The following is a 55,813-nucleotide window of genomic DNA, read 5'->3' as shown; positions in this document are numbered from 1 at the left end:
CCAGGGCCGCCAAGGGCACGAAGACCGCCAAGAGCACGAAGGCCACCACGACCGCCAAGCCCGCGAAGGCGACCAAGGCCGCCAAGCCCGCCGCCGTCGCCCAGGAGCCCCAGGAGCCGGAGCCCGCCGCCGCGCCCCAGGAAGGCGTCCTCAAGGCCGCCGCCGAGGCCACCGAGCCGGCCGCCCACGCGGACGAGCCCAAGGTCGTCCCGGACGACCTGGCCGAGCCGCTGCCCGGCTACTCCGAGCTCACCGTGGCCTCCCTGCGGGCCAGGATGCGCGGAAAGTCCGCCGAGCAGATCGGCGACTACCTCGCCTACGAGCGCGCCACCCACGCCCGCGACGAGGTCGTGCGCATGTTCGAGAACCGGCTGGCCAAGCTGCGGGCCGGGGAATAGTCGCAGCGAACCCGTAGTCTTCCGCCATGACCTCGAAGACCACACCCGAGTCTCCGCTGCCGATCCGCACGGTCCTGCAGATGGTGGGCGGCTGGATCGGCAGGCTCGGCACGGTGTGGGTCGAGGGCCAGATCACCGATCTGAGCGCCCGCGGCGGCACGGTGTTCCTGACCCTGCGTGACCCGGTGGCCAACGTCTCGGCCCGGGTCACGGCTCCGCGCGGCGTCTACGAGGCCGCCGAGCCGCGCCCGTCCGACGGGGCGAGGGTCGTGGTGCACGTCAAGCCGGACTTCTGGGTCAACAAGGGCTCGTTCGCCTTCACGGCGATGGAGATCCGGCCCGTCGGCGTGGGCGAGCTGCTGGCCAGGCTGGAGCGGCTGCGCCGGCTGCTGGCCACCGAGGGGCTGTTCAACGCCGACAGGAAGCGGCGGCTGCCGTTCCTGCCGGGCACGATCGGGCTCGTCTGCGGGCGCGACTCGGCCGCCGAGCGCGACGTGCTGGAGAACTCCCGCCGCCGCTGGCCGGCCGTGCGGTTCAAGGTGGAGGAGGTGGCCGTCCAGGGGCCGTACGCGGTCGGGGAGGTCACCGAGGCGCTGCGCAAGCTGGACGCCGACCCCGAGGTCGAGGTGATCGTCGTGGCCCGCGGCGGCGGCTCGCTGGAGGACCTGCTGCCGTTCTCCGACGAAACCCTCGTACGCGCGGTGGCCGCCTGCCGCACCCCCGTGGTCAGCGCGATCGGCCATGAGCAGGACAGCCCGCTGCTCGACCTGGTGGCCGACGTACGCGCCTCCACGCCCACCGACGCCGCCAAGAAGGTCGTCCCCGACGTGGGCGAGCAGCTCGCTCTGATCCGCCAGCTGCGCGACCGCGGGCGCCGGGTGCTCAACGGCTGGCTCGACCGCGAGATGTCGTGGCTGACGTCGGTGCGCTCGCGGCCCTCGCTGGCCGATCCGGTGCGCGAGCTCGAACGCCGGGCCGAGCAGGTCGACGCGCTGCGGGAGCGGGCCAGGCGGTCGCTGACCGGCTCGCTCGACCGGGCCGCCGACGACCTCACGCACCTGCGGGCCCGCCTGGTCGCGCTGTCCCCGGCGGCCACGCTGGAACGCGGCTACGCGATCGTGCAACATCCGTCGGGCGAGGTCGTACGCCTGGCCAAGGACGTGCCGCCGGGCACTCCGCTGACGATCCGGCTCAGCGACGACCGGCTCTCGGTCCGTACGGAGGACTAGGGCCCGCGCACGACGGCGGCGGCCAGGTCGGCGAGGCCGGCCTTGACGCCCTCCACCGTCATGCCCCGCTCCTCCCGCTGGAACTTGATCAGCCAGGCGGTGACCGGCGCGAGCAGCGCGTCGGCCAGGTAGGCGACGTGGGCCCCCGGACGGACCTCGGCGAGCAGGCCCGCCAGGTGCACCTGATGCACCCGGTACGGCCCGCTGTAGCGCGCCTTGCCCGGCCCGTTCTCCAGCAGCAGGAACAGGTCCTGCTGCTCGACGATGCGGTCGACCAGCGCGTGCAGGAAGGCCGTGACCCGCTCGGCCGGCGGCGCGCCGGGCCCGAGCGGCGGCGGGCCGCTCAGGAACGCCGCCTGGAACCGCCGCTCCCGCTCGTCGATCAGCGCGAGGACGAGCCCCGCCCGGTCGCCGAAGCGCCGGTAGACGGTGCCCACCCCCACGCAGGCGGCCTTGGCCACCTCGTCGAGCGAGAGCTCGTCCGCGCCGCGTTCGGCGATCATCGTGGCGGCCACCTCGATGATCTTCCGGCGGTTGCGCGCGGCGTCGGCCCGCTCGGGCTGGGGTTGCCCGACGATGGGCAGCAGGTCACGTGCGCACACGCCTGGAGCATAACCCCGCTTGTCAGCGGAGAGCTCTCCGGTATTCTCCGAATCGGAGAACTCTCCGATTATGAGGAGCTGAGATGACCAACTCGTTCAACCAGCAGATCATCGACGAATTCCGGGCCAACGAGGGCCGGGTGGGCGGCCCGTTCGAGGGCGCGTCGCTGGTGCTGCTCACGACGACGGGCGCCAAGAGCGGCAACCGCACGACCACGCCGGTGATGTACCTGCCCGACGGCGACCGCTACGTGATCATCGCCTCCAACGCGGGCGCCGACAACCACCCGGCCTGGTACCACAACCTGCGCGCCAACCCCGCGGCGACCGCCGAGATCGGCACCGAGACGTTCGAGGTGAAGGCCGACTTCATCGAGGGCGACGAGCGTGACCGGCTCTACGCCCGCATGGTCGAGATCGCCCCCGGCTTCGCGGAGTACGAGGCCAAGACCAGCCGCCGCATCCCGGTGGTGGCGCTGGGCCGCACCGGCTCCTGACGTTCGGGACGGCGGATCAGAAGGGGGCGTCGTCGGCGCCTGGCTCCGAGCGCCTGGCCATGGCGGCGGCGAGCTTGACCCGGGCGCCCTGGAGCCACTCCTCGCAGACGGCCGCGAGCTTCTCGCCGCGCTCCCAGAGCTCGATCGACTGCTCCAGGGTCAGCCCGCCCGTCTCCAGGCGGCGCACCACCTCGGTCAGCTCCTCGCGGGCCTGCTCGTACGAAGGTGTCTTCTCGTCTGCCACAGCAACCACCCTAGACGCCGCGCCCGGCCCGGGTCATCCCTTGGCGCGCTGCTGGAGGAGCCCGGCCAGCTCGGTCAGCTCGGGCCAGTCGGCCGTGCCGGTGATCACGAGGGTGACGTCGGGGAGCACGCGTACGAGCGAGCGCTGGTTCTTGTCCTCGCGGAAGCGCTTCTCCCACGTGACCCCGCCGACCTGCTGGCTGCCGGACGGCTTGGCGATGCCGGTCATGCGGTTGGCGAACTCGGCGGCCGGCTTCTCGTCGCTCTGGGCGAACATGGCGTGCTGGCGCGCGGCGGTGGCGTAGCCGAGGTAGAGCACCTGGGCGCCGTTCTGGCCCTTGGCGATCCGGTTGCTGTTGGGCACCCAGCCCGCCGGGTCCTTCTGCGGGGACCACACCTGGTAGGGCACGCCGTGCCCGAAGTTGGCGACGGTGATGGAGTAGTCGAGCCGCGGGATGTGCTCCTCACGGCTCTGCGGAGCCACGAGCATGAAGAGCCCCACGCCCGCCATGCACACGAAGAGGGCTACCGCGTAGCCGTAGAAACCTTGGGTGAACCGTCGCACACTTGGCGAGGTTACCCGCTGGCGGGCGCGGTCGCCGAAGTGGCGGGCCTGATCTGGCCGATGATCGCGAGCACCTGGTCGACCATCGCGCGGTCGCCGGAGAATACGATCTCGCTGACGGCCGCGGCCAGGGCGCCGGTGACCACGACGACGAGCGCGGGCTCGTCCTCGAACAGGGCGGCGTTGCGCTGGGCCCACGTGCGCAGCCGGTCGCGCATGACCACCTCGAAGCCGGGCGGGCCGTCGCCGCGCAGGAACAGGACGGCCAGCTCGCGTTCCTCCAGGCAGCCTTCGAGATAGGCGCGGGCGGCGTCGAGGAACACCCGCATGGGGTCGCCCTCGCCGGCGGCGCGGGCCGTACGGGCGGCCTGCTTGGTGCGCTGGGCCTGCCGGGCCTGCCATTCCTCCCACAACGTGAGGTAGAGGTCGGCCTTGCCGGAGAAGTGATGGTAGAGGCTGCCCACGCTGGCGTCGGCCCTGGCGACGACGTCCGTCACGCCGGACTCGGCGAAGCCCTTGGAGACGAAGACCTCCCTCGCGGCGGCCAGCAGCGAGCTCCGCGTCGCAGCTCCCCGCTCGGACGTGCGCGGCTGGGTCACCGCGTGTTCCACTTCGCTCATTCGATCTCCTCCACGGCGGGGGCGCATGTCCATGGTGGAGGCGAGATCTTCGACGCGCACGCGATATGGCGCAAAATCCGTTCTCCGTCATGCGGGCACCCATATAGATATCCCTTTTCGCCGGTCCCTGACCATCACGCGGCGGCCCTCGTGCGGAGGAGCATGCAGGAGTGGGCAGATTATCCCCCTCTGGCCGGGAATAGACCGGCAACTACGATCGAGAGTGTTCTCAACGAGGAGGCTCAGCATGTCCGATCAGACGTCGGTACCGGCAGCGCTCGCGACGGGCGAGCACGCCCCCGACCGCAACCTGGCGATGGAGCTGGTACGCGTGACGGAGGCGGCCGCCATGGCCGCGGCCCGCTGGGTGGGCCGCGGCGACAAGAACGGCGCCGACGGCGCGGCGGTCAACGCCATGCGCCAACTGATCAACACCGTGTCGATGAACGGCGTGGTGGTCATCGGGGAGGGCGAGAAGGACCACGCCCCGATGTTGTACAACGGCGAGCGCGTAGGCGACGGCAGCGGCCCCGACTGCGACGTGGCGGTGGACCCGATCGACGGGACCAGGCTGACGGCGCTCGGCATGCCGGATGCGGTGTCGGTGATCGCGGTGAGCGAGCGCGGCTCGATGTACGACCCGTCCGCGGTGTTCTACATGGAGAAGCTGGTCACCGGGCCGGAGGCGGCCGACGTGGTGAACATCGAGGCGTCGGTGGCCGACAACATCAACGCGGTGGCCAGGGCCAAGCACTGCTCGCCGTCCGACGTCACGGTGGTCGTGCTGGACCGGCCGCGGCACGAGAGGCTGGTCAAGGAGATCAGGGAGACGGGCGCGCGGATCAAGTTCATCGTGGACGGCGACGTGGCCGGCGCGATCATGGCGGCCCGCGCGGGCACCGGCATCGACCTGATGCTGGGCATCGGCGGCACGCCCGAGGGCATCGTGGCCGCGTGCGCGCTCAAGTGCCTGGGCGGCGTGATCCAGGGCCGGCTGTGGCCGCGGGACGACGCCGAGCGCGGCAAGGCCGTCGACGCCGGGCACGACCTCAGCCAGGTGCTCACCACGAACGACCTGGTCAGGTCGGACGACGTGTTCTTCGCCGCGACCGGCATCACCCAGGGCGAGCTGATGCAGGGCGTGCGGTTCAGGTCGGGCGCGGCGGTGACCAGCTCGCTGGTGATGCGCGGCCGGTCGGGGACCATCAGGAAGATCGAGAGCGAGCACCAGCTGTGGAAGCTGCGCGCCTACAGCGCGATCAACTTCGACACGGCCGGCTGACCCTTCTCAGCGGCGGCGTTTGCGCTTGGGCGGTTCCTTGACCTTGACCTCGCCGGCGAAGTTCGTGGTGCGCACCTCGACCACGGGCCCGCCGGGCTCGGCCGGCTCCCTGGTCAGGCGGACGGTCTTGTCCTTGGTGACCCTGATCACCTCAAGGTCCTCCGGCACGTGGATCTCCAGGCCGCCGAAGACCAGGGTGGCGTTGATGACGATCCGGCTGTTCTGCAGGATCGCGTCGCGGAAGTCCAGCTTGGTCGTGCCGAACATGGCCGTGACGTCGAGCTCGGCGGGCACCACCCAGCGCCCGCCGCGCTGCTCCTTCTTGAAGATGGCCGACACCGGCCGGCCGTCGAGGTTGAGCGGCTGCTCCTCGGCCGGGAGCAGGTCGGCGGTGAGCCCGGCCAGGTCGCCGAGCGTGCGCGCGGAGTAGACGACGCCGAGCCGCTCCTCCAGCTCGACGAGGTCGAGCCGGCCGTCGGCGTGGGCGTCCTGGAGAACCTGCGCGATGCGTTCGCGGTCGGCGTCGGAGGCACGCAGTTCGTGCGGCTGCGGCAGGCCGGGCGCGGACGACGCGCGCCGGGACGTCACGAACTCTTCGGCAAGCCGCTCTCCGACTTCCTGCAGCTTCGGCAACCACGATCCCGCGCGTTCGTTCACACTTCTGACGATATCCGGCGGCCCGGGTATTCGCTCGCCCAAGAGCGGACCAACAGGGCGCACATCCGCGAATCCGCCCGAGCAACGCGCCGCTCTCCCGGGCCTGCTCTCCGTTCGCGTCGGCGCGCCGGTCGAGCGGGAGGGAGAGCGCGACGGTGGAGCGAACTGTGCACGTCAGCGCGCCGGTGGGCGCTACGCCGGAATCGTCCGGCGCGTTCCGCCGTTGATCCACGCGAAGGCTTCTGGCGGCCGATCCCGGGAGGCGGGCGTGCATCAACCGGCACGATGGGGGCTCGGCGCGGCGGGGGTGGGCATCTCCGTGATCGTGGGCCTGGAGCTGACCAGCCTCGCCGAGACGAACCCGTTCAGGCGCACGATCAGCGAGCACGGGCTCGGCCCCGGCGGGTGGATCTTCGGGCTCGCGGTGGGGCTGCTGGCGGCCGGGTCGGCGGCCATCGGCGTCTCGCTGGCGCGCAGACGCCTGGCCGGGGCGGTCGGCACGATCGCGCTCATGGGCTGGAGCGTCGGGCTGCTCCTGACGGCCGCGTTCCACAAGAACGACTGGGCGGTCGGCCCGAGCATGAGCGGCAGCATCCACCGGGTCGGCAGCTTCGTGGCCTTCCTGAGCCTGCCGCTGGCCGCCGTGATCATCGCCCGGCCCTGGCGGCACCGGGAGCGCCGCAGGTCGGCGGTGGTGGCGTTCGGGCTGGGGGTGTGCTCGGCGTTGTGGGTCGTGGGCATCGGCACGGCGATGGTCATCGGCGCCCGCCACGGCCTGCCGTGGTACCGGGTCATGCCCCTCGGCCTGGTCGAACGTGTGCTGGCCGGCACCGAGGTGGCCGCGTTGCTGGCCCTCGGGGTGTGGGCGGCCGGGCGGCTGGCGGAGACCGAGCCCGCCCAGGCGGTCAGGCGGGCCGTAGAGCGGCGATGAGGTCGTCCACGTAACCGCGGAAGACGGCCGCCATGTCCACCTGGTCGGGGTCGATCAGCCACTGGGTCTGGAGGCCGTCCATCATCGCGATCAGGCGGTCGGCGTGGGCCTCGGCGTCGAGGCCGGCCCGGAACTCACCGCGTTCGACGCCCGCGCGCAGCGCGGCGGCCACGTCGGCGCGCAGCCGCCGGTAGCGCCGCCTGGCCCACTCGTGGCCGGGGTGGCCGGGGGTCACCGCCTCGCCGCTGATCACCGAGAAGAGCTGGACGAGGCCCGGCACCCGCGCGTTGTGGTCGACGACGTCGGCCAGAGCGCGTAGGGCGTCGGCGCCGCCGTCGCGGCCGGTGCCGAACCTGCGCTGGTCGAGCTCGTCGCGGTAGTCGAGCACCGCGACGAGGAGACGGTCCTTGCTCCTGAAGTGGTGCAGCAGCCCGGCCTGGGAGAGCTCGACCCGCTCGGCGATGCGGGCCAGCGAGGCGCCGCGGTAGCCGTGCTCGGCGAACTCCAGGAGCGCGACCGCGAGAATGCGCTCCTTGCGCGCCTCGCCGGTCGCGTAGCCCCGCTTCACCTCGGCACCCTATCTGCTGCTGGCGTACGGCCCTGACCAGCCGCTAACCTGACTCCGCCTCACGTTTGATTCCCCCCCGATCAGGAGGCCGTCGTGCCGTCCCCGCGTGATCGCCAGGCCCGTACCGCCACGTTCGTCGTGTACGGCGTGCAGGGCCTCTCCTTCGCCACCCTGCTCGTCCAGGTGGCCAGCCTCCAGACCAAGCTGGAGCTCACCGTCGGGGCGCTCACGCTCCTGTTGCTGATCGTGCCCGTCTTCGCCGGCGTGGGCAGCGTCGGCGCGGGGACGTTCGCCGCCCGGTACGGCAGCAAGCTGCTCCTGCGGGTCGCGCAGCCCGTGGTGGCGCTCGCCGTGGTGCTCACCGGCCTCGCGCCCTCGGTGCCGCTGGCCGTGCCCGCCCTGCTGCTGTTCGGCCTGGCGGTCGGCGCGGTGGACGCGGGCATGAACATGCAGGGCGTGGCCGTCGAACGCCGGTACGGCACCGCCGTGCTGAACGGCTTCCACAGCCTGTGGAGCGTCCTCAGCCTGGCGGGGGCCCTGTGGGCGGTGTTCGCGGCCGACCACCGGATCTCGCTGGCGGTCACGATGGCGATCCCCATGGTCCTGGCGGTGGCCGGCTCGCTCTACGCCGGGCCGAAGCTGTGCACGATCAGCGAGGAGAAGGTCGAGAACGTCGTCGAGGCCCCGACCGGCAAGTTCCCCTGGCGGCCGATCATCCCGCTCTGCCTGGCCATGGGCTTCCTCTACATCGGCGACGCCGCGGTGTCGAACTTCGCGACCGTCTTCATGGGCAAGGCGCTGCTCGCCCAGGACAGCGTGGCGAAACTGGCCTACAGCGTCTACCAGGGCGCGACCCTGGCCGTACGGCTCGGCGGCGACGTCGCGGTGCGCCGCTACGGCCCCGCGGCCATCGTCCGGCTCGGCGGCGCGCTGGCCACGCTGGGCTTCCTCGGCGTCGTGGTGGCCCCGAGCCAGCCGCTGGCGATCATCGCGTTCGGGCTGACCGGGCTGGGGTTGTCGGTGGTGGCGCCGCAGTCGTTCTCGGCGGCGGGCAAGCTGGACCCGGCGGGCACCGGGGTGGCCATCGCCCGGGTGAACCTCTTCAACTACGTGGGCTTCATCGTGGGGGCCGCGCTGATCGGCGGCATCGCCGACGCCGTGGACTGGCGGGTGGCGTTCGTCGCGCCGCTGCTGCTGGCGGGCGTGATCATCGTGCTCGCGCCGGGCTTCGCGCCCAAGCGGGCCGTCGCGAAGGCGTGACGCCCCCGGGTCAGCCCCGCACCTCGGCCACCTGGACGGGACGGGACTCGCGCAGCGACAGGTCGGCGGCCTCGGCGACGTACAGGGCGGCCAGGGCGTCCTCGATCGGGCACAGGCCCTCGCCGCCGCGCAGGAAGGCGTCGATCTCGGCCGCGTACGCCGGGCCGAACCTGGCCACGAAGTCGGGCCAGGGCGGTCCGGGCGGTTGCAGGCCCTCGGAGCTGCGCAGCGGGGCACGCGGGCCGAGCCCGACCGCCTGGGTGCCCTTCGTGCCCGCCAGCTCCATGCGCACGTCGTAACCCGCGCCGTTGTAGCGGGAGCCCTGGAGGGTGACCAGCGTGCCGTCGTCGAGGGTGAGCAGGGCGGCGCTGTTGTCCACGTCGCCGGCCGCCCCGAAGAACGCCGCGCCCCGGTTCGCGCCGACGGCGTGGACGGAGACGACCTCGCGCCCGGTCACCCAGCGCAGGACGTCGAAGTCGTGAATGTGGCAGTCGCGGAAGAGCCCGCCGGACAGCGGGACGTACTCGGCGGGCGGCGGCACCGGGTCGGCCGTGACCAGGTGGACGCGGTGCAGCTCCCCCAGCTCGCCGGCCCGCAGCGCCGCGCGGGCGGCCCGGTAGCCCGGGTCGAACCTGCGCTGGAACCCGATGCCCACCCGTCTGCCCGCGCTCGCCTCCAGCACCTTGAGCGTCTCGGCGACCGTGCTCGCCGCCGGTTTCTCGCAGAGGGCGGGGACGCCCAGCTCGCAGGCCCGGATCAGCAGCTCGGCGTGCGTGCCGGTCGGCGTGGCGATGACCACGGCGTCGGCGTCGAACGGGTCGCCGGGCCTGCCGTACGGCGACGTCCTGACCGGGTCGGCCACGATCAGCTCGTCGACCAGGGGATGCGCGGCCAGGTTCGCGGCGTGGAAGGCGCCGATCCGGCCCAGGCCCAGCAGTCCGACCCGCATGCCGCCTCCAGTCACACGTTTCTTCCTCACTCCATACTATGTCCGGACATACGGACTTTTAAGCCTCGGACGGCCTCCCCCGCCTGATGCACCGGCACCCGGGCGAACCCGAGCACGACCGCCGGAGGGCCGGGCGAGAACCGCATCGGCCCGACCGGCTCGGCGGACAGGCCGAGACTCTGGGCCGCGTGGACGACCCGGAGCTCGTCCCAGCCGTCCGGCAGGTCGAGGTAGACGTGCAGCCCGGCCTGGATGCCCCGGACGCGGATCTCCGGCAACTCCTCGGCCAGCGCCCTGACCAGCGCGTCCCGGCGGCGGCGGTACTCCCTGCGCATGCGCCGCAGATGCTTGTCGTAGCCGCCCGTACGCAGGAAGCGGGCCAGCGCGTACTGCTCGATGACCGGCGAGCCCAGGTCCAGCTCGCTGCGGGCGCGGCGGATCGCGCCGGCCAGGTGGGCCGGGGCGGCGACCCAGCCGAGCCGCAGGCCGGGCGCGAGCGACTTGCTGACGCTGCCGGTGAGGATCACCCTGTCGGGGGCCAGCCCCTGCAGGCAGCCGACCGGGTCGCGGTCGTAGCGGAACTCGGCGTCGTAGTCGTCCTCCAGGATCATCCGGTCGCCCGCGCCGGCCCACTCCATGAGCGCGGCCCGCCTGGCCGGGGAGAGCACGACGCCCGTCGGGTACTGGTGCGCGGGCGTGACGAGCGCCGCCTCGCCCTTCATGTCACCCGCGACCAGGCCGTCACAACCCACGGGCACCGGCACCAGGCGGGCCCCGGCCCGTTCCAGCAGCGGGACCTGGCGCCGGCTCGTGGGGTCCTCGACGATCAGGCGCAGGCCCCCGCGCGGGGCCAGGACGTGCAGCGCCAGGCTCAGCCCCTGGGCCACGCCGCCCACGACGACCAGGTTGTCAGGGTGCACGTCGGCCGCCCTGACCCGCCGCAGGTAACCGGCCAGCTCCTCGCGCAGCTCGGGGACGCCCCCGGGGTCGCCGTAGTCGAGCGCGTCGGACGGCACGGTGGCCAGGACGTGCCGTACCGCCGCCAGCCAGCGCTCCCTGGGGAAGTGCCCGAGGTCGGGGGACGTGGCCCGGTGCCCGTGGTACGGCCCGTAGACCCCGCCGTCGGCCACCGGCCCCGGCAGGGCGGACCGGACTGCGCCCAGCGCGGCCACCTCGGTCCCGGCCCCCACCCGCGAGACCAGGAACCCCTCGGCCACGAGCTGCTCGTACGCCTCCACCACCACGCCCCTGGAGACCTGGAGGTCGGCGGCGAGGTCACGGGTGGCGGGCAGGCGGGTGCCGGGCACGAGCCGCCCGAGGCGCACGCCTTCGCGCAGCTCAGCCGCGATCTGCCCGGCGATCCCTCCCTCATCCCGATTGATCTGGATGTGCAGGTCGGCCATATTGGTCCTGTCATATAGCGGGACATTGGACTGTTTGGACGAACCATTGTCTCCCTAACATCCTGCCCATGAGAAACGGAATCGCCGGAGCCGCCACAGCCATGTTCCTGGTGGGCACCCTGGCCGGGGTGTCCGGCCTGATCGGCTCCTACCCGGTGTACGGCGGCCAGGCCGTGCGCTACCTCGCGGCCGCCGTCATCCTGCTGGTCATCACCAGGGTGCTCGGCCTGCGGTTCGTCCGGCTGACCCGGCGCGAGACCCTGTACCTGGGCGGGCTGACCCTGCTCGGTCTGGTGATCTTCAATGTGTGCGTCGTCGAGTCCACCAAGGCCTCGGGACCGGCGCTGGTGGGCACCGTGCTCGGCACCGTGCCTCTGGCGCTCGCGCTGGCCGGGGGGCGTCCGGCGCCGCGGCTGCTGGCGGGCGCCGCGGTGGTGGTGGCCGGGGCGACGCTGGCGACCGGGCTCGGCAGCGGGAACCCGACCGGGCTGCTGTGGGCGCTCGGGGCGCTGGTGGGCGAGGTCAGCTTCTCCATGCTGGCCATCCCCCTGCTGCCGAAGCTGGGGGCGATCCGGGTCTCGGCGTACTCGACGGCGCTGGCCGTGCCCATGCTGGCGGTGATCGGCCTGGTCAAGGAGGGCACCGCCATGTTGCGGACGCCGACCGCGCCCGAGACGCTGGGCTTCTCGTACCTGGCGGTGGTGGTCACGGTCGGGGCCTTCTTCCTCTGGTACACCTCGCTGCCCAAGCTCGGCCCGGGGGCGGCCGGGTTGTTCGCCGGGCTCATCCCGGTCGGCGCGATCGTCACGGGGCTCGTGCTCGGCATCGCGACGCCCAGCGCCTACGACCTCGCGGGGGCCGGTCTGGTGATCGCGGGCATCCTGGTGGGGCTCACCGCGCGGCGCTCGCCGGAGCCCGTACCGGCCCCGGGATGACCAGTGAACGGGGGGCGTACCCTCTATGGACATGGACTTCGACTACACCGATCTGCTTCCCCTTGGCGCCGATGAGACCGAGTACCGGCTGATCACGTCGGAGGGGGTGCGGAAGGTCGAAGCGGCCGGGCGTACGTTCCTCGAAGTCGACCCGGAGGCCCTGCGGCTGCTCACCGAGACCGCGGTCCACGACATCTCGCACTTCCTGCGCACGTCGCACCTGGCCCAGCTCCGCAAGATCGTCGACGACCCCGAGTCCAGCGGCAACGACCGGTTCGTCGCCCTCGACCTGCTGAAGAACGCCTCGATCTCGGCGGGCGGCGTGCTGCCGATGTGCCAGGACACCGGCACCGCCATCGTCATGGGCAAGCGCGGCCGCCACGTGCTGACCGACGGCCGCGACGCCGAGCACCTCTCGCGCGGCGTCTACGACGCCTACACCAAGCTCAACCTGCGCTACTCCCAGATGGCCCCGCTGACCATGTGGGAGGAGAAGAACACCGGCAACAACCTGCCCGCGCAGATCGAGCTCTACGCCGAGGACCCCCACGGCCACGCCGACGAGTACAAGCTGCTGTTCATGGCCAAGGGCGGCGGCTCGGCCAACAAGTCGTTCCTCTACCAGGAGACCAAGGCGGTGCTCAACGAGAAGCGCATGCTGGCCTTCCTGGAGGAGAAGATCCGCTCGCTGGGCACCGCGGCCTGCCCGCCGTACCACCTGGCCGTGGTGGTGGGCGGCACCTCCGCCGAGTTCGCGCTCAAGACCGCCAAGTACGCCAGCGCCCGCTACCTCGACTCCATCCCCACCGAGGGCTCGCCCTCCGGGCACGGGTTCCGCGACCTGGAGCTGGAGGCCAAGGTCTTCGAGCTGACGCAGAAGCTCGGCATCGGCGCGCAGTTCGGCGGCAAGTACTTCTGCCACGACGTCCGCGTGATCCGCCTGCCCCGGCACGGCGCGTCCTGCCCGGTGGCCATCGCGGTGTCGTGCTCGGCCGACCGCCAGGCGCTGGCGAAGATCACTGCCGAGGGCGTGTTCCTGGAGAAGCTGGAGACCGACCCGGCCCGCTTCCTGCCGGAGACCACCGACGAGCACCTGTCGGACGACGTCGTCCGGGTCGACCTCAACAGGCCGATGCCGGAGATCCTCGCCGAGCTGACCAAGTACCCGGTCAAGACGCGGCTCTCGCTCACCGGCCCGCTCGTCGTCGCCCGCGACATCGCGCACGCCAAGATCGCCGAGCTGCTCGACGAGGGCGGCGAGATGCCGCAGTACCTCAAGGACCACGCGGTCTACTACGCCGGCCCGGCCAAGACCCCCGAGGGCTACGCCTCCGGCTCGTTCGGCCCCACCACGGCCGGCCGCATGGACTCCTACGTCGAGCGCTTCCAGGCGGCGGGCGGCTCGATGGTCATGCTGGCCAAGGGCAACAGGTCCAAGCAGGTGACCGAGGCGTGCCAGAAGTACGGCGGCTTCTACCTGGGCTCCATCGGCGGCCCGGCCGCCCGGCTCGCCCAGGACTGCATCAGGAAGGTCGACGTGCTCGAATACCCCGAGCTGGGGATGGAGGCGGTGTGGAAGATCGAGGTCGAGGACTTCCCCGCCTTCATCGTCGTCGACGACAAGGGTGACGACTTCTTCACCGACCGCACCGGGCCGGTGCTGAGCATCGGGCGCAGGTAGGGCCCGAGCGCGTCGAAGGGTGCCGGGCGGGCGGTCACGCCCCTCGGCACCGGACGGCGGGGGGTTGCCCCCGGGCCTCGGGGCCCGCGGGCTCTCAGGCGGCGACGGGCGCTCTGTGGGGGGCGACGACGCTGCCGTCAGGCAGCAGCAGACCCGTGTCCTCGAACAGCACCACGCCGTTGCAGAGGAGGCTCCAGCCCTGGTCGGGGTGGGCCGAGATCACGTGCGAACGCTCACGGTCGGGCGAGTCCGCACTGGGGCATACGGGAAAGTGACTGCACATCATCGCGCACCTCTCAGATGGCGCTCCTGCTTCCTGATGATCAAAAGGGCAACTGTCGCCCCGACGGCGTGCGAAGGTCCAGTGCGGCTTTGACCGGCTTCCTCGGCCGGCGGCGAACCTGTGTCTGGCGCATCTCCATCACATCCTTCAAGTTCAGTCGTCAGTGGTGGAACTCCGGCGTGTTCACCCAGTCTCGTGACCGGCACCGACAGTTTCAGCCGCTTCTGGGTTGTCGCCTGCTCTCATGTCCCTAACCATGCCCCCGTCCCCTTTCGGCACCCTTACATCTTGCTGACGGCGTGCCGTGGTTCCTGTCAAACAGCCTGCCGTACGGAGGAAAGTGCCCTACTAGGCATCATGCACATTTATCGAGAAGTCGGGTGTGCCGAGCGTCACAGCCGCCGTGACGTGCGGTAATACAACAAAGCGCGCATCCCGGGCAGGAATGCGCGCCGTGTCGAGGTGTCAGGCGGCGTAGGACGGGTACCCGTAGCCGACGACCTGGGACGTCGGGCGGACGCGCTCCTCCACCTTGCCGTTGCCGGTGTTGCCCTCGATCGTGGAGATCGTGCCGTCGCCGTTGTCCTTGACGACGAAGCCGACGTGCTGGATGTCGCTCAGGCTCTTGCTGCCGCTCCAGGAGAAGAAGACGACGGCGCCGGGCTTGGCCTCGGTGCCCCAGCGGCCGTTGGAGGCGAACCACTTGGCGTGCGAGACGGTGTAGGCGTCCCAGCCGACCTGCGGGCGGGCGCCGGTCTGCTCGCCGACCCAGGAGACGAACATCGAGCACCAGGCGGCGTTCACGTAGTCCTGGCGGCTGCCGCCGTCACGGGCGACGGTCTCGGCGGCGCGGGGCGAGCCGGCGTACCACTTCTGGAACTTGGTGCCGCCGCCGTTGGCGTCCTCGGAGACGCCGACCTGGGCGCGGGCGGTGGCCAGGACCTGGGCGGCGGTGACGTTCACCCTGCCCTGCGCGGAACCCTGCGCGGCCGACTCCTGCGCGGCGGTCTTGGCGGCCCGGTGGGCGGTCTCGGCGCTGACGGCGGCAGTGGCGCCCAGCGCGGTCACGGCGATGGTCGCGCCGAGAGCGAGCTTGGCGATGTTGGACGTGGTCATCATGGCGTGCTTGGCCATCGGGGGGTGCTCCTTTGCTCACCGTCCGCGCATGAGGCACGGCGGGTCACAGGTGTGAATCCTGCGATGGGTGATGACGACAGATCTGCGGGGGCGCCTCGACACGGCTGCCCTGCCGTCGCGTACAAACAGGCACAACAGCGCCCTGACCTGGGTAATTCCCACCCCAAGAAATCCCCACAGGACGCCTGTGCGCGGGCGGCTCAGGCCGCCCGCGCACAAACTGGACCCAACTGACTCTCGCCACGATGCCCAAGGCGAGACCTAGGTCGCAAGTCTGATGCACTTGCGAACTACTTGCAATAGTGTCCTCCAGAGATCTACTTCGAGAGGACGGATCCATGGGCGACTACACCCTTCCCGACATGCCCTACGACTACGGCGCGCTGGAGCCCGCCATCACCGGCGAGATCCTGGAGCTGCACCACGCCAGGCACCACGCCGCCTACGTCAAGGGCGCCAACGACACCCTCGACCGCCTGGCCGAGGCCCGCGCGGACGGCGACTTCGGCAACCTGGTGGGCCTGGAGAAGACGTTCGCGTTCAACCTGTCAGGCCACGTCCTGCACTCGATCTTCTGGGAGAACCTCTCGCCCGACGGCGGCGACCGCCCCGACGGCGCGCTCAGGGCCGCCATCGACGAGCATTTCGGCACGTTCGAGGCGTTCCAGAAGCAGCTCACCACGGCCACGGCGTCCGTCCAGGGGTCGGGGTGGGGCGTGCTGGCCTGGGAGCCGCTGAGCCGCAGGCTGGTGGTTGAGCAGATCTACGACCACCACGGGAACGTCGGAATGAACACCACGCCGCTTCTCGTGTTCGACGCGTGGGAGCACGCTTACTATCTGCAGTACCGCAACGTGCGTCCGGACTACGTCGAGAAACTGTGGGGCCTCGTCAACTGGGCGGATGTGGCCCGGAGGTTCGCTGACGTAACGAGTCAGGCGGGTTGACTTAAGTTCGCAACAATTTATCGGCCCCGCCTCTACTGGTCGGTTTACACAAATAGGTAAGCTGCCTGGCATGCGTGCGCCCTCCGGTTACCTTCTCGCCGCGCGCTATCGGCTCGTGGAGCCGGTTGGTCGCGGCGGCATGGGCACCGTTTGGCGGGCGCATGACGAGTTGCTCGACCGCGACGTGGCGGTGAAGGAAGTACGGCTGCCCACCGTCCTCGACGAGGAGCTGCGCGCCGAGTTGTGCGCCCGCACCGAGCGCGAGGGCAGGGCGACCGCGATGGTCGCCCATCCGTCGGTCATCACCGTCTTCGACGTCGTGACCGAGGACGACCGTCCCTGGATCGTGATGGAGCTGCTCCGGGCCAGGTCCCTGGAGCAGCTCATCCAGGAGCACGGACCGCTCCCCCCGCGCCGGGCCGCCGAGATCGGCCGGCAGATCCTCGGCGCGCTGCGGGCCGTCCACGCCAAGGGCATCCTCCACCGCGACGTGAAGCCGAGCAACGTGCTGGTGACCGAGGACCGCGCGGTGCTCACCGACTTCGGACTGGCCGCGCTCGAAGGCGACGTCTCCATCACCCAGGCGGGCATCGTCCTCGGGTCGGCCGGTTACATCGCGCCCGAGCGGGTTCTCGGCTCCAAGGCGAGCCCCGCGGGCGATCTGTGGTCGCTCGGCGCGACCCTCTACACCGCCGTCGAGGGCCGGGGGCTGCACGGTCGCCGTACGGCCGCCGCCGCGCTGGCCGCGCTGACCAGTGGCGAGCCGATCCCGATGAGCAAGGCGGGCCCGCTGGCGCCCGTTCTCGACGCGTTGCTCCGGATCGATCCACAAACCCGGCTCGACTCCGTACGGGCCTCGCTCATGCTGGCCCGGGTGGCCGCGGGCGGCTCGGCGGAGGAGCCGCTGGCCCCGCGCCGTCCCGTACGCCCGGTGCCCGTGAGCGCCTCACCCCCTTTCACGCGCAGGCCCGCGCATCGCGGGCTGCACAGGGCGGAGACCACCGCGGCCGCGCTGTCGGTCCCGCCGCCGCGCCAGGAGCGCAGGTCAGGTGAGGGGGTCCACCGGAGGCGGGTCGAACCGCGTCCGGCTCCGTCCACTTATGCCCGTTTCAAGTCGGCGGTGATAAAGTTGTTCCTTCCTCGGCGGTTCTGGCCAAGAGAACTTCGCAAGCGAGGGTAAAGCACTTCCCAAGCGAGAATCGATATCTTCTTCTCATGCCGGAACAGCAGACACGCCTGCTCGCGGAGCGCTACGAGCTCATCGCTCCGCTCGGCCGGGGCACGATGGGAACGGTGTGGCGCGCCCGCGACCGCGCGCTCGGGCGCGAGGTGGCGGTCAAAGAGATCCGCCAGGACCCGGGACTCACCGAGGACCAGCGGGCCGAGCTACGCGAGCGCATGGTGCGCGAAGGCCGCATCGCCTCGCGGATCAACCACCCGTCCGTCGCGGCCATCCATGACGTGCTCATCCAGGACGACAGCCCCTGGATCATCATGGAGCTCATCGAGGCCCGCTCGCTGGAGCAGGTGATCGAGGAGGAGGGGCCGCTGCCGCCGCGGCTCGTCGCCGAGATCGGCGTCGACCTGCTGGGCGCGCTGCGCGCCGCGCACTCCCAGGGCATCACGCACCGCGACGTCAAGCCGGGCAACGTGCTCATCACCGAGAGCGGCCGGGTGGTGCTGACGGACTTCGGCATCGCCAAGGCCGAGGGCGACTCGCGGCTCACCAAGACGGGCATGGTGATCGGCTCGCCCGGCTACACGGCCCCGGAACGCGCCAGAGGCGAGTACACCGGGCCGGAGTCGGACATCTGGTCACTGGGGGCGACGCTGTACTTCGCGGTCGAGGGGCGGCCGGCGTACGAGCGGTCCACGATCGCCGAGACGCTGGCCGCGCTGCTCAGCGAGAGCGCCGACCCGCCCACGCAGGCGGGGCAGCTCCGGCCGGTGCTGAACGGGCTGCTGAACAAGGACTACCGGCAGCGGCTCGGCGCCGCCAAGGCGGAGACCCTCATGCGGATGGTCGCCGACACGCCCACGAGCGAGATGCCCGCGCTCACGGCCGAAGACCTGATCGCGCAGGAGGCCGCGTTGCCCGACCCCTTCACCGGTTCCGGCCCTCGACGTCCCTCCGGGCCCCCACCAGGGGCCTCGGGCCCTCAGGGGCGCCCTTCCGGGGCGCCGGGGGCGTACGGGCCGGGCGCCACGCCCGGAGCGCCCACCTCGGGCCCGCAGCAGGCGCATCCCGTGGGGGCACGGCCTTCGCAGGGCGCTCGCCCGGCACAGCCGCCTCAGACCGGCGACGAGGAGGACTTCGACCCCGAGCGGACCGTCAGCGTCATGCGTCCCAAGGCGCCGTTCTCGCCGGGGCCCGAGCAGGGCGGTGGCCGTCCGCCGCAGCGCCCCGACGACGAGGGGACCGTCACCACCAGGCGCATCTCCGCCCCTCCCGGCGCTCCCGGCCAGCAGGTCTACCCGCCGACGCAGCAACCGCCGCGCCCGATGCCGCAGCAGGGCCCGGGACAGGGCGGACCGCAGCAGAGCGGGCCACAGCAGGGCCGACCTGGACAGAGCGGACCTGGACAGAGTGGACCTGGACAGGGCCGCCCGGGGCAGCCCGTACCGCACCAGAGCGGCCCGCATCAGGGGCAGGGCCTCGGCACCGACCTGTTCGCCATCGCCGGGCAGCCCGAGAAGCCGCCCGCGGGCAACCGCAACGGCATGCTGGTGCTCATGGCCGTGGCCGCCGCCGCGGCGGTCGTGATCGCCGTCCTCATCGTGGCGCTCATCTCCAGCTGAACGCGCTCACCCCGGTACGCCGGCCCGCCCCCGCGCGGGACGGGCCGGCGCCCGGACTGCTCGGACTGATCGCACAGCCGTGGGACAGACTGGAGTCATGAGCGAGTTCAGAATCGAACATGACTCGATGGGCGAGGTCCGCGTGCCGGCGGGAGCGCGGTGGCGGGCCCAGACCCAGCGGGCGGTGGAGAACTTCCCGATCTCGGGGCGGCCGCTCGAACCGTCCCACATCGCCGCGCTGGGCCTGATCAAGGCGGTCGCCGCCGAGGTCAACGGCGAGCTGGGCGTGATCGACAAGGATCTGGCCGAGGCCGTCGCGCAGGCCGCCGCCGACGTGGCCGACAACGAGCACGACGCCCACTTCCCCATCGACGTCTTCCAGACCGGCTCCGGCACCTCGTCCAACATGAACGCCAACGAGGTGATCGCGACGCTGGCCGAGGAGCGGCTGGGTCGTCCCGTGCACCCCAACGACCACGTGAACGCCTCCCAGTCGTCCAACGACGTCTTCCCGACCTCGATCCACGTGGCGGCCGCGGTCGAGGTGACCTTCCACCTGCTGCCCTCGCTCACGCACCTGGCCGAGACGCTGCACGCCAAGGCGGCCGAGTTCGCGCAGGTGGTCAAGTCGGGCAGGACCCATCTGATGGACGCCACGCCGGTGACCCTGGGCCAGGAGTTCGGCGGGTACGCCGCCCAGGTCGACCACGGCGGCACCCGCGTCCGCACGGCGCTGAACCACGTCCTGGAACTGCCCCTGGGCGGGACGGCGGTCGGCACGGGCATCAACACCCCGCCTGGCTTCGCGGAACGGGCGATCGCGAAGCTGGGCGAGGCGACCGGCATCCCCTTCCGCGAGGCCGCGGACCACTTCGAGGCCCAGGGCGCGCAGGACTCCATCGTGGAGCTGTCCGGGCAGCTCAAGGTGGTGGCCGTGTCGCTCAACAAGATCGCGAACGACCTGCGCTGGATGGGCTCCGGCCCGCGCGCCGGGCTCGGCGAGATCAACCTGCCGGACCTCCAGCCGGGCTCGTCCATCATGCCGGGCAAGGTCAATCCGGTGATCCCCGAGGCCGCGGCCATGGTCGCGGCCCAGGTCATCGGCAACGACGCGGCGATCACCTTCGCCGGGGCCTCGGGCAGCTTCGAGCTGAACGTGCAGCTCCCGGTCATCGCCCGCAACATCCTGGAGTCGATCAGGCTGCTGGCGAACGTGTCCCGGCTGCTGGCCGACCGCTGCGTCGCCGGCATCACGGCCAACGTCGACCGGCTGCGCGAGTACGCCGAGTCCTCCCCCTCGATCGTCACCCCGCTCAACCGGCACGTCGGCTACGAGGAGGCGGCCAAGATAGCCAAGCAGGCGCTGGCCGAACGCAAGACCATCCGGGAGGTCGTCGTCGAACGCGGCCACGTGGCCGCCGGCACCCTGACCGAGGAGCAGCTCGACGCCGCGCTCGACGTGCTGTCCATGACCCGCCCGCCGACCGGAGAGTGATCCACATAGGCGGGCCCACATCTATGTCGCCCGCACCCATGCGTCCCGGCGCGGCGACCGCCTAGGGTTCGGAGTATGGCGAAGGAGCTGACTGGGCGGACCGCGCTGGTGACGGGGGCTGGGGGCGGCATCGGCGCCGCCTGCGCCCGGCGACTGGCCGCCGCGGGGGCCAAGGTACTGGTGGTCGACAGGCAGGGCGAGGCGGCCGGGAAGGTGGCCGCGGAGGTCGGCGGGATCGCGGTGGTGGCCGATCTGAGCGATCCGGCCTTCGCCGGGTCGCTGCCCGACGAGCCGGTGGACATCGTGGTGAACAACGCCGGGTTCCAGCACGTCGCGCCGGTCGAGGACTTCCCGCCGGAGGTGTTCTCCGCCATGATGCGGGTGATGGTGGAGGCTCCGTTCCTGATCGCGCGGCGGGTGCTGCCCGGCATGTACGCCCGGGGCTGGGGGCGGTTCGTGAACATGTCGTCGGTGCACGGGTTGCGGGCCTCGCCGTACAAGTCGGCGTACACGACGGCCAAGCACGCGCTGGAGGGGTTCTCCAAGGTCGTCGCGCTGGAGGGGGCGGCCCACGGGGTGACCTCCAACTGCGTGTGCCCGGCGTACGTGCGCACCGCGCTGGTCGAGACGCAGATCGACGACCAGGCCCGGGTGCACGGCATCGGCAGCGACGAGGTCGTCGAGAACATCATGCTCCAGCCTGCCGCGATCAAGCGGCTCATCGAGCCGGAGGAGGTCGCCGAACTGGTCGCCTACCTCTGCGGCCCCCACGGCTCCTTCATCACCGGCACCTCCCTCCCCGTAGACGGCGGCTGGACGGCCCACTAGTGAGCACCCCCTTTCTGGAGTTGTTGGCGCGGGAAGCGTCGGCCGTCGAGTTCGAGGGGCCGATCGTGGAGGCCAGGGCGCAGGGCGCCGATCCGGCCACGATCGAGGAGCTGGAGCAGGCCAAGGTCGAGGCGTTGAAGGTCAGGGCGCTGCTCAGGCGGCGGGCCAGGCGGGAGGCCGAGCTGTCGGCGCTCTACGACACGGCCGGCGACCTGGCCGCGCTGCGCGACCTCGACGCCGTGCTCGAAGCCATCGTCCACCGGGCCAGGCAGCTGCTGGCGACCGACATCGCGTACATGACGCTGCACGACCCCGAGCAGGGCGACACGTACATGCGGGTCACCGACGGGTCGATCTCGGCCAAGTTCAGGGCCCTCCGGCTGGCCATGGGCGCCGGGCTGGGCGGGCTGGTCGCGCAGACGGCCACCCCGTACGCGACCGCCGACTACTTCGCCGACGCCAGGTTCCGGCACAAGGGGCACATCGACGAGGCCGTCAAGGAGGAGGGCCTGGTCGCGATCCTCGGGGTGCCGCTGCGGCTGGGCCAGCGGGTGATCGGCGTGCTCATGGCGGCCAACCGCAGCGCCAGGCCCTTCCACCAGGAGGAGGTCTCGCTGCTGGCGAGCCTGGCCGCGCACGCCGCCGTCGCCATCGACAACGCCCGGCTGCTCCAGGAGACCAGGAACGCCCTGGAGGAGCTCTCGCAAGCCCACAGGACGGCAAGGGCGCACGGCGAGGCCGTCGAGCGGGCCGCGCTGGCCCATGACCGGATGACCTCGCTGGTGCTGCGGGGCGGCGGCATCGAGGACGTCGCCGCCGTGGTGACCGAGGTGCTCGGCGGTTCGCTGGCCGTGCTCGACGACCTGGGCCGGCCGATCACGGGCGACGTGGGCGAGCTGGACGCGGGGGTGTTCGAGGCGGCGCAGGCGTCCAGGGCGCTGGGACGTACCGTGCGCAGGGGCGACCTGCTGATCGCGTCGGTGGACGTCGGCGGCGAGCCGTTGTGCACGCTCATCCTGCGCAGCGACGACGCCGACGAACGCATCCTGGAACGGGCGGCGCTGGTGTGCGCGCTGCTGCTGCTGTTCAGGCGGAGCGTGGCCGAGGCCGAGGGCCGGGTCAGGGGCGAGCTGCTGGAGGACCTGATCTCGCGCCCGGACTCGCCCGGCCTGGCCGACCGGGCCCGGCGGCTCGGCGTGGACCTGCGGGCGCCGCACGTCGTGGTGGTGGCCAGGCACGGCGGCCAGCGGGAGCGGGCGGCGTTCTGGGCCTCCTCGCACGCCACGGTCCGGCACGGGCTGGCGGCGGGGCGCGGCGAGGAGGTGGTGCTGCTGCTGCCGGGCGTCGACGCGGGCGGCCTCGCCCAGCGGGTGGCGGCCGAGCTGAGCGCGTCCCTGCACAGCCCGGCGACGGCGGGCGCCTCCCCGGCCCGGCTCCCCGCCCCCTCCGCGGGAGAGGCGCCGGGAGACGGGACGGCGGGGGCGCGGGACGTCGCGGAGGCGTACCAGGAGGCGCGGCGGTGCGCCGAGGCGCTGATCGCGCTCGGCCGGGCCGGCGACGGCGCGAGCCCCGCCGAGCTGGGCTTCGTCGGCCTGCTCGTGGGCGACGGCCGCGACGTGCGCGGCTTTGTCGGCCGCGTGCTCGGCGCGGTGCTCGACTACGACGCCCGCCGCGGCACCGCGCTCGCCGACACCCTGTCGGCCTACTTCGGCACGGGCGGCTCGCCCTCCCGTACGGCCGAGGCCATGCACATCCACGTCAACACCGTCACGCAACGCCTCGACCGGATCGGCAGGCTGCTCGGCGACGGCTGGCTGGAGCCCGAACGCGCGCTGGAGATCCAGCTCGCGCTCCGCCTGCACAAGCTCGGCCACACATCCTCGCCACAGACTGTGGGTCCCGACCCCATATGAGTGACACCGGTCACTCTTTACCGTGACCGGCATGGCAACTTCCATCAAGAGGATCGTCGCCGCGAGCCTGATCGGCACCACCATCGAGTGGTACGACTTCTTCCTGTACGGCTCGGCAGCCGCTCTCGTGTTCAACAAACTCTTCTTCCCCGAGTCCGACCCCCTGACCGGCACGCTGCTGTCGTTCCTCACCTACGCCGTGGGATTCGTCGCCCGCCCGCTCGGCGGCCTGGTCTTCGGCCACTTCGGCGACCGGCTGGGCCGCAAGACCCTGCTGGTGGTCAGCCTGCTGATGATGGGCGCCGCCACGTTCCTGATCGGCTGCCTGCCGACGTACGCCACGCTCGGCTCGTCGGCGGCGCTGCTGCTGACCGCGCTCCGGCTCGTGCAGGGCTTCGCGCTCGGCGGCGAGTGGGGCGGCGCGGTGCTGATCGTGTCCGAGCACGGCGACACCGCCCGCCGCGGCTTCTGGGCCTCCTGGCCGCAGGCGGGCGCGCCCGGCGGGAACCTGCTGGCCACCGGCGTGCTGGCGGTGCTGGCCGCCTGGCAGTCCGACGAGGCGTTCCTGTCGTGGGGCTGGCGGGTCCCGTTCCTGCTGTCGGGCGTGCTGGTGATGGTCGGGTTGTGGATCCGGCTGACGATCAGCGAGTCGCCGGTGTTCCGGCAGGCCGAGCCGGAGCCGACCGCGCCGATCATGGGCGTGCTGCGGCACCACCGGAAGGACGTGCTCACCGCCATCGGCGCCCGCCTGGCCGAGAACATCTCGTTCTACCTGCTGACCGTGTTCGTCATCACGTACGCGAAGAACGCCAAGATCGACAACTCGACGGTGCTGAGCGCGGTGCTGGTCGCCTCGGCGGTCCACTTCGTCACGATCCCGATGTGGGGCGCACTGTCGGACCGGCTCGGCCGCCGCCCGATCTACCTGGCCGGAGCAGCCGGCATCGGCGTGTGGATCTTCGCCTTCTTCCCGCTGGTGGACACCGGCAACTTCCTGGCGATCACCCTCGCGGTCACCGTCGGCCTGCTCTTCCACGGCATGATGTACGGCCCGCAGGCGGCCTTCTTCGCCGAGCTGTTCGGCACCCGGACGCGCTACACCGGCGTGTCGATCGGCGCCCAGCTGTCGGCCATCGTGGCCGGCGCGCTGGCCCCGCTCATCGCGGTGGCGCTGCTGAAGAGCTACTCCAGCAGTGTGCCCATCTCCGTCTACCTTGGCCTGGCGGCGGTGCTCACGCTGGTCGCCGTCTACACCGCCCGCGAGACCCAGGGACGCGACCTGGCCGAGAGGATGCACGTGCGATGAAGGTCACCACCCCCCGCCTCACGCAGCACGTCCTGACCGTCGAGGGCAGGACGTCCGGCGAGCCCGTGCTGTTCGTGCACGGCAACGTCTCCTCCGGCGCGTTCTGGCGCGACAGCATGGCCGCGCTGCCCGACGGCTACCGCCCGCTCGCCCCCGACCTGCGCGGCTTCGGCGACACCGACCCCCAGCCGGTGGACGCCACCCGGGGCCTGCGCGACTTCTCCGACGACCTGGTCGAGCTGACCGAGGCGCTCGGGCTCGACGGCGTGCACCTGGTCGGCTGGAGCCTCGGCGGCGGCGTCGTCCTGCAGTTCCTGCGCGACCGTCCGGCGCTGGTCAGGAGCGTCACGCTGGTCAACCCGATCTCCCCGTACGGCTTCGGCGGCACCGAGGGCCCGGACGGCACGCTCACCCACCCCGACGGCGCGGGATCGGGAGCCGGGGCGGCGAACCCCGACTTCGTGGCCCGCCTGCAGGCCGGCGACCTGTCCGAGGAGTCCCCCACCTCCCCCCGCAACGTGCTGCGCTCCGGCTACGTCAAGCACCCCGAGATCCCCGACGAGGACTTCTACCTGCGGTCGATGCTCACCACCCGGGTGGACGAGGCCAACTACCCGGGTGACGCCGCCACCTCCCCCGCGTGGCCGGGCGTGGCCCCCGGCAAGCAGGGGGTGCTCAACGCGTGCGCCCCCACCCACTTCCGCCTGGACGACCTGCACGAGATCGACTCCAGGCCGCCCGTCCTGTGGATCAGGGGCGCCGACGACGTGATCGTCTCCGACACCTCCCTGTTCGACCTGGCCCACCTGGGCGCGATCGGCGTCGTGCCCGGCTCCCCCGGCACGCCGGCCCAGCCGATGGTGACCCAGACCAGGGCGGTCCTCGACCGCTACGGCCGCTATCGCGAGGTCGTGCTGGACGACTGCGGCCACAGCCCGCACCTGGAGCGGCCCGTAGAGTTCCGCCGCCTGCTGGCCGAGCACCTGGAGGAGGCCTGATGTTCGTCGCCCTCACCCTCGTGGCGAGCCTGCTCACCGCCCCCGTCGCGCACGAGCTGACCGTGCCCGGGGCGGAGAAGCTGGTCAGCGCCACCCTCGACGACCTCACCACGGCCGGCACCACGCCGACCGGCCACACCGACCCGGCCGACTGGGCCGGCCTGCACTCCAAGGCCACCGTCAACCCGACCGGCGTGCCCGGCACGCAGCTCGACGGCTACTTCCCCGACACCTCGACCGGCAACGCCACGCACGGCTGGAACCACGACTCCCAGTTCGTGATCAGGCTCCCCGACCGCTGGAACGGCGGCCTGGTCGTCAGCGGCACGCCGGGCAACCGGGAGCAGTACGCCAACGACTACACGATCTCCGACTGGGTCCTGTCCAAGGGCTACGCGTTCGCCGCCACCGACAAGGGCAACGTGGGCGTGACCTTCTACCAGGACGGCCGCCGCCCCGGCGACGCCATCGCCGAGTGGAACGACCGCGTCACCCAGCTCACCGTGGCCGCCAGGTCGGTCGTCCGGCAGCGGTACGGCCGCCCGCCCGCCCGTACGTTCATGGCCGGCCTGTCCAACGGCGGTTACCTGGTCAGGTGGCAGCTGGAGAACCGCGCCTGGCTCTACGACGGCGGCGTGGACTGGGAGGGCACGCTCTTCCGGGTCAAGGGCGACAACCTGCTGAACTTCCTGCCGCCCGCGCTGAAGGCGTACCCCGACGAGGCGGGCGTGCGGGCGGCCGGGTTCGCGGCGGGGTCGGAGTTCCTGTGGCCCTTCCACCGGCAGTACTACTGGGAGCTCACCCAGCAGCTCTACCAGAAGGAGCTGGACCCGTCGTACACGGGCGCGCCGGCCGACTACGACTACGACGCGCGCAGGCCGTACGCCGCGATGGCCAGGATCGGGCTGACCGGCAGGATCACCAAGCCGCTGATCACGATCCACGGGACCCTCGACACGCTGCTGCCGATCTCCCGCGACTCCGACGTCTACGCCGAGATGGTGGGCCCGCGCCGCCCGTTCCGCTACCACCGGATCGAGGGCGGCAACCACCTCGACAGCCTCGTCGACGTCTACCCCGACCGGCTCAGGCCCATGCTCCCGGCCTTCAGGGACGCCTTCCAGGAGCTGGAGGACTGGGTCACTCCTTGAGGTAGCGATGCCTGCCCGCGCGCGCCCAGCGCACGATGTGCCGCGCCCCGGGCAGGCGCCTGCCGAGGCGGTGGAGCACGGTGTCGTGGCCCATGGGCGAGCGCCGCCGGGGTTCGACCGCGACGGCCGGGCGCGTCTCGACCCGGCCCCGGCGCACCTGGAGCCCGAACCGCAGCCCGGTCTCCTCGTCGGCCGAGCGCAGCGACGACAGCCAGGCGCCCGGACCGAGGTGGTCATCGCCCGAGATGTGCCGCTTGACCGGGATCTTGGCGACGAGCTGGCCGGCGAGCTTGCCCGGCACCCCGGCCTCGACCAGCGCGGGCGCGCACACCTCGCGTTCGCGGCGGCCGGTGCTGCGCAGCACCAGCTCCAGGGGCGGCCCGCCGCTCGGCGGCACGTACGGGACCGGCAGCACGACGTACACGTGACCGTCGAGCTGGCGGACGGTCACCCCCGGCGACACCAGCGCGATCGACTCCGAGAACGAGCGCGGCTCGACGGCGAGCCCCAGCTCCCCCTTGTCCGACCAGCACGGCACCACCAGCCGCATCCTGGGCCGCTGCGCCAGCACGCCCAGGCAGTTGAGCGGCCCCTCGGCCCGGCCGACCCGGCTCCTGGCCTGGTTGGCGCCGCTGAACATACGGACGTGCACCTCCCACTGCCCCGGGCTGAGCGGGCGGCCCATCGCCGCGCTGGTCACGTCCAGCCGGGCCTCGCCCCTGATCTGCACGCGGACCCGGCGGCGGCCGTCGGGCCCGCGCTCGACGTGCTGGTTGATCGGCAGGAAGTGCACCACGCCGGTCCCGCTGTGCCGGATGTAGACGTCCACGCGGGCCCGCTCGACGTCGGAGGTGATGTCGGTGACGTCGTCGGACAGCAGCCTGGTGTCGATCGAACGCGGCGGGATCCAGTGCAGGCGCTCGCCGTCCACGCGGTACCGGTCGGGCAGGCCGTCGCCGGACATGACCTCCACGGTCAGGCCGAGCACCAGGATGTGGGCGTCCCAGCGCATCTCGGTGAGCTCGGCGCGCAGGCCCGCGCGCTTGGAGGAGTTGGCCAGCATGACGATCTGGTCCAGGCGTCCGCTCCTGACGAAGGCGGCCACCGCCCGCATCTGGACGGGCAGGTAGCGGTCGACCCGCTCGGGGAAACGCTCGCCGATCAGCTCCTGCACGACCCGGAAGTGCATGCCCCGGTCCACCGAGGAGTCGGCGAACCTGGCGGTCAGCAGCGGCCTGAGCACGGCGGAGCGGAACCAGTAGGCGTACATGCGGTCGCGCTGGCGGCCGGCGCCGACGTAGGTGTCGATGTCGGTGAGCAGCGTGCCCAGCCCGGCCACGATCACCCGGGGGTCCTCCTCGGCCGCCTCGGGCCGCGGTCCGAGCTGGCAGCAGACGTCCTCGGCCAGTACGGCGATCACCTTGGCGTGCAGGTACGCCCGCATCACGAACGCCTGCTCGGCCAGCCTGCCGCCGGGCATGGCGAAGCCCAGCTCGTGCTCCTCCAGGAAGGCCCGGCGGTAGAGCTGCTGGGGGACGAGCAGCGTCATCAGGCGCTCGCGCAGGATGTCGGCGCGGGCCGTGCTGCGCTCGAACGCCACCATGGGCGGCCCGTAGTCACGGGCCAGCCGGCCGATCAGCACGTCGGCGTCGGTCTCGACCGCGCGCTCGTGCATGCGGGCCAGGGCGTCGCGCGCCAGCCGGTCGGACTGGTCGAGGAAGTAGACGTAATCGCCCTCCGCCGCGGCCACGCCCATGTTGCGGCCCCGCGACGGCGACCCGGTGTGCGGCAGGTGCAGCACGCGGACGTTCTCGCGGAGATCGGCGATGGTGTCCAGGCGGGCCCCGATGCCGTCCGTGGAGCCGTCGTCCACGAAGATCACTTCGTAGTCGGCGGCCGGCAGCGTCTGCTCCAGCGCGGAGCGGATGCACGCGTCCGCGGTGTCACCCGGGTTGTGGACATTGATGATCACACTGACCTTCGCACCCATGCGGCCAGCGTGCGCCGCTCATACACGATCGGGTGAGACGGCTTGCCGATTACAGGAGGAAAGTTGACCTGTTAGTACCATCCTGTGGACTGTGAGTGGCCCCAGGCGCCGCAGGGCGTGCCGTAGCGGCCCTTGATGTAGCCGAGGCCCCACGCGATCTGGGTGGCGGCATTGGTCTGCCAGTCGCCGCCCGCGCTGGCCATCTTGCTGCCGGGCAGGGCCTGTGGGATGCCGTACGCGCCGGAGTAGCGGTTCATCGCCCGCTCGTTCCAGCCGCTCTCCTTCTGCCACAGCAGCTCCAGGCAGCCCCACTGGTCGGCGCCCCAGCCCTTGGCGGCGAGCAACGACTTGGCGACGGCCTTGTTGCTGCCGGGCGAGGGGTTGCTGCCCGGCGGGAAGTTCGCGGGCGGGAAGCCGTTGCCGCCCGGCGCCTTCTTGGGCACGACCCAGTTGAGCTTCTTGGTGCCGGTGCGGCCTTTCTTGAGCTGGTCGGCCCGGAACGCCTGCTCGGCGGCGTTCTTCAGGGCGTCGGTCTCGGGGTCGGGGGCGAACAGGTCGCCTCCGGCGAGCGCGCCCAGCTGCTCGGCCGTGAACGGGTCGACCGGCGGCCTGTTGGCATTGTCGACGGCGCGATAGGCGACGTAACCGCCACCGCCCACGACCACCACCAGCGACACGACCGTGACGGCGACGCGCTTGGGGGTGAAACGCGAAGGCCGGCGGCGCGCCGAGCGAAGGTCATCCTTCGGGGGGCGCTCACTCAACTGCGGACCGGGGCTCACGATCCATGAGCTTGCCCTGTCATGGGGGGTGGTCCGCAACCGGAACGCGGGATTCGGTTGACGTTCTCTTGGCCAACCAGCAGGTAACAACCTTTTTCACGAAAAATTGTGAGTTTCGTCACAGAGGTGGCGCGCCTCCCTTCGAGCGCCCGCACCGAAGGGAGGCCGCTTTCAGGGTTCCGCCCCATCTTCGGGATCTGATCCGGACCGGGTCACAGTTTGATGACATAACCCGGGTATAGGGGACATGGAATAATAATGTGCGCGTGGCCGGCATCCTCCTTGTAGAAGACGATCCCTCCGTCCGCACAGCTCTGGAGCTGGCGTTGACGCGGCAGGGACATTCCGTCACGTCCTATGCGACGGGCGAGGAGGCTCTGGACCACATCCGCGCCCGCCGCCCCGAGATCGCGATCCTCGACGTCATGCTCCCCGGCATCGACGGCGTGGAGGTCTGCCGCCGCATCCGCAAGCTCGACCAGCTCCCCGTCATCCTGCTCACCGCCCGCGGCGACGACCTGGACGTCGTGGTCGGCCTGGAGGCGGGAGCCGACGACTACGTGGTCAAGCCGGTCGAGCCGCGGGTGCTCGACGCCCGCATCCGGGCCATCCTGCGCCGGGCCGAGTCCGCCACCTCCGACCGCATCACCTTCGGCGACCTCGTGATCGACCGGGGGGCGCTCAAGGTCACGCTGGCCAGCAAGGAGATCCACCTGACGCCGACCGAGCTGCGGCTGCTGCTGGAGCTCGTCCGCCACCCCGGGCAGGTGCTCAACCGCCGCTACCTGCTGCGGGTCGTCTGGGACCACACGCACGTCGCCGACTCGCGGCTGGTGGACGCCTGCGTCCAGCGCGTCCGTGCCAAGATCGAGCCGAGGCCGGCCGAGCCCGTCTTCATCCACACCGTGCGCGGGTTCGGCTACCGGTTCAGCCCTCCGTGATCCCGCTGCCCACCGGGCTGCGGGCGCGCCTGGTCATCACGTTCACCCTCGTCGCGGTCACCGCGTCGGTGCTGGTCGCCACCATCGGCTTCGAGCTGGCCAAGACCGCGCTCGTGACCAGGGCCGAGACCACGTCGCTCGACCTGGTGACCCGGGAGCTCGGCCGGATCACCTTCCCGGTCGGCCAGCTCAGGCCGGGCGAGGCGGCGCCGTCCATGAAGGAGCTCAACCAGGTCGTCCGCACGCTGTCCAGCCCCGGCCGCAGCGTCCTGGTCGAGTACGGCAACCTGCTGTCCGCCGACGGCCCGATGACCATGAAGGACGTCCCCAACGAGCTGTACGGCCGGGCCAAGCAGAACGTCGTCACCCAGCGCAAGGTGATCGGCAACGAGCTGTGGCTCGTCGTCGGCGCCGAGGTTCACCGGTACGAGACCGGCACCGCCCCCGAGCCGACCGGGCTGCGCGCGTTCGTCTTCTTCCCGCTGCACGACGAGGAGAGCCAGCTCGCCACGCTGCGCAACACGCTCACCCAGGGCGGCGCGGTCATCGTGCTGATCGCGCTGGTGGTGGCGCTGCTGTCGGCCCGGCAGGTGCTGCTGCCCGTACGGCGGCTCAGCGCGGCCGCCCAGGCGCTCGGCCAGGGCCGGCTGGACACCCGCCTGCCGGTGCACGGCCAGGACGAGCTGGCCGAGCTGACCTCCAGGTTCAACGACGCCGCGGCGGCGCTGGAGCTGAGCGTGTCGGAGCTGCGCTCGCTGGAAGCCATGTCCCGCAGGTTCGTGGCCGACGTCTCGCACGAGCTGCGCACGCCGCTCACCGCCATGACGGCCGTGGCCGACATGCTCTCGGAGGAGGCCGGCCGGCTGCCCGACGCGCCCGCCGAGGCCGTACGGCTGGTGCTGCGCGAGATCGGCCGCCTGCGCGAGCTGGTCGAGCACCTGATCGAGGTCAGCAGGTTCGACGCCGGCACCGCGACGCTCAACGTGGAGCCCGTGAACGTCGCCGACGCCCTCCTCGACTGCCTGGAGGTGCGCGGCTGGAGCGACGAGGTGGAGGTGACCGCCTCGCAGGGGTTGACCGTCAACCTCGATCCGAGGAGGTTCGACGTCATCGTGGCCAACCTGGTCGGCAACGCGCTCAAGCACGGCCTGCCCCCGGTGGAGGTCACCGCGAGAGGCACCGAGAACGGCCTGGAGGTGAAGGTGCGCGATCATGGCAAGGGCATCCCCGCCGAGGCGCTGCCCCACGTCTTCGACAGGTTCTTCAAGGCGGGCGCGGGCCGGGCCCGCAGCCAGGGCAGCGGCCTCGGCCTGGCCATCGCCCGCGCCAACGTGCACCTGCACGGCGGCACGATCTCCGTACGGGCCCAGCAGCCGGGCACCCTGTTCACGGTCTGGCTGCCGCACCAATGAGAGCGCACCGGGCCCTGCCGGCCGTTCTCGCCCTGCTGGCCGCGGCCGCCTGCGGCATCTCGCCGACCGACGTCCAGACCAAGGGCGCCGCGCCCACCATCAAGCTGCCGCCGCCCTCGAAGACCATCTTCCTGATCAGGAACAAGGAGCTCACGCTCGAACCCGCCGACGTCGAGACCGACACCGTGGGGAGCCTGCTCGGCGCCCTGTTCGCCGCCTCCGACCGGCCGCTCGGCGACCGCACCACCGAGCTGCGCGGCCTGGAGTACGTCGGCATGAAGGACTCGCTCGACCCCGTCCAGCGCGACGAGAAGCAGCTCCCGCGCACGTCCACGCTGACCGTCTACTTCAAGGGCGACCGGCCGCTGAGCAGGCTCGGCAAGGCCCAGATCGTCTGCACCGCGCAGCAGGACGCCGCGCAGCAGGACGCCGCGTTCGAGCAGGTCAAGATCGTCCGGGAGAACGACGGCCACCCCTCCAAGGCGGAGGGACGGCCGTACACCTGCGGCGAGCTCAAGTAGGCCCGCCGCGCCTCACATCGTGATGTCCTCCAGCATCTCCGTCACCAGGGCGGCGATCGGGGACCGCTCGGACCTGGTGAGCGTGACGTGCGCGAAGAGCGGGTGGCCCTTCAGCTTCTCCACCACCGCCACCACGCCGTCGTGCCGGCCGACCCGCAGGTTGTCGCGCTGGGCGACGTCGTGCGTGAGCACCACCCGGGAGTTGGCGCCGATCCGGCTCAGCACCGTGAGCAGCACCCCGCGCTCCAGCGACTGGGCCTCGTCCACGATCACGAACGCGTCGTGCAGCGACCGGCCGCGGATGTGCGTGAGCGGGAGCACCTCCAGCATGCCCCGGTCGAGCACCTCGTCGATCACCTCGGGCGAGGTGATCGCGCCGAGCGTGTCGTAGACCGCCTGCGCCCACGGGCCCATCTTCTCGCCCTCGGTGCCCGGCAGGTAGCCGAGCTCCTGGCCGCCGACGGCGTACAGGGGGCGGAAGACGACCACCTTGCGGTGCTGGCGGCGCTCCAGGACCGCCTCCAGACCGGCGCAGAGCGCCAGCGCCGACTTGCCGGTGCCGGCCCTGCCGCCCAGCGAGACGATCCCGATCTCGGGGTCCATCAGCAGGTCCAGCGCGATGCGCTGCTCGGCCGAGCGGCCGTGCAGGCCGAAGACCTCGCGGTCGCCGCGGACCAGGCGTACGGACTTGTCCGGCGCCACCCTGCCGAGCGCCGATCCCTTGGCCGACAGCAGCCGCAGGCCGGTGTGCGCCGGCAGTTCACGGCCCTCCTCCAGGTCGGCCACGCCCTTGTCGAAGAGCGTCTCGACGTCCTCGGCCGTCACCTGCAGCTCGGCCATCCCGGTCCAGCCGGACTCGACGACCAGCTCGGCGCGGTACTCCTCGGCCACCAGGCCGATCGAGGCCGCCTTGACCCGCATGGGCAGGTCTTTGGAGACGAGGACGACGTCGCAGCCCTCGGCCGCGAGCGAGCGCGCGACGGTCAGGATGCGCGTGTCGTTGTCGCCCAGGCGGAACCCGACGGGCAAAATGGACGGATCGCTGTGGTTGAGCTCAACCCTGATCGTTCCATCCCCAGTCGGCATCGGCTCGTCGAGCCTGCCGTGCTGAACCCGCAGGTCGTCGAGGTAGCGCAGGGCTTTCCTCGCGAAGTAGCCGAGCTCGGGATGGTGCCGCTTACCTTCCAGCTCCGTGATGACCACGATGGGAAGGACGACGTCGTGCTCGGCGAAGCGCGTCAATGCCGCCGGGTCGGCCAGCAACACCGAGGTGTCGAGCACGTACGTGCGCTTGGCCGGCTGGTGAGTAGGGTTGCTCGAGGACACTGCCACACGTTCTCCCCCGGGCGCCCATAGGTGCGGGCACCCTGCAGACGAGGTGGGAACCGGACCGGACCCGCGTCCCCGACCGCAACCTGCCGGCGGAGCCGGACTCCGGCCCCCCTCAGCAGATTTCGGTGCAAAGGCGGGCCCTCTCCGGGATGCCCGGCCTGTGGCCGGACACTTCCAACGTTACGTCCTGGATACCCGAATGTCGCATCAAGAACCGTAACGCCGGTGTCTCGCAGCGTAATCGCGCAGCGCCCGCAGGAAATCGACCCTGCGGAAGTCCGGCCAGTAAGCCTCATGGAAGTAGAACTCTGAGTGAGCGCTCTGCCACAACATGAATCCGGACAGACGCTGCTCGCCCGACGTACGGATGAGGAGGTCCGGGTCGGGTTGGCCGCGAGTGTAGAGATGCTCCGCGATGTGTTCGACATCGAGGACCTCCACGAGGTCCTCGATGCTGGCGCCCTTACTCGCATGCTCCTGGAGGAGTGAGCGCACCGCATCGGCAATCTCACGTCTTCCTCCATACCCAACTGCAACGTTCACAATCAGGCCCGGACGGTGTGATGACGCTTCTTTTGCGTTTTTTAGGACATTGGCCGTCCGGGCCGGGAGGAGGTCCAGCGCGCCCACCGGGCTGATCCGCCAGCCCGCGTCCACGAGCTCCTGGACCACGTCCTCGATGATGTGCAGCAGCGGCTCCAGCTCCTCGCGCGGCCGGTTGAGGTTGTCGTTGGACAACATCCAGACGGTGACGACCTCGACGCCCGTCTCGCGGCACCAGCCGAGCAGCTCCGATATCTTGTCCGCGCCCTTGCGGTGGCCGGTGGCCACGTCGCGCATGCCCATGGCGCGCGCCCAGCGGCGGTTGCCGTCGATGATGACCCCGACATGCCGGGGAACGCTGTCCTTGGACAGCTTGGTCTCCAGCCTGTGTTCGTACAGCCGGTAGACCAGGTCGCGCAGGCCCACGGAGTGCCTCCCCAGCGGTGCTGTGCCTTTGGTCGAATGACCCAACAGGCAATTATCACCGCGTTTCGCCCGTGCCTGCTCCCGCAATCGGATTCCTGGCGAGATCTCTTCCGCCGAGGCACCCTTCGGCCTCATGGACCAGTTCACGGACAAACTCGGACAATTCAGCCGACGTCAGGACCGCCCGCATGCCCACGCCGGTGGCCCCCCACGCCTCGACGTAGGCCCGGCGGGTCAGCCGCCACTGGGCGGGTGCGGGCTGCCAGATGGGGATGGTGCGCAGCTGGCAGCGCAGCTCGCCGCCGCCCACCAGCCCCGACCGGGTGCGGTAGCGGAAGGAGAACAGCTCGCTCTCCGGCTCCTCGTCGGGGAAGCGGTCGTCGGGGTCGTTCCACCGCCTGGCCGCCCCCCTTCCCTGCCGCGCCTCGTCGACCCCGCGCGCCAGGCGCGCGAGCAGCCAGCCGCACCGCTCCCCCACACTGCCGTACGGCGTGCCGTCGCGATGGAGCTCAAGGGTGATCTCGTACGGCGTGCCGACGGTGTCCGTGCACGCGACGGGCGTGACGGTCAGATATGACCCATCGACACAGCGTAGTCCCCCCACGCCCTTCCCCGTTTCCGGCCCTAACTCAGCTAAACCCGTAGAAACCTCTGGCTGTGTCCCCGAGGACCAGGTCCCGATCGGTTCCGCCCAGCAGCGCGCCGGTGACCTCCCAGACCGTCCGGTAGTCGGCCGCCTGCAGGGCCACCGGCCAGTCGCTCCCGGCCATCAGGCGCTCCGGGCCGAACAGCTCGACGGCGTGCTCCACGTACGGCCGCAGGTCCTCCACCGTCCAGTTCCGGCGGTCGGCCTCGGTGACCAGGCCGGAGACCTTGGCGTACACGTTAGGGAAGCGGGCCGCGCGGGCCAGCCCACCGGCCCACGGCTCCCACTCGTGGTCCCTGATGCGCGGCTTGGACAGGTGGTCGACGACGATCCTCAGGGACGGATGCCGCCCGGCCAGCGTGACGACGTGGTCGAGGTGCCGGGGCAGGAGCGAGACCACGTCGAACGTCAGGCCGGCCGCCGCGAGCAGGCCGAGCGACTCCAGCACCTCGTCGCGGACCAGCCAGTCGGGGTCGGGCTCCTCGTGGATCAGGTGCCGGACGCCACGGAACTTCGTATTTCCGGCATATCGGGCGATGGCCTCGGCGGCCTCGTCCGGGCGGAGCAGCGGGATCCATCCGACCACCGCGCCGACGAAGTCGTGGGCGTCGGCCAGGGCCAGCAGGGCATCGGTCTCGGCGCAGGAGTCGGCGGCCTGCACCAGCACCGTACGGTCCACGCCGGCCCGCTCCAGCTCGGGAGCCAGGTCGTGCGGCGCGTAGGTCCGGTAGAGCACGCCCGCCTCGGGGGTGAGCCAAGGGTAGTCGCCGGTTTCGAGGTCCCAGAAATGCTGGTGCGCATCGACAATCACCCCCCAAACCTAGGATGTCTGGATATTTCAGAGCAAGGGGTGCCAGCCGTGCTCACGCCAGCCCGGCGGCTGGTGCCACTCCGTCCACCCGAAGCCGGTGACGCCGTCGTCGGACTCCAGCTCGCACATCGCCCTCGGGAACTCGGCCACCGCCCCCTCGGGCGACACCAGGGTCACCGGGGCGAACGCGACCGGCCGCACGGTCACCGCACGGCCGGGGAAGCTCAGCAGCGTCTCCGCCGGACGGTCGCCGTCGAACCGGGTGCCGGCCGTGAAGCCCCCGGCATGCTCGATCTCGCCGCCGGGCGGCACCGTGAACGCCGGCCACGGCAGCGGCATGCCCAGGTTCACCTGCGTGCCGTGCAGATGGGTGCCGTCGGCGAGGCGGCCGCTGCTCCACGTCCAGGAGATCGACCACCAGTCCCTGACGCCCCAGCTGTGGTCGCGTTCGCCGTGGCCGTGGAAGGGCCGGCCGTCGACCGTCCCGGTCACCTCGCAGGGGACCTCGTAGCGGGGGGTGAGCTGGTAGCCGTACACGCCGCCGCGGGTGTGCCATTCGAGGTCGAGCGCCAGGTCCGGGGCGGTCAGGCGCAGCCGTGCGGTCCGGAGGGGGTCGGTCGCGGCCAGGTCCGCCTCATAGGAGCCCGAGGCCATCGCCAGGCCGGTCGGCGGGGCCTCGTGGTCGGTGATCTCCACCAGGCCGCCGCCGCGCCGGACGAGCCGGACCCAGAACCAGGTGCGCTTCCAGTTCGGATAGAGCCCGATGCGGACGTATCCGCCCAGCTCGCCGTCGTCGGAGACGAAGTCGAGGTAGTAGGACTCGTTCCACAGCGGGTCGTCGCCCGGCTCGTGGAGCTGCTCGTCCTGCTCGCCGAGGGGCCAGTCGCCCATGTTGACGATCCGCACGCCGTACCGCCTCCCAAGCGCTTGCTACGAGCAGCTTAGCCGCGATCCCGGCGGAACAGGCGGCTCCACAGACGGGGTTTCCCGTCCGGCAGGAGACCGCGGGCGCGCAGCCAGGCGGCGAAGTCGTCGGCGTCGGCCCGGTAGCCGGGCGGCGGGACGGCACGGGCGGCCGCGTAGGCGGCGAACTCCGCGGCCAGGGCGGGCCCAGCGGCACGGGCGGCGTCCGGGCGGATCCTGGCCACCACGCCGCGCCGCTTGGCCATCAGGGAGGCCGCCTGCACCCGGAGCCGTCCGGCGTCGAAGCCCTCGGGCGGGTCCGCCCCGGCCACCAGGCTCGCGACGACCCGGCCCTGGGCCTGCGCCAGCCGCGCCCGCGCCTGCTCACTCATCTCGTCCGCCCACGGGCTGCCCGGCCCGGACCGTCGCGGCCCGGATCCGCGCCAGCTCCCCGGCCAGCACGGCGTCGCTCGGGTAGTCGTCGTCCCACTCCAGCAGGACGCCGGGCGGCGCGGTCCGGGCGCACAGCTCGGCCAGCAGGTCCAGCACCGGTGGCGGCACGGCCGCGGCATGCGTGTCGTGCCAGATCCCGTGGTGCTCGTGACCGCCGGCCACGTGCACGTACGCCAGATGCGCCAGCGGCAGCGTGTCCAGCGCGTCCACGGCCGACAGTCCCAGGTTGACCTGGTTGGTGTACAGATTGGCCACGTCCACCAGCAGCCCGACCCCCGTACGTTCCACGACCTCGGCCAGGAAGCGGGCCTCGGTCAGCTCGTCGTCCGGCCAGCCGAAGATCGCGGCCACGTTCTCCAGCGCCAGCGGCACGGGCAGCGCCTCCTGGGCCAGCCGCACGTTCTCCACCACGATCTCCAGCGACTCCCGCGTACGCGGCACGGGAAGCAGGTGCCCCGCCTCCACGCCGCCCCCGCGGACGAACGCCAGGTGCTCGCTGACCAGCGGCGCGTCCAGGGCCAGCGCGCAGGCCGCGAGCCGGGCGAGCCGGTCCGGGTCCGGCCGCTCGGCGCCGCCGACGCCCAGTGAGACGCCGTGCGGGATCACCGGCACGCCCCTGGCACGCAGCAGGCGCAGCGACTCGGGCAGGTCGCCGGGGTCGATGTTCTCGGCGACCACCTCGACGAACCCGACGCCCGCCAGCCGTTCGACCGTCAGGTCGAGCTCCGGCCGCCAGCCGATGCCCACCCCCAGGTCCGGCACGCCCAGGTCCGGCATGTCAGCTCCCCCCGCCGCCACAGCCGCCGCCCCCGCAGCCGCCGCCTCCGCAGCCGCTCCCGCCACCGCATCCCGTGGTGCCGCAACCACCGCCGTGCCCGCCGGAGCTCTGCGACTGGACGTGGCCGCCCGGGCCGCTGCGCCGCCGTCGTCCGGGCAGCAGCGTCAGGTCGGGGGAACCGTTGATCGCCAGGGTCAGGTTGGCGTCGTTCAGCTCGCCGAGGCCGTACAGCGCGACGGCCACCGGGCCGCCGGACGTGCCCGGCGGGTGGTCCAGCTTGGCCCGGTCGAGCGCGGCCTGCCCGGAAGCGGTCAGGTCGGTCGGGAACGAGCGCCTGTGTCCGGCTATGGCGGTCGGCGCGCCCACGACCGTCCCGGCCAGGACGCCGAGCGCGGCCAGGGGAAGCGCGGACGTGCCCTCGACGGCCACCGACAGCGCCTCCACGGCCGCCCCGGCGAGGGCCAGCACCGCCAGCACCCGTAACCGGACGATCAGCCGGTCGACCTGGGTGAAGGAGCCGGTGGGGTGGATCGCGCCGATCCTGCCCAGCCGGTGCCGGAGCTCGTCCAGGGTGGCGCTCTGGCTCACGCTGTGCCTGATCGTGCTGGCCCAGCCTCCGGGGGAGCGCTGGACCTCGTCCAGGACGGCGTCCTCGACCGGCTCGCCGGTGCTCCGGGCGCCGGCCACCTGGTGCACCCGTCCGTCGCGGGACACGCGTACGGCCCCCGACGCGGCCAGCAGCCCGACGGCGGCCTCGGCGACGCGCCGCGAACCGCCCGCCATGAAGGCCAGCTCGTAGGGGCCGAGATCGCGCAGGCGGGGTTCGGAAGCCGCGCCCCGGATGGCGGCATGCTCACGCCGGACCGCCAGAACGGTGACGCCCGCCGTCACCGCCAGCGCCACCGCGAGGATGAGAAGGAACAGATCCATACGCCCTCCCCTCGTGCGACCCGTCGGGCCGCGTACCGGGAAGACGTATAAGGAAGGCATAAAGGTTCCGGGCGATCAGGACGCCCGCGCGCGGTGCGGCGGCCAGCACCGCCGCACCGCGGGCGCCCGCTCAGCCGAGCCGGTCGAGCAGGGCGTCGTACTCGTCCCACAACTGCTTCGGCAGGCGGTCGCCGAACTTCTCGAAGTGGGCCGGGATCAGGGCCGCCTCCTCGCGCCACACGTCGCGGTCGACCGACAGCAGCGTGCGCAGGTCCTCCTCGTCCAGGTCGAGGCCCTCGGTGTCGAGCTCGGCGGGCAGCAGGCCGATCGCCGTGGGGTTCGCCCCGGCCTCGCCGTTGAGGCGGTCGACGATCCACTTGAGCACGCGGCTGTTCTCGCCGAAGCCGGGCCAGATGAACTTGCCCTCGTCGTTCTTCCTGAACCAGTTGACGTAGTAGATGCGCGGCAGCTTCGCGCCCTCGACCCGGCCGATGTCGAGCCAGTGGCCGAAGTAGTCGCCCATGTTGTAGCCGCAGAACGGCAGCATGGCGAACGGGTCGTAGCGCAGCTCGCCCACCTTGCCCTCGGCCGCGGCGGTCTTCTCGGAGGCGACGTTGGCTCCGAGGAAGACGCCGTGCTCCCAGCTCAGCGACTCCGTGACCAGCGGCACGGCCGTGGCGCGGCGGCCGCCGAACAGGATCGCCGAGATGGGCACGCCCTTGGGGTCCTGCCATTCAGGTGCGATGGTCGGGCACTGGGAGGCGGGGGTGGTGAAGCGGGCGTTCGGGTGGGCGGCGGGCTCGTCGCTGTCGGGCGTCCAGGAGCGGCCCTTCCAGTCGGTCAGGTGCGCCGGGGGCTCCTCGGTGAGCCCCTCCCACCACACGTCCCCGTCGTCGGTCAGGGCGACGTTGGTGAAGATGCTGTTGCCCCAGAGGGTCTTGATCGCGTTGGCGTTGGTCACCTGGCCGGTGCCGGGCGCGACGCCGAAGAAGCCGGCCTCCGGGTTGATGGCGTGCAGGCGGCCGTCGTCGCCGAAGCGCATCCAGGCGATGTCGTCGCCGATCGTCTCGACCTTCCAGCCCGGGATCGTGGGCTGGAGCATGGCGAGGTTCGTCTTCCCGCACGCGCTCGGGAAGGCGGCCGCGACGTAGCGGGTCTCGCCGGTGGGCGGTGTGAGCTTGAGGATGAGCATGTGCTCGGCCAGCCAGCCCTCGTCGCGGGCCATGACGCTGGCGATGCGCAGCGCGTAGCACTTCTTGCCGAGCAGGGCGTTGCCGCCGTAGCCGGAGCCGTAGGACCAGATCTCGCGGGTCTCGGGGAAGTGGCTGATGTACTTGGTGGAGCTGCACGGCCAGGCCACGTCGGACTGACCCGGCCGCAGCGGGGCGCCGACGGAGTGGACGGCCTTGACGAAGCCGCCCCGCTGCTCGATCAGGCGCAGGGCCCGTTCGCCCATGCGGGTCATGATCCGCATGGACACGGCCACGTACGCGGAGTCGGTGATCTCGACGCCGAGCTGCGAGATCTCGCCGCCGAGCGGGCCCATGCAGAACGGGACGACGTACATGGTGCGTCCGCGCATGCAGCCCGCGAAGAGCTCGGAGAAGGTCTTCCGCATCTGCGCTGGAGCGATCCAGTTGTTGGTCGGACCCGCGTCCTCCTCGCGCTCGGAGCAGATGTAGGTGCGGTCCTCGACCCGGGCCACGTCGCTGGGGTCGGACTTGGCGTAGAAGCTGTTCGGGCGCGCGGCGAGCCGGGTGAGCGTCCCCTGCTCGACGAGGAGGTTGGTCAGGCGCGTCCACTCCTCCTCCGAACCGTCGCACCACTCGATCCGGTCGGGCTGGGTCAGGGCTGCGATCTCGTTCACCCACGCGACCAATTCGCGATTGCTCGTCGGCGCGGGCACTTCCACGGAAACGGACACGACTGTGACTCCTCCACTCTCTCAGGGCCCAGACATCATTAACGACGAAGGCGCATGAAGGCCAATTGGCATAGACCTATTGGCGCGACCGTCGTCGCAGGCAGCGGCCCTGACGATCCGAGGAGCCTACCCAAGGCTCGGCGATTTAAAAGAGGAATTTCCGGGGGGTGGTCCAGGCCAATTCCGGTGGTCTAAACCAATTACCGCAGTGGTTTAGTCCAATTTCCCGAGCTGTTTACGCCGGTCTTCTCAGGAATTGACGTCGGGACCCGCGCTGCGCACTCTGTCGACGTGCTGGAGCGCGTCGCGCAGCTCGGCCAGCCAGGCGTCGGTGTTCTTGCCGACCAGGCGGACGCACCAGGCCAGCGCGTCGCTGCGACTCCTGGCCACGCCGGCGGCCACCAGCGTGTCGAGCACCTGACGCTCCGACTGACGCAGTCGCGTCATGACGGGGACGGAAAGTGTGGTGAACATCACAGTCTCCCCGCCGCACCGCACGCCCCAGGAGACCTTCTGGCGGAAGCGGCGCTCGGCCTCGCGGGCGATCTCGATGCGCCGCTCGCGGGTCTCCTCACGGAACCTGCGGGCCAGCCCCTCGATGAGGGCGAGCCGCTCGGCCTCGGGGGTGTCGGCGGGCGGATCGGGCAGCGTGCCGAGCACCGCGATCTCCTCGCGGTCGCGGACGATCTCGGGGGCCCCGGTGAACCACCCGTCGGGGAGCCGGCCGGTGAACCAGCCGCGGACCTGTGCGCCCATCTCATCTGTTGACATGTAATTACGATTACACAGTTGCGCGCGAAATGCACGAGCGGAACTCCGGGTTTCGCTCAAGGGTTGGCTCAGCGCACGCGGGCGGCCACGACCGGGCTGACCCGGACGACGCCGGCCAGGTTCCGCGTGCTCAACGGGGAGATCTTGACGACGTCACCGGTACGGGGCGCCTGCAGCACCTTCCCGTTGCCCCAGTAGATCGCCACATGCGAGATGTAGGCCGGGTTCGTCGGGTCGTTGCGCCAGAAGATCAGATCGCCGGGTTGCGCCTGGGCCAGCGGCACCTGCGGCCCGGCCACCCACTGCTGGTGCGTCACCCGCGGCATCCGTACGCCCGCCTGCCCGTACGCCCACTGCACCAGCCCCGAGCAGTCGAACGTGTTCGGCCCCTCGGCCCCCCACACGTACGGCCGGCCCAGCTTGGACACAGCGGCCTTCAGCGCCGCCGTGAGCTGCTCCACGGTCATGAACGACCCGGACGGCCAGCTCTTCGGGGTGTCGATCCTGGCCCGCGGCTGGACGGGGTTGACGGTGGCCACCTGCGTGCCCTTGGGCATCGCGGCGAGGATGGCCCTGCGTAACGCGTCGGAGTTCGTGCCGGGGGCGCTGACGATGAGCGCGTTGTCGCGCGGCAGGCGCAGCCGTCGCCCGGTCTCCTTGGACACGACCGCGTCGACCGCGCCGAACCCGGTGGTGGCGTACGCGCCGATCCGCAGCGGCCCGGCCGGCCCGCTCACACGGCTGTGCAGCGCGAGCCCGCCGTCGTTGCCGAGCACGAACGAGACCGCCACGTCGCCGGAGGCCACGTTCTGCCACAGGGCGTCGGAGGAGGCCGTCACCTTGGGGGTGTAGGCCCGGAACGTGGACGGGTTCACCGCGAGCGTCTGGACCCGCTTGCCGTCGAGCGAGATCGAGGCCGCGTCGGCCAGCTCAAGAGCCCGTACGCCGCGCAGCCTGGCGACCTTGCGCAGCAGTTCCTGGGTGAACGGCTTGCGGGTGAGCACGAAGAGGTTGGGTTTGCGCAGCTTGCCCAGCGGCGTCACCGGCTGGTCGGGACGGGCCTGGGCCATGAGCGTCTGCTTCGGAACCGGCCGCGCCCGCACCACCTCGGCCGGCGCGGCCTGCTCCTCGCCCGTCTGGACCAGCACCAGCACGTCGGTGGTCAGCACGGCCACCAGCATCACCACGATGAAGGGGATCAGCCTGGATAAGTCCCGCCGCTTCCGCGTCTTCACCAGAAAGCTGAGATCCTGCGCGATTCCGGACGAACGCGAAAACGCCGCCGGGCCGACGTGGGCCCGGCGGTCAGGATCTGCGGGGGTCAGTTGCCGATGTACGGCACAGCCTCAAGGATCTCGACGGTGTTCTGGCGGCCGTTGGGCATCGAGTACGTCGCCTTCTCACCGATCTTCTTGCCGTTGATCGCCGAGCCGAGGGGCGACTTGGGCGAGTAGACGTCGATCGGAGCGCCGCTCTCCTCGCGGGAGGCGAGCAGGAAGGTGACCTCGTCGTCGTCGCCGACGAACCGGATCGTCACGGTCATGCCGGGGCCGACCACGCCTTCGGTCTTGGGGGCCTCGCCCACCTTGGCGTTGTCGAGGATCTGGCGGAGGTGGAAGATCCGGGCCTCCATCTTGCCCTGCTCGTCCTTGGCGGCGTGGTAGCCGCCGTTCTCCTTCAGGTCGCCCTCTTCACGGGCGGCTTCGATCTTCTTGGCGATGTCGACGCGCCCGGGGCCAGAGAGATATTCGTACTCCGCCTTCAGGCGGTCGTACGCCTCCTGCGTCAGCCATGTGACGTTCTCATCGCGAGAGTCGGCCACGGGTTCTCCTTGCTTGCCTAGGGGGCCCTGAGATCACTTGAGGTTGCGGATGGTTGAATTGCGAAAGGCTAACAACTCAACCGACCGGACGCTTCCCCAAATGTCTCACTATACGAGATTGCAGTACTGGATGTGGACGGTAGTGGCCTGACCGCTGGTGTCGAGGCTCTCCTTGAGCTGCTTACTACCCGCACCAGCCGGGATTCTTACTTCCTTGCTACCGACTTCCGCGTGGTAGACGTCCAGTGCCCTGATCCGGCAGACGGCCACTCTATCGTCGGGCTTGTAGACCTCGAAGGTGATCTCCGCGCGCCCGGGCGCGTCGATGCTGAACGACACGACCTGCGCCGGGGCCTCCGAGCCGCCGCCGGCCGTCATCGACCACATCACCCAGCCCCAGCCACCGGCGACGATGGCCACCAGCACGCCGATCACGACATGCACGACCAGCCGGCCGCCTCTCCTGGGACGGTCGGGGAAGTCGTCGGGTGTGCCGAGAACGGGTCCGTTCCCGACATCTTCGGTGACCATGGCGGAATCTCCCTGCACTCCCTGAGCGTTATCCGAGACAATTGTCGCCCGCGGGGGGCGTGCCCTCGCGACCGCCCAGCAGAAACTAACCTCTCTGGACGAGTGACCGGTCCTCCACCGAGGAGACCCTGTGAGGAGAACACGCCCGTGAGTGCACCCCTGAGGTTGATGGCAGTCCACGCCCACCCCGACGACGAGTCGAGCAAGGGCGCCGCCACGATGGCGCGTTACGTACGCGAAGGCGTGGAAGTGCTGGTCTGTACCCTCACGGGCGGTGAGCGGGGTTCCGTGCTCAACCCGAAGATGGACCGGCCGGAGATCGTGGCCAACATCGGCGAGGTGCGCAAGGCCGAGATGGAGCGGGCCCGCGAGATCCTCGGGGTCCAGCAGCGTTTCATGGGCTTTGTCGACTCCGGCCTGCCGGAGAGCGAGGAGGAGGAGCTGCCCGAGGGCTGCTTCGCCGTGCAGAAGCTTGAGGACGCCTCGGCCCCGCTGGTGGCCGCCGTGCGCGAGTTCCGTCCGCACGTGATCATCACGTACGACGACGACGGCGGCTACCCGCACCCCGACCACATCATGACCAACAAGGTCTCCGTCGAGGCGTTCGAGGCGGCCGGCGACCCCGACCGCTACCCCGGCACCGGCGACCCGTGGCAGCCGATGAAGCTCTACTACCAGATGGGCTTCACCAAGGAGCGTTTCGAGGCGCTGCACGAGGCCATGACCGAGCGCGGGCTCGGCTCCCCGTACTCCGACTGGATCTCCCGCTGGGAGGACCGGCCCGCCAAGTGGCCGGTGACCACGCGCGTGCCGTGCGGCGAGTACTTCCAGATCCGCGACGAGGCCCTGCTCGCGCACGCCACCCAGGTCGACCCCGACGGCTTCTGGTTCGTCTGCCCGCGCGAGCTGCAGCAGGAGATCTGGCCGACCGAGGACTACCACCTGGCGCGCTCGCTCGTCGACACCGGGCTCCCCGAGGACGACCTGTTCGCCGGCATCCACGCCGAGGAGGTCTCACCCGCCTGCCACTGAACGGACCATGGCGGGCTGGTGGCAGACTGAAGGTGTGACAGTTCTCGCAGCTGGTGATGTCAGTCCGGGTCTGCTCGGCTTCACCGTCGTCGCCCTCATCGGGCTGGCCCTCTACATCCTGATCAAGTCGATGAACAAGCAGATGTCGAAGATCCAGGTTCCGCACGAGGGCGACACGGACAAGAAAGCCGAATAGATGCCGATCGAAGTAGTCGACAACTCGTTGGAGTGCCGCTTCGAGGTGCTCGTCGACGGCAAGGTCGCCGGGTTCGCCGACTATCGACTGCTGCCCACCAAAATCGTCTTCACGCACACCGAGGTGCTGCCCGCCTACGAGGGCCAGGGCCTGGCGGGCAGGCTGGTCGAGTTCGCGTTGCGCGCGAGCGTCGACACCGGGCTGCGCATCGTGCCGCTGTGCCCCTACGTGGCCCGCTACATCGAGCGCCACCCCGAGTTCAAGGAGCACAGCGACCCGTCAGTCGCCGGGTGACCAGGCCCGCTCCAGCGCCTTGGGCAGGCCCCACCAGCCGAGCGGGGTCAGCACCTCGTCGGCGTCCACGATGCCCAGGTAGGTCCACAGGCTGACCACCGAGGCGAACAGGCCCTCGGTGGCGTCGAGGTCGTCGTCGTCCTGCTCGTCGGAGTCGATGTCGTCCGACTCGGCGATGAGCCTGGCCAGGCGTTCCGGCGAGGCCAGCACCCCCGGCCCCAGGCGGGCCAGCGCCGCCACGGCGGCCAGCCAGTCGGCGTGCTGGATCGCGCACAGGTTGGCCAGGGCGGTGTCCTCGTGGCTGAGCCGCCCTTCCAGATCGGCGAACTCCTCCGGCACGTCGCCCTCCTCCGGCAGGTCGGAGATCGGCCCGGCCACGCCCGCCGCCACCGCCAGCCACAGCTCCCGGTCGTCGTCGGGCATCGGCCTGTCGTCGAACCCGGCGCAGGCCCTCAGCACGTTCGCGGGGTAGCCGGGCAGGCCCAGCAGCGTGCGCAGACGCGCGGCGGCCAGCTCCAGCTCGACCAGGGGCAGCTCGGGGGCCTTGGGCAGCTCGCCGACGATGCGCCGCAGCTCCGACAGCGCGAAAGCCTCCTCCTCGTCGAGCGCGGCGAACAGCTCCTCGTCCTGCTCGTCACTCACCGCGAAGCCCGGCACCCGGCCGTCGGGCAGCGGCGTGGCCAGCCAGTGCTCCTGGAGCTCCTCGTACGCCCGGCGGGCGGCGTGGTCGCCCAGGGCCAGCGCGTCGGGGTCGACCTCGCCGGACTCGACGCGCTCCTCCAGGAAGGCGACCAGGCGCCCGAACATCTCGGTTGCGACGGGACCGCGCTCGTCCTCCTCGGGCCAGACGAAGTAGCTGGGCGTCATGAGGATCGGCTCGGTGCCGGTGGACTCGACCCAGCGCTGCACGTCGCCGACGGTGGCCACGCCCGCCTCGATGGAGCCGAGCGTCGCCTTGGCGGAGTCCCAGAACGGCTGCGAGAGCGGGTTGCCCGCCGACACCATGGCCCGTCGCAGGTCGGGCAGCGCCACGAGCGCCACGCCCGAGGGCACGGCCAGCAGCGCGCGGGCGACATCCCTGCGCGTGACGGCGGCCGCCGGGCGGTCGGCGTGGGCGCAGACGTAGTCGATGTCCACGCCCGTAACCTACGCCGTCCGCCCGGCCGAAGTCAGCCGCGGGGGTGGCGGGCCAGGCGCGAGGGGCGGTCTAGGGTGAGCGGGGGAGGTCATGATGAACCGGTTGAACGACGCCACGAGCCCGTACCTGCTGCAGCACGCGGGCAATCCCGTCGACTGGCACCCGTGGGGCGAGGAGGCGTTCGCCGAGGCCCGGCGCAGGGACGTGCCGCTGCTGATCAGCGTGGGCTACTCGGCCTGTCACTGGTGCCACGTGATGGCCCACGAGAGCTTCGAGGACGCCGAGACGGCCGCCCTGATGAACGAGCACTTCGTCAACGTCAAGGTCGACCGCGAGGAACGGCCCGACGTCGACGCCGTCTACATGACCGCCACCCAGGCCATGACGCAGCAGGGCGGCTGGCCGATGACGGTGTTCGCCACGCCCGACGGCCATCCGTTCTACTGCGGCACGTACTTCCCGCGCCCGCACTTCCGGCGCCTGCTGACCGAGATCCACCGCGTGTGGACCGGCGACAGGGAGTCGGTGCTGGCGCAGGGGGCCAAGGTGGTCGAGGCGCTCAACCAGAACACCGCGTTCCCGCGCGGCGCCACGCCCGAGGCGGAGACGCTGGAGCGGGCCGTCGCCAACCTGCGGGAGTCGTTCGACCCGGTCAACGGCGGGTTCGGCGGCGCGCCGAAGTTCCCGCCGTCGATGGCGCTGGAGTTCCTGCTGCGCTCCGGCGAGCGCGAGATGAGCGGCCGGACCTTGGAGTCCATGGCCCGCGGCGGCATCTACGACCAGCTCGGCGGCGGTTTCGCGCGGTACAGCGTCGACGCCGAATGGGTGGTCCCGCACTTCGAGAAGATGCTCTACGACAACGCCCTCCTGCTGCGGGTGTACACCCACTGGTGGAAGGCGGGCGGCGGCGACCTGGCCCGCCGGGTGGCGCTGGAGACGGCCGGCTGGATGCTGCGCGAGCTGCGTACGCCCGAGGGCGGCTTCGCCTCGGCCCTCGACGCCGACAGCGAGGGCGTGGAGGGCAAGTTCTACGTCTGGACGCCCGAGGAGCTGCGCGAGGTCCTCGGCGACGACGACGGGCGCTGGGCCGCCGCGCTCTTCGACGTCACCGGCACGTTCGAGCACGGCACGTCGGTGCTCCAGCTCCCGCGCGACCCCGAGGACCACGTCCGGTACGCCGGGGTGCGCGGCAGGCTGCTGGCGGCCAGGGAGCTGCGGGTGCGGCCGGGCCGCGACGACAAGGTCGTGGCCTCCTGGAACGGCCTGGCGATCGCGGCGCTCGCGGAGGCCGGCGTCGTGTTCGAACGCCCCGACCTGGTCGAGGCCGCCACGGCGGCGGCCGAGCTGCTCGAAGGCGTGCACACGGCCGACGGGCGGCTGCTGCGCACCTCGCGCGACGGGCGCGCGGGCGCCAACGCGGGCGTCCTTGAGGACTACGCGAACGTGGCGGAGGGGCTGATCTCCCTCTACGGCGTGACGGGCGTGACGAAATGGCTCCGGCTGGCCGGCGCGCTGCTCGACACGGTGCTCGACCGCTTCTCCGACGGCTCCGGCGGCTTCTACGACACCGCTGACGACGCCGAACGGCTCTTCCAGCGCCCGCAGGACCCCACGGACAACGCCACGCCCTCCGGCCAGTACGCGGCCGCGGGGGCCCTGCTCTCCTACGGCGCGCTGACCGGCTCTGCGAAGTACCGGGACGCCGCCGCGGCCGCCCTGGCCACGGTGTCGGTGCTGGCCGACCGGCACGCCAGGTTCGCCGGCTGGGGGCTGGCCGTGGCCCGCGCGGCGCTCGACGGGCCCGTGGAGGTCGCGGTCGTCGGCAGCCCCGCCGACCCGCGTACGGCCGCCCTGCACCGCGAGGCGCTGCTGGCCGACGTGCCGGGCCTGGTGGTCGCGCCCGGCGACGGCGAGGCCGGCGGGGAGCCCTTCCCCGCGCTGCTGGAGGGGCGCGGCCCGATCGGGGGCGCGCCGGCCGCCTACGTGTGCAGGGGGTTCGCCTGCCGGCTGCCGGTCACCACGGTCGAGGAGCTGCGGGCCGAGCTAGCCGGCGCCTGACGGCCGGCTCAGGTTGTTGTCGCGCTGGGTGTCGCGGCCCTCGTCGGGCGTGCCGAGAGGCTGGTCGGAGGGCGCGGTGGGCGCGTCCTGGGGGCGTTCGTCCTGCCGGCCGCCGGTCCTGCCGTTGTCGCCGAAGCCCTCGTCGGTGGGGGCCTCGCTGACCCCCGGGTCGCCGAAGGGCTGGTCGGTGCTGCCGGGGCCGGGGCCGGGGCTGTCCCACTCGTTCTGGTCGGCGGGCGGCGAGGACGGGTGGTCGGGGACGTCGCGGCCGCGGTCGGGCGGCGAGTAGGAGGACTCGTAGCCGTACTGGGACGGCTCGGGGAACTCCTCGACGGGCTCGCCCGCCATGGCCTCGGTCATGAACGCCCGCCAGACCTGCGCGGGGAGCTGGCCGCCGAACTGCGTGCCGTAGCCGGGGATGGTGACGGTCTTGTCGTCGCTGCGGAACATGTTCACGGCGACGGCGAGCTGCGGGACGAAGCCGTTGAACCAGACGTTCTTGGAGTCGTCGGTGGTGCCGGTCTTGCCGGCGACCGGACGGTCGTAGAGGCGGGCGGCGGTGCCGGTGCCGTACTTGACGACCTGCTGCATCGCGTAGACGGTGTCGGCGGCGGCCTGCTCGCTCACCACCTTCGTGGCGGTGGGCTGGACCGACTTCTTCTCACCCTTGCTGTCGGTCACCGACTTCACCACGTGGGCCTCCATGTGCACGCCCTTGTTGGCGAAGGTGGAGAACCCCGAGGCGTTCTGGACGGCGCTGACGGACGACACGCCGAGCGGGAATGTCGCGTACGCCTGCTGCCCCTGCAACTGCTCCTTGGGGATGCCCGCGGCCTCGGCCACGGCCGCGACCTTGTTCAGCCCGACCTTCTGGCCGAGGTCGACGAAGGCCGTGTTGACGGAGTTCTGGGTGGCGCTGACCAGGTTGATCTGGCCGTAGGAGCGGCCGCTGTCGTTGGGGATGGGCTTGTCGGCCGAGGCCACCCGCAGCGGCGAGTTGCCGTCGACCCTGGTGGACAGCTCGAAGCCGTTGTCGAGCGCGGCGGCCAGCGTGTACGGCTTGAACGTCGAGCCCGCCATTCGCTTGGCCGAGAACGCGTTGTCGTAGTCGCCGACCTGGTCGTGGCGGCCGCCGTAGAAGGCGACGACCTCGCCGGTGGCCGGGTCGACGGCGGCCAGCCCGGTGCGGACGCTCTTCGGCGTGGAGGCCGGGACCACGTCCTTGACCGCCTGCTCGGCCGCCGCCATGAGCTTCTTGTCGAACGTCGTGACGATCTTCAGGCCGCCGCTGTTGATGGTCTCGTCGGAGTAGCCGCGCCGGTTGAGCTCGGCGGTGACCTGGTCGAGCATGTACTGACCCTGGCCCTTGAGCTCGAACGGCTTCTTGGGCGCCTTGAGCACCGGGAAGCGCTCGGCGGCCGCCTGCCGGCCCGACAGCGCGCCCGTCTGGCGCATGGCGTTGATCACGCCCTGCCACCGGGTGCGGGCCGCGTCGAGGTCGGTGCCCTCGGGGTCGGCGAACCGGCTGGGCTGCTGGATGACCGCCGCCAGGTACGCGCCCTCGGCGACGGTGAGCTTGTCGACGTCCTTGCCGAAGTAGGCGCGGGCGGCCGACTGGACGCCGTTGGCGCCGCGGCCGAAGTAGATCGTGTTGAGGTACTGCTCCAGGACCCAGTCCTTCGACTTGGACTGGTCGACCTTCATCGCGATGAGGATCTCTTTGAACTTGCGGGTGACCGAGCGCTCCTGGCTGAGGCCGCTGTAGTAGTTGCGCACGAGCTGCTGGGTGATCGTGGAGCCGCCCTGGAGCTGCTGGCCGGTGACGGTGGACCAGACGGCCCGCGCGGTGCCCTTGAGCGACACGCCGCCGTCGTTGTAGAACGAGCGGTTCTCGGCCGCGATGACCGCGTCGCGCACGTGCTTGGGCACCTTGGCCAGCTCGACGTTCCGGCGGTCGACGCCCTGCCTGGCTAGCACGGTCTTGCCGTCGCGGTAATAGATCACCGAGCCTTCGGCGGTGGCCGATTCCTGCGTGCTGTCGGGAATGGGAGTCATCGCCCAGGCAATAGCGAAAAGCCCGGCGAACACGGCGATTCCGGCGCCGAAAGAGATCAACACAATTCGGAGTACGCGCCGTTTCCGCATGCCTTTTCCACCACCGCCCCGCATCCGAGCCCCCCCTTCGAGACACCCTCGCCCAACCCCCGCAAGCTGGGCGAATGTCAAGGGTAAACGATCGATAACGGTGCCTCGTCCCTAAGCGATGGTACGTCTAGCGTCCGCCGCGGCGTGGAACATCGGCGACCAAAGGCAGCACTCGGTAAGGAACCGGCGTGTCGAGTGCGATGATCGAAGAAGTCCTGAGGACGCCCTGAACATCCACGATTTGGTCGATGACGCGTTGCAGATCGGCATTCGTCCGCGCGACCACCCGGCACAGCAGGTCCGCGCCGCCGGTGATGGTGTGCACCTCCAGCACCTCGGGGATGTGGGCCAGCCGGTGGGCGACCGGGTCGTGGCCGGAGACCTGCCTGATCTCCATGGTGACGAACGCCGTCACGTCGTAGCCGAGCGCCACGGGCGACACGTCGGGCCCGAACCCGGTGATGACCCCCCTGCCCACCAGCCGGTCGAGCCTGGCCTGGACGGTGCCGCGGGCGACGCCCAGACGGCGTGAGCATTCGAGCACGCCCAGCCTGGGTTCGGCGGTCAGCAGGGAGATCAGACGGGCGTCCAGTTCATCGATCGTCATGCTGTACACATTCTCCGACTCGGGCTGGGAACGGGTGGACAGATTGTGCACTCGTACAAGTAACTGTTGCACAACTCGTCCAGCTAAATCGAGAGTTGTCGGTATGACTGATGTCTTTCCGGTTAACGGCATGGATGCCGTGGTGTTCGCCGTCGGCAACGCCCGGCAGGCCGCCCACTACTACTCGACCGCGTTCGGCATGCGACTGGTGGCCTACCGAGGGCCGGAGAACGGCAGCCGTGACGAGGTCGCCTACGTCCTGACCTCGGGCAGCGCCACTTTCGAGTTCAGGGCCTCGGTCCGGCCCGGCACGGACATGGCCAGGCACGTCGCCGAGCACGGCGACGGCGTGATCGACCTGGCCATCCAGGTGCCCGACGTGGAGGCCGGGTACGCCTACGCCGTCGCCCACGGCGCCACGGGCCTGGTGGAGCCGTACACGCTGGAGGACGAGCACGGCAAGGTGGTGATCGCGGCCATCGCCACCTACGGCGAGACGCGGCACACGCTCGTGGACAGGTCCAACTACGGGGGCGCGTACCTGCCCGGTTACGTGCCGGCCGAGCCGCTCGTCGCGCCGCCCGCGACGAAGACGGGACGCCTCTTCCAGGCGGTCGACCACTGCGTCGGCAACGTGGAGCTGGGCAAGATGGACGAGTGGGTGGAGTTCTACCGCAAGGTGATGGGCTTCACGAACATGGCCGAGTTCGTCGGCGACGACATCGCGACCGAGTACTCGGCGCTGATGTCCAAGGTCGTGGCCGACGGCACGCGGAAGGTCAAGTTCCCGCTGAACGAGCCGGCGATCAGCCGCAAGAAGTCGCAGATCGACGAGTACCTGGAGTTCTACGGCGGCCCCGGCGTGCAGCACATCGCCCTCGCCACCAACGACATCCTCACCACCGTCGACCACATGCGCGCGGCGGGCGTGCAGTTCCTCGACACGCCCGACTCCTACTACGACGACCCCGAGCTGCGCGAGCGCATCGGGCAGGTCAGGGCGCCGATCGAGGAGCTGAAGAAGCGCAAGATCCTGGTCGACCGGGACGAGGACGGCTACCTGCTGCAGATCTTCACCCAGCCGGTGCAGGACCGCCCCACGGTCTTCTTCGAGCTGATCGAGCGGCACGGCTCGCTCGGGTTCGGCAAGGGCAACTTCAAGGCCCTGTTCGAGGCGATCGAGCGCGAGCAGGAACGCAGGGGCAACCTTTAGTTTGTCCCGACTTAGTGGTGGTCATGTGGATTTTATGGGACCACCACCAGTTTCTGGGCTGATGAGGCGCCGGCGGCAGGCAGCCGCCGGCGCCTTCGCCTTGCCTCCCTCCACGGTGACGAGTCGTCGAGTACGCGTGACCCAGCGTAAGATTCCGGTCACGGGTTGAAGGGGGCGCGTTCACGTATGCGAATCAGAAGACGCGGGGCAGCCGTGCTGGTGGCCCTGATCAGCGTGCTCGCCTGCGCGCCCACCGACGAGCCGCCGCCTCACGCGGCCACCGGCCGGCACGCGGGCGCGCCGGGCATCGGCGACACCGACTTCCCCCAGGACGGCAACGGCGGCTACGACGTCGCCCACTACGCGCTGACCGTCGACTACACCCCGGCCGGCAAGCGACTGACCGGCCTGACGAAGATCCGCGCCAAGGCCACCCAGGACCTGTCGAGCTTCAACCTCGACCTCACCGGCCTCGACGTCGCCAAGGTCAAGGTCGACGGCACGCCCGCCCGCTTCTCCCGCAAGGGCGGCGAGCTGACCGTGACCCCGGCCGCGCCGCTCGTCGCCGGCTCGCCGTTCACCGCCGAGATCTCCTACTCGGGCGTCCCCACACCGGCCAAGGACACCGCCAACCTGGGCACGTACGGGTTCATCCCCACCGGCGACGGCGCGTTCGTGGCCTCCGAGCCCAACGGCTCCAAGACCTGGTTCCCCAGCAACGACCACCCGGCCGACAAGGCCACCTTCGACTTCACGGTCACCGTGCCCGCCGGCCTGACCGTCGTGGCCAACGGCGAGCAGAGCGCGGCGCCGTCCACCGCGGGCGGCCGCACCACCTTCCGGTGGAGCGAGCGGCACCCGATGGCCACCTACCTCGCCACGGCCACGATCGGCAAGTTCGAGGTGCGCCAGGGCCGCTCGCCGGGCGGCATCCCGACGTACGCGGCCGTCGACCCGAAGTTCAAGACCAGCCTCAACCACGTCTACGACGTCTCGGGCGAGATCACCGACTACTGGAGCACGGTCTTCGGCCCCTACCCGTTCTCCTCGACCGGCGCCGTGGTCGACGACTACTCGGCCGGCTACGCCCTGGAGAACCAGACCAAGCCCCTCTACGGCGGCTTCGACCCCGACGAGGGCATCATCGCCCACGAGCTGGCCCACCAGTGGTTCGGCGACAGCCTGACCATCAAGCGGTGGAAGGACCTGTGGCTCAACGAGGGGTTCGCGACGTACGCCGAGTGGCTGTGGTCGGAGCACCGGGGCAAGAAGACCGCCGACGCCACCTTCAAGGACTTCTACAACCGCGACGCCAAAGACCCGATGTGGGCCTACCCGCCGGGCCGGGCCAAGCCCGGTGACCTGTTCAACGAGTCGGTCTACACCCGCGGCGGCATGGCGCTGCACGCCCTGCGCAAGGCGGTCGGCGACCCGGTGTTCTTCAAGCTGCTCAAGACCTGGACCGCCGAACACCGCTACGGCAACGTCACCACGCGGCAGTTCGTCGACCTGGCCGAGCGGCTGTCCGGCAAGGACCTCGACCCGCTCTTCGACGCGTGGCTCTTCCAGCCGCGCCGCCCGACCCTCGCCTGACCTGCGCGGAAACGCTTTCCTTCGGCCGGTCCAAGTAAAGGTGTAAGGGCGAACGACGAAGGGAGCGAGGCCAGTGCGCCTCAACGAGGACCCGGTGGCCTTCGAGGCCTTCTATCGCCGCCATGTCGACGTCGTCATGCGGTTCGTGGTCCGGCGGGTGAGCGATCCTCATCTCGCCGCCGACCTGACCGCCGACGTCTTCCTGGCGGCCCTCGACTCGGCCCACACCTACGTGCCGGGCCGGGGCAGTCAGACCGCGTGGCTGTACGGCGTGGCCCGCAACGTGGTGTCGGCCCAGCTCCGCAGGTCGGCCCGGGAAGCGCGGGCGGCGGGCCGGATCGCGGGGCGGCGGCTGATGGACGACGACGACCTCGTCCGGATGGAGGAGCGGATCGACGCCGAGCGCGAGATGCGCGGCGCCCTGGAGGCCATGGCGGGCCTGCCGGAGGGCGAGCGCGCGGTGCTGGAGCTCGTGGCGATCGACCAGCTCACCGTCTCCGAGGCGGCCGCCGTTCTGGGCGTCAGGCAGGTGACCGCGCGGGTCCGCCTGCACCGGGCCAGACGTGCCCTTGAGAACGTCGCTTCGCCGTCGGCCGTGTACGTGGAGGGACAGGCATGAACACTTTCGAGGAGCGGTTGCTGCACGCGCTCAAGGAGGAGATGGCGACCGGGACGCAGCCCGTCGTGACGCCGGTCGTCCGGCGGCCCCGGTGGCGGCTCGTAGGGTTGACCGCCGCGGCGGGGGTCGCCGCAGTCGCCACCGTGGCGGCCACCGGCCTGTTCGGCGGAGGGCCCGCGTACGCGGTGACCGGGACGGCCGACGGCGGGGTGTCGGTGGAGATCAACGCCTTCCGGGACCCCGGCGGGCTGGCGTCCGAGCTGGCGGCGGCGGGGGTCAAGGCGGTGGTGGACTACCTGCCGTACGGCCAGACCTGCAAGGAGCCGCGCGGGCAGCGCGGGGGCGGCGAGGGGCGGTTCGAGACGAGCATCGGCAGGAGCGGCGACGGGATCTCCTTCCGGATCGCGAAGGGTCAGGTTCCGGCGGGGCAGACCTTGGTGCTGGCGGTCACCCTGGACAGCAGCGGGCCCGAGGCGCCTCCGATGTCCACCTCGCTGCAGATCGTCAAGGGCGCGGTGAGCCCCTGCGAGCCGGCCGCGATGCCCGTCCCGCCGGCAGGCGACCAGAACGACGGCCGCTCCGACACCCGTACGGACCCGGGCGACGGCGAGGGCACCCAGCAGGGCTGACCTCCGACGAGGACAGCCCTGCTCGGCCAGGGAACACGGGCAGGTCGCGGCCTTCGCACCCTTGGCTCGCGCCTGCCCGCCGGCCCTCCCGCGAAG

The 55,813-nt window shown here is 71.2% G+C and carries 56 protein-coding genes (1 of these 56 cut by a window edge); 28 read left to right on the top strand and 28 right to left on the bottom strand.

Features of this window, described 5'->3' with window-relative positions:
- Both ABZ815_RS31015 and xseA read left to right on the top strand, forming a co-directional pair.
- Positions 1-398: the final stretch of a hypothetical protein gene (locus tag ABZ815_RS31015; RefSeq protein ID WP_357704129.1), read on the top strand. Its footprint begins 718 nt before the window's first position; 398 of the gene's 1,116 nt are visible here — the last part of the coding sequence; the start codon falls outside the window, past its left edge; it ends in the stop codon at positions 396-398.
- Between the two features lie 26 nt (positions 399-424).
- Positions 425-1,627 carry an exodeoxyribonuclease VII large subunit gene (xseA, locus tag ABZ815_RS31010; protein WP_357704127.1) on the top strand — a complete coding sequence of 401 codons (1,203 nt, stop codon included), beginning with the start codon at positions 425-427 and terminating at the stop codon, positions 1,625-1,627.
- Here xseA and ABZ815_RS31005 read toward each other — a convergent pair.
- Positions 1,624-2,229: a helix-turn-helix domain-containing protein gene (locus ABZ815_RS31005; protein WP_357704123.1), complete on the bottom strand. Its 606-nt coding sequence runs from the start codon at positions 2,227-2,229 to the stop codon at positions 1,624-1,626. The two genes, xseA and ABZ815_RS31005, sit on opposite strands and share 4 nt — an antisense overlap.
- A gap of 83 nt (positions 2,230-2,312) precedes the next feature.
- On the opposite strand from ABZ815_RS31005, the gene ABZ815_RS31000 reads away from it, so the two are divergent.
- Positions 2,313-2,726 (top strand): nitroreductase family deazaflavin-dependent oxidoreductase, encoded by a 414-nt coding sequence (locus tag ABZ815_RS31000; RefSeq protein ID WP_357704121.1) that lies wholly within the window; start codon positions 2,313-2,315, stop codon positions 2,724-2,726.
- 16 nt (positions 2,727-2,742) lie between these two features.
- On the opposite strand, the gene ABZ815_RS30995 is transcribed toward ABZ815_RS31000, so the two are convergent.
- From ABZ815_RS30995 to ABZ815_RS30985, 3 genes are read right to left on the bottom strand one after another with little or no spacing between them, the layout of a single operon-like run.
- Positions 2,743-2,970 (bottom strand): exodeoxyribonuclease VII small subunit, encoded by a 228-nt coding sequence (locus ABZ815_RS30995; RefSeq protein WP_125636712.1) that lies wholly within the window; start codon positions 2,968-2,970, stop codon positions 2,743-2,745.
- A gap of 33 nt (positions 2,971-3,003) precedes the next feature.
- Positions 3,004-3,534: a DUF4245 domain-containing protein gene (locus ABZ815_RS30990; RefSeq protein ID WP_357704119.1), complete on the bottom strand. Its 531-nt coding sequence runs from the start codon at positions 3,532-3,534 to the stop codon at positions 3,004-3,006.
- An 11-nt stretch (positions 3,535-3,545) separates the two neighbouring features.
- On the bottom strand, positions 3,546-4,154 hold the full coding sequence (locus ABZ815_RS30985; RefSeq protein WP_357704117.1) for a TetR/AcrR family transcriptional regulator: 609 nt from the start codon (positions 4,152-4,154) through the stop codon (positions 3,546-3,548).
- Positions 4,155-4,401: 247 nt separating this feature from the next.
- Between ABZ815_RS30985 and glpX the strand changes: the two genes are divergently transcribed.
- Entirely contained in the window at positions 4,402-5,436 is a 1,035-nt protein-coding gene (gene glpX / locus ABZ815_RS30980) for a class II fructose-bisphosphatase (RefSeq protein ID WP_357704115.1), read from the top strand.
- Positions 5,437-5,442: 6 nt separating this feature from the next.
- Here glpX and ABZ815_RS30975 read toward each other — a convergent pair whose 3' ends face one another.
- Positions 5,443-6,093 (bottom strand): DUF1707 domain-containing protein, encoded by a 651-nt coding sequence (locus tag ABZ815_RS30975; protein ID WP_357704113.1) that lies wholly within the window; start codon positions 6,091-6,093, stop codon positions 5,443-5,445.
- A gap of 268 nt (positions 6,094-6,361) precedes the next feature.
- On the opposite strand from ABZ815_RS30975, the gene ABZ815_RS30970 reads away from it, so the two are divergent.
- On the top strand, positions 6,362-7,024 hold the full coding sequence (locus tag ABZ815_RS30970) for a DUF998 domain-containing protein (RefSeq protein ID WP_357704111.1): 663 nt from the start codon (positions 6,362-6,364) through the stop codon (positions 7,022-7,024).
- Here ABZ815_RS30970 and ABZ815_RS30965 read toward each other — a convergent pair.
- Positions 6,999-7,592, bottom strand: a complete 594-nt coding sequence (locus ABZ815_RS30965; RefSeq protein WP_357704109.1) for a TetR/AcrR family transcriptional regulator — start codon at positions 7,590-7,592, stop codon at positions 6,999-7,001. The two genes, ABZ815_RS30970 and ABZ815_RS30965, sit on opposite strands and share 26 nt — an antisense overlap.
- Before the next feature lie 93 nt (positions 7,593-7,685).
- Between ABZ815_RS30965 and ABZ815_RS30960 the strand changes: the two genes are divergently transcribed.
- Positions 7,686-8,852: an MFS transporter gene (locus ABZ815_RS30960; protein WP_357704107.1), complete on the top strand. Its 1,167-nt coding sequence runs from the start codon at positions 7,686-7,688 to the stop codon at positions 8,850-8,852.
- A 10-nt stretch (positions 8,853-8,862) separates the two neighbouring features.
- On the opposite strand, the gene ABZ815_RS30955 is transcribed toward ABZ815_RS30960, so the two are convergent.
- Together ABZ815_RS30955 and ABZ815_RS30950 are read right to left on the bottom strand one after the other, a co-directional pair.
- On the bottom strand, positions 8,863-9,801 hold the full coding sequence (locus ABZ815_RS30955; protein WP_357704105.1) for a Gfo/Idh/MocA family oxidoreductase: 939 nt from the start codon (positions 9,799-9,801) through the stop codon (positions 8,863-8,865).
- Positions 9,802-9,827: 26 nt separating this feature from the next.
- On the bottom strand, positions 9,828-11,204 hold the full coding sequence (locus tag ABZ815_RS30950; protein ID WP_357704103.1) for a PLP-dependent aminotransferase family protein: 1,377 nt from the start codon (positions 11,202-11,204) through the stop codon (positions 9,828-9,830).
- A 68-nt stretch (positions 11,205-11,272) separates the two neighbouring features.
- Between ABZ815_RS30950 and ABZ815_RS30945 the strand changes: the two genes are divergently transcribed.
- A complete protein-coding gene (locus ABZ815_RS30945) occupies positions 11,273-12,139 on the top strand; it encodes a DMT family transporter (RefSeq protein ID WP_357704101.1) in 867 nt (288 codons plus the stop codon).
- A 31-nt stretch (positions 12,140-12,170) separates the two neighbouring features.
- Positions 12,171-13,820, top strand: coding sequence for a fumarate hydratase (locus ABZ815_RS30940; RefSeq protein ID WP_357704099.1), 1,650 nt, complete (start codon positions 12,171-12,173; stop codon positions 13,818-13,820).
- A gap of 94 nt (positions 13,821-13,914) precedes the next feature.
- On the opposite strand, the gene ABZ815_RS30935 is transcribed toward ABZ815_RS30940, so the two are convergent.
- Positions 13,915-14,103 carry a DUF5999 family protein gene (locus ABZ815_RS30935; RefSeq protein ID WP_352327892.1) on the bottom strand — a complete coding sequence of 63 codons (189 nt, stop codon included), beginning with the start codon at positions 14,101-14,103 and terminating at the stop codon, positions 13,915-13,917.
- Positions 14,104-14,568: 465 nt separating this feature from the next.
- On the bottom strand, positions 14,569-15,237 hold the full coding sequence (locus ABZ815_RS30930; protein ID WP_357704097.1) for a CHAP domain-containing protein: 669 nt from the start codon (positions 15,235-15,237) through the stop codon (positions 14,569-14,571).
- A gap of 341 nt (positions 15,238-15,578) precedes the next feature.
- Between ABZ815_RS30930 and ABZ815_RS30925 the strand changes: the two genes are divergently transcribed.
- The 9 genes from ABZ815_RS30925 to ABZ815_RS30885 all read left to right on the top strand — a co-directional run bounded on the left by ABZ815_RS30925 (position 15,579) and on the right by ABZ815_RS30885 (position 26,677).
- Positions 15,579-16,187, top strand: coding sequence for a superoxide dismutase (locus ABZ815_RS30925; RefSeq protein ID WP_357704095.1), 609 nt, complete (start codon positions 15,579-15,581; stop codon positions 16,185-16,187).
- A 70-nt stretch (positions 16,188-16,257) separates the two neighbouring features.
- On the top strand, positions 16,258-17,367 hold the full coding sequence (locus ABZ815_RS30920; RefSeq protein ID WP_357704093.1) for a serine/threonine-protein kinase: 1,110 nt from the start codon (positions 16,258-16,260) through the stop codon (positions 17,365-17,367).
- 35 nt (positions 17,368-17,402) lie between these two features.
- Positions 17,403-18,986, top strand: coding sequence for a protein kinase (locus tag ABZ815_RS30915; protein WP_357704091.1), 1,584 nt, complete (start codon positions 17,403-17,405; stop codon positions 18,984-18,986).
- Positions 18,987-19,083: 97 nt separating this feature from the next.
- The gene (locus ABZ815_RS30910) at positions 19,084-20,481 is read left to right on the top strand and encodes a class II fumarate hydratase (protein WP_357704089.1); all 1,398 of its coding nucleotides are present in this window, start codon (positions 19,084-19,086) and stop codon (positions 20,479-20,481) included.
- A gap of 75 nt (positions 20,482-20,556) precedes the next feature.
- Positions 20,557-21,309 (top strand): 3-hydroxybutyrate dehydrogenase, encoded by a 753-nt coding sequence (locus ABZ815_RS30905; RefSeq protein WP_357704087.1) that lies wholly within the window; start codon positions 20,557-20,559, stop codon positions 21,307-21,309.
- Complete coding sequence (locus ABZ815_RS30900; RefSeq protein ID WP_357704085.1) at positions 21,309-23,222, top strand: GAF domain-containing protein; 1,914 nt, start codon at positions 21,309-21,311, stop codon at positions 23,220-23,222. The genes ABZ815_RS30905 and ABZ815_RS30900 overlap by 1 nt, the downstream gene beginning before the upstream one ends.
- 31 nt (positions 23,223-23,253) lie before the next feature.
- Positions 23,254-24,528, top strand: coding sequence for an MFS transporter (locus ABZ815_RS30895; protein ID WP_357704083.1), 1,275 nt, complete (start codon positions 23,254-23,256; stop codon positions 24,526-24,528).
- Entirely contained in the window at positions 24,525-25,526 is a 1,002-nt protein-coding gene (locus ABZ815_RS30890; protein ID WP_357704081.1) for an alpha/beta hydrolase, read from the top strand. The genes ABZ815_RS30895 and ABZ815_RS30890 overlap by 4 nt, the downstream gene beginning before the upstream one ends.
- Entirely contained in the window at positions 25,526-26,677 is a 1,152-nt protein-coding gene (locus ABZ815_RS30885) for a tannase/feruloyl esterase family alpha/beta hydrolase (protein WP_357704079.1), read from the top strand. The genes ABZ815_RS30890 and ABZ815_RS30885 overlap by 1 nt, the downstream gene beginning before the upstream one ends.
- Here the strand turns inward: ABZ815_RS30885 and ABZ815_RS30880 are convergent.
- Both ABZ815_RS30880 and ABZ815_RS30875 read right to left on the bottom strand, forming a co-directional pair.
- The gene (locus ABZ815_RS30880) at positions 26,667-28,667 is read right to left on the bottom strand and encodes a glycosyltransferase family 2 protein (RefSeq protein WP_357704077.1); all 2,001 of its coding nucleotides are present in this window, start codon (positions 28,665-28,667) and stop codon (positions 26,667-26,669) included. The two genes, ABZ815_RS30885 and ABZ815_RS30880, sit on opposite strands and share 11 nt — an antisense overlap.
- 71 nt (positions 28,668-28,738) lie before the next feature.
- Entirely contained in the window at positions 28,739-29,338 is a 600-nt protein-coding gene (locus tag ABZ815_RS30875; RefSeq protein WP_357704326.1) for a lytic transglycosylase domain-containing protein, read from the bottom strand.
- A gap of 377 nt (positions 29,339-29,715) precedes the next feature.
- Between ABZ815_RS30875 and ABZ815_RS30870 the strand changes: the two genes are divergently transcribed.
- From ABZ815_RS30870 to ABZ815_RS30860, 3 genes are read left to right on the top strand one after another with little or no spacing between them, the layout of a single operon-like run.
- Positions 29,716-30,390 carry a response regulator transcription factor gene (locus ABZ815_RS30870; RefSeq protein ID WP_125636689.1) on the top strand — a complete coding sequence of 225 codons (675 nt, stop codon included), beginning with the start codon at positions 29,716-29,718 and terminating at the stop codon, positions 30,388-30,390.
- Positions 30,387-31,802: a HAMP domain-containing sensor histidine kinase gene (locus ABZ815_RS30865; protein ID WP_357704075.1), complete on the top strand. Its 1,416-nt coding sequence runs from the start codon at positions 30,387-30,389 to the stop codon at positions 31,800-31,802. The genes ABZ815_RS30870 and ABZ815_RS30865 overlap by 4 nt, the downstream gene beginning before the upstream one ends.
- On the top strand, positions 31,799-32,323 hold the full coding sequence (locus tag ABZ815_RS30860) for a hypothetical protein (RefSeq protein ID WP_357704073.1): 525 nt from the start codon (positions 31,799-31,801) through the stop codon (positions 32,321-32,323). Before ABZ815_RS30865 ends, ABZ815_RS30860 begins: the two co-directional genes overlap by 4 nt.
- A gap of 12 nt (positions 32,324-32,335) precedes the next feature.
- On the opposite strand, the gene ABZ815_RS30855 is transcribed toward ABZ815_RS30860, so the two are convergent.
- The 13 genes from ABZ815_RS30855 to ABZ815_RS30795 all read right to left on the bottom strand — a co-directional run bounded on the left by ABZ815_RS30855 (position 32,336) and on the right by ABZ815_RS30795 (position 44,193).
- Positions 32,336-33,655 carry a PhoH family protein gene (locus tag ABZ815_RS30855; RefSeq protein WP_357704071.1) on the bottom strand — a complete coding sequence of 440 codons (1,320 nt, stop codon included), beginning with the start codon at positions 33,653-33,655 and terminating at the stop codon, positions 32,336-32,338.
- Positions 33,656-33,862: 207 nt separating this feature from the next.
- Complete coding sequence (locus ABZ815_RS30850) at positions 33,863-34,624, bottom strand: isoprenyl transferase (protein WP_357704070.1); 762 nt, start codon at positions 34,622-34,624, stop codon at positions 33,863-33,865.
- A gap of 55 nt (positions 34,625-34,679) precedes the next feature.
- Positions 34,680-35,228, bottom strand: a complete 549-nt coding sequence (locus ABZ815_RS30845; RefSeq protein ID WP_357704068.1) for a hypothetical protein — start codon at positions 35,226-35,228, stop codon at positions 34,680-34,682.
- 25 nt (positions 35,229-35,253) lie between these two features.
- Entirely contained in the window at positions 35,254-36,081 is an 828-nt protein-coding gene (locus ABZ815_RS30840; protein ID WP_357704066.1) for an amidohydrolase family protein, read from the bottom strand.
- A 27-nt stretch (positions 36,082-36,108) separates the two neighbouring features.
- Positions 36,109-36,987, bottom strand: coding sequence for a hypothetical protein (locus tag ABZ815_RS30835; RefSeq protein ID WP_357704064.1), 879 nt, complete (start codon positions 36,985-36,987; stop codon positions 36,109-36,111).
- Between the two features lie 35 nt (positions 36,988-37,022).
- A complete protein-coding gene (locus tag ABZ815_RS30830) occupies positions 37,023-37,376 on the bottom strand; it encodes a hypothetical protein (RefSeq protein WP_357704062.1) in 354 nt (117 codons plus the stop codon).
- The gene (locus tag ABZ815_RS30825; RefSeq protein ID WP_357704060.1) at positions 37,369-38,214 is read right to left on the bottom strand and encodes a DUF692 domain-containing protein; all 846 of its coding nucleotides are present in this window, start codon (positions 38,212-38,214) and stop codon (positions 37,369-37,371) included. Before ABZ815_RS30825 ends, ABZ815_RS30830 begins: the two co-directional genes overlap by 8 nt.
- 1 nt (position 38,215) lies before the next feature.
- Positions 38,216-39,145 (bottom strand): TIGR04222 domain-containing membrane protein, encoded by a 930-nt coding sequence (locus ABZ815_RS30820; RefSeq protein ID WP_357704058.1) that lies wholly within the window; start codon positions 39,143-39,145, stop codon positions 38,216-38,218.
- A gap of 130 nt (positions 39,146-39,275) precedes the next feature.
- On the bottom strand, positions 39,276-41,069 hold the full coding sequence (locus tag ABZ815_RS30815) for a phosphoenolpyruvate carboxykinase (GTP) (RefSeq protein WP_357704056.1): 1,794 nt from the start codon (positions 41,067-41,069) through the stop codon (positions 39,276-39,278).
- A gap of 249 nt (positions 41,070-41,318) precedes the next feature.
- The gene (locus ABZ815_RS30810; protein WP_357704054.1) at positions 41,319-41,840 is read right to left on the bottom strand and encodes a hypothetical protein; all 522 of its coding nucleotides are present in this window, start codon (positions 41,838-41,840) and stop codon (positions 41,319-41,321) included.
- A 68-nt stretch (positions 41,841-41,908) separates the two neighbouring features.
- On the bottom strand, positions 41,909-43,075 hold the full coding sequence (locus ABZ815_RS30805) for a C40 family peptidase (RefSeq protein WP_357704052.1): 1,167 nt from the start codon (positions 43,073-43,075) through the stop codon (positions 41,909-41,911).
- Positions 43,076-43,161: 86 nt separating this feature from the next.
- Positions 43,162-43,662: a transcription elongation factor GreA gene (gene greA / locus ABZ815_RS30800; protein WP_352323258.1), complete on the bottom strand. Its 501-nt coding sequence runs from the start codon at positions 43,660-43,662 to the stop codon at positions 43,162-43,164.
- Positions 43,663-43,770: 108 nt separating this feature from the next.
- Positions 43,771-44,193 (bottom strand): DUF4307 domain-containing protein, encoded by a 423-nt coding sequence (locus ABZ815_RS30795; RefSeq protein WP_357704049.1) that lies wholly within the window; start codon positions 44,191-44,193, stop codon positions 43,771-43,773.
- 147 nt (positions 44,194-44,340) lie between these two features.
- Between ABZ815_RS30795 and mca the strand changes: the two genes are divergently transcribed.
- From mca to ABZ815_RS30780, 3 genes are read left to right on the top strand one after another with little or no spacing between them, the layout of a single operon-like run.
- Complete coding sequence (gene mca, locus ABZ815_RS30790; RefSeq protein ID WP_357704047.1) at positions 44,341-45,225, top strand: mycothiol conjugate amidase Mca; 885 nt, start codon at positions 44,341-44,343, stop codon at positions 45,223-45,225.
- A 34-nt stretch (positions 45,226-45,259) separates the two neighbouring features.
- On the top strand, positions 45,260-45,421 hold the full coding sequence (locus ABZ815_RS30785) for a hypothetical protein (RefSeq protein WP_352323255.1): 162 nt from the start codon (positions 45,260-45,262) through the stop codon (positions 45,419-45,421).
- Complete coding sequence (locus ABZ815_RS30780; RefSeq protein WP_357704045.1) at positions 45,422-45,715, top strand: GNAT family N-acetyltransferase; 294 nt, start codon at positions 45,422-45,424, stop codon at positions 45,713-45,715. It begins immediately after the preceding gene.
- On the opposite strand, the gene ABZ815_RS30775 is transcribed toward ABZ815_RS30780, so the two are convergent.
- A complete protein-coding gene (locus ABZ815_RS30775) occupies positions 45,701-46,852 on the bottom strand; it encodes a hypothetical protein (protein ID WP_357704043.1) in 1,152 nt (383 codons plus the stop codon). The genes ABZ815_RS30780 and ABZ815_RS30775 overlap by 15 nt on opposite strands.
- Positions 46,853-46,943: 91 nt before the next feature.
- Here ABZ815_RS30775 and ABZ815_RS30770 point away from each other — a divergent pair, with 91 nt between their 5' ends.
- On the top strand, positions 46,944-48,911 hold the full coding sequence (locus ABZ815_RS30770) for a thioredoxin domain-containing protein (RefSeq protein WP_357704041.1): 1,968 nt from the start codon (positions 46,944-46,946) through the stop codon (positions 48,909-48,911).
- Here the strand turns inward: ABZ815_RS30770 and ABZ815_RS30765 are convergent.
- Positions 48,897-50,966 (bottom strand): transglycosylase domain-containing protein, encoded by a 2,070-nt coding sequence (locus ABZ815_RS30765; protein ID WP_357704039.1) that lies wholly within the window; start codon positions 50,964-50,966, stop codon positions 48,897-48,899. The genes ABZ815_RS30770 and ABZ815_RS30765 overlap by 15 nt on opposite strands.
- 217 nt (positions 50,967-51,183) lie before the next feature.
- Positions 51,184-51,663 (bottom strand): Lrp/AsnC family transcriptional regulator, encoded by a 480-nt coding sequence (locus tag ABZ815_RS30760; RefSeq protein ID WP_357704037.1) that lies wholly within the window; start codon positions 51,661-51,663, stop codon positions 51,184-51,186.
- A 130-nt stretch (positions 51,664-51,793) separates the two neighbouring features.
- On the opposite strand from ABZ815_RS30760, the gene hppD reads away from it, so the two are divergent.
- The 4 genes from hppD to ABZ815_RS30740 all read left to right on the top strand — a co-directional run bounded on the left by hppD (position 51,794) and on the right by ABZ815_RS30740 (position 55,717).
- A complete protein-coding gene (hppD, locus tag ABZ815_RS30755; RefSeq protein ID WP_357704035.1) occupies positions 51,794-52,876 on the top strand; it encodes a 4-hydroxyphenylpyruvate dioxygenase in 1,083 nt (360 codons plus the stop codon).
- 186 nt (positions 52,877-53,062) lie between these two features.
- Entirely contained in the window at positions 53,063-54,469 is a 1,407-nt protein-coding gene (locus ABZ815_RS30750) for a M1 family metallopeptidase (protein WP_357704033.1), read from the top strand.
- Positions 54,470-54,542: 73 nt separating this feature from the next.
- Positions 54,543-55,088 carry a sigma-70 family RNA polymerase sigma factor gene (locus ABZ815_RS30745; RefSeq protein ID WP_357704031.1) on the top strand — a complete coding sequence of 182 codons (546 nt, stop codon included), beginning with the start codon at positions 54,543-54,545 and terminating at the stop codon, positions 55,086-55,088.
- Positions 55,085-55,717 carry a hypothetical protein gene (locus tag ABZ815_RS30740; protein WP_357704029.1) on the top strand — a complete coding sequence of 211 codons (633 nt, stop codon included), beginning with the start codon at positions 55,085-55,087 and terminating at the stop codon, positions 55,715-55,717. The genes ABZ815_RS30745 and ABZ815_RS30740 overlap by 4 nt, the downstream gene beginning before the upstream one ends.
- The last annotated feature ends 96 nt before the right edge of the window (positions 55,718-55,813 follow it).

The organism is Nonomuraea sp. NPDC047529 (genome assembly GCF_040642995.1).
GTDB lineage: Bacteria > Actinomycetota > Actinomycetes > Streptosporangiales > Streptosporangiaceae > Nonomuraea.
This window is presented reverse-complemented; position numbering and strand designations above follow the sequence as displayed.

What these genes read in the sequence shown, in the direction of transcription:
- xseA (WP_357704127.1), top strand. Translation starts at nt 425, where the DNA reads ATGACCTCGAAGACCACACCCGAGTCTCCGCTGCCGATCCGCACGGTC.
- ABZ815_RS31000 (WP_357704121.1), top strand. Translation starts at nt 2,313, where the DNA reads ATGACCAACTCGTTCAACCAGCAGATCATCGACGAATTCCGGGCCAAC.
- ABZ815_RS30860 (WP_357704073.1), top strand. Translation starts at nt 31,799, where the DNA reads ATGAGAGCGCACCGGGCCCTGCCGGCCGTTCTCGCCCTGCTGGCCGCG.
- ABZ815_RS30910 (WP_357704089.1), top strand. Translation starts at nt 19,084, where the DNA reads ATGAGCGAGTTCAGAATCGAACATGACTCGATGGGCGAGGTCCGCGTG.
- ABZ815_RS30795 (WP_357704049.1), bottom strand. Translation starts at nt 44,193, where the DNA reads ATGGTCACCGAAGATGTCGGGAACGGACCCGTTCTCGGCACACCCGAC.
- ABZ815_RS30925 (WP_357704095.1), top strand. Translation starts at nt 15,579, where the DNA reads ATGGGCGACTACACCCTTCCCGACATGCCCTACGACTACGGCGCGCTG.
- ABZ815_RS30935 (WP_352327892.1), bottom strand. Translation starts at nt 14,103, where the DNA reads ATGTGCAGTCACTTTCCCGTATGCCCCAGTGCGGACTCGCCCGACCGT.
- ABZ815_RS30885 (WP_357704079.1), top strand. Translation starts at nt 25,526, where the DNA reads ATGTTCGTCGCCCTCACCCTCGTGGCGAGCCTGCTCACCGCCCCCGTC.
- hppD (WP_357704035.1), top strand. Translation starts at nt 51,794, where the DNA reads ATGGATGCCGTGGTGTTCGCCGTCGGCAACGCCCGGCAGGCCGCCCAC.
- ABZ815_RS30955 (WP_357704105.1), bottom strand. Translation starts at nt 9,801, where the DNA reads ATGCGGGTCGGACTGCTGGGCCTGGGCCGGATCGGCGCCTTCCACGCC.
- ABZ815_RS30810 (WP_357704054.1), bottom strand. Translation starts at nt 41,840, where the DNA reads ATGTCAACAGATGAGATGGGCGCACAGGTCCGCGGCTGGTTCACCGGC.
- ABZ815_RS30880 (WP_357704077.1), bottom strand. Translation starts at nt 28,667, where the DNA reads ATGGGTGCGAAGGTCAGTGTGATCATCAATGTCCACAACCCGGGTGAC.
- ABZ815_RS30830 (WP_357704062.1), bottom strand. Translation starts at nt 37,376, where the DNA reads ATGAGTGAGCAGGCGCGGGCGCGGCTGGCGCAGGCCCAGGGCCGGGTC.
- ABZ815_RS30905 (WP_357704087.1), top strand. Translation starts at nt 20,557, where the DNA reads ATGGCGAAGGAGCTGACTGGGCGGACCGCGCTGGTGACGGGGGCTGGG.
- glpX (WP_357704115.1), top strand. Translation starts at nt 4,402, where the DNA reads ATGTCCGATCAGACGTCGGTACCGGCAGCGCTCGCGACGGGCGAGCAC.
- ABZ815_RS30750 (WP_357704033.1), top strand. Translation starts at nt 53,063, where the DNA reads ATGCGAATCAGAAGACGCGGGGCAGCCGTGCTGGTGGCCCTGATCAGC.
- ABZ815_RS30920 (WP_357704093.1), top strand. Translation starts at nt 16,258, where the DNA reads ATGCGTGCGCCCTCCGGTTACCTTCTCGCCGCGCGCTATCGGCTCGTG.
- ABZ815_RS30820 (WP_357704058.1), bottom strand. Translation starts at nt 39,145, where the DNA reads ATGGATCTGTTCCTTCTCATCCTCGCGGTGGCGCTGGCGGTGACGGCG.
- ABZ815_RS30950 (WP_357704103.1), bottom strand. Translation starts at nt 11,204, where the DNA reads ATGGCCGACCTGCACATCCAGATCAATCGGGATGAGGGAGGGATCGCC.
- ABZ815_RS30890 (WP_357704081.1), top strand. Translation starts at nt 24,525, where the DNA reads ATGAAGGTCACCACCCCCCGCCTCACGCAGCACGTCCTGACCGTCGAG.
- ABZ815_RS30985 (WP_357704117.1), bottom strand. Translation starts at nt 4,154, where the DNA reads ATGAGCGAAGTGGAACACGCGGTGACCCAGCCGCGCACGTCCGAGCGG.
- ABZ815_RS30740 (WP_357704029.1), top strand. Translation starts at nt 55,085, where the DNA reads ATGAACACTTTCGAGGAGCGGTTGCTGCACGCGCTCAAGGAGGAGATG.
- ABZ815_RS30765 (WP_357704039.1), bottom strand. Translation starts at nt 50,966, where the DNA reads ATGACTCCCATTCCCGACAGCACGCAGGAATCGGCCACCGCCGAAGGC.
- ABZ815_RS30760 (WP_357704037.1), bottom strand. Translation starts at nt 51,663, where the DNA reads ATGACGATCGATGAACTGGACGCCCGTCTGATCTCCCTGCTGACCGCC.
- ABZ815_RS30770 (WP_357704041.1), top strand. Translation starts at nt 46,944, where the DNA reads ATGATGAACCGGTTGAACGACGCCACGAGCCCGTACCTGCTGCAGCAC.
- ABZ815_RS30895 (WP_357704083.1), top strand. Translation starts at nt 23,254, where the DNA reads ATGGCAACTTCCATCAAGAGGATCGTCGCCGCGAGCCTGATCGGCACC.
- ABZ815_RS30930 (WP_357704097.1), bottom strand. Translation starts at nt 15,237, where the DNA reads ATGGCCAAGCACGCCATGATGACCACGTCCAACATCGCCAAGCTCGCT.
- ABZ815_RS30945 (WP_357704101.1), top strand. Translation starts at nt 11,273, where the DNA reads ATGAGAAACGGAATCGCCGGAGCCGCCACAGCCATGTTCCTGGTGGGC.
- ABZ815_RS30780 (WP_357704045.1), top strand. Translation starts at nt 45,422, where the DNA reads ATGCCGATCGAAGTAGTCGACAACTCGTTGGAGTGCCGCTTCGAGGTG.
- ABZ815_RS30915 (WP_357704091.1), top strand. Translation starts at nt 17,403, where the DNA reads ATGCCGGAACAGCAGACACGCCTGCTCGCGGAGCGCTACGAGCTCATC.
- ABZ815_RS30940 (WP_357704099.1), top strand. Translation starts at nt 12,171, where the DNA reads ATGGACTTCGACTACACCGATCTGCTTCCCCTTGGCGCCGATGAGACC.
- ABZ815_RS30825 (WP_357704060.1), bottom strand. Translation starts at nt 38,214, where the DNA reads ATGCCGGACCTGGGCGTGCCGGACCTGGGGGTGGGCATCGGCTGGCGG.